Source organism: Moraxella bovis (assembly GCF_025985205.1).
Lineage (GTDB): Bacteria > Pseudomonadota > Gammaproteobacteria > Pseudomonadales > Moraxellaceae > Moraxella > Moraxella bovis.
The window spans coordinates 465,088-522,758 of sequence record NZ_CP087840.1 but is presented as its reverse complement, the minus strand read 5'-3'; the positions used below and the strand labels follow the sequence as shown (position 1 = coordinate 522,758).

General features: G+C 43.6%; 49 protein-coding genes, 4 tRNA genes and 1 pseudogene. 20 read left to right on the top strand and 34 right to left on the bottom strand.

Annotation, left to right across the window (positions count from 1 at the left end; all coding sequences use genetic code 11):
* Positions 1-28: 28 nt before the first annotated feature.
* The 4 genes from LP107_RS02665 to LP107_RS02650 all read right to left on the bottom strand — a co-directional run bounded on the left by LP107_RS02665 (position 29) and on the right by LP107_RS02650 (position 3,353).
* Positions 29-1,273, bottom strand: a complete 1,245-nt coding sequence (locus LP107_RS02665; protein ID WP_112741826.1) for a DNA-processing protein DprA — start codon at positions 1,271-1,273, stop codon at positions 29-31.
* Between the two features lie 178 nt (positions 1,274-1,451).
* Complete coding sequence (locus tag LP107_RS02660; protein WP_228157764.1) at positions 1,452-2,405, bottom strand: hypothetical protein; 954 nt, start codon at positions 2,403-2,405, stop codon at positions 1,452-1,454.
* On the bottom strand, positions 2,324-3,145 hold the full coding sequence (locus LP107_RS02655; RefSeq protein ID WP_264676345.1) for a DEAD/DEAH box helicase: 822 nt from the start codon (positions 3,143-3,145) through the stop codon (positions 2,324-2,326). Before LP107_RS02655 ends, LP107_RS02660 begins: the two co-directional genes overlap by 82 nt.
* Positions 3,105-3,353 (bottom strand): hypothetical protein, encoded by a 249-nt coding sequence (locus LP107_RS02650; protein WP_228157763.1) that lies wholly within the window; start codon positions 3,351-3,353, stop codon positions 3,105-3,107. Before LP107_RS02650 ends, LP107_RS02655 begins: the two co-directional genes overlap by 41 nt.
* Positions 3,354-3,517: 164 nt before the next feature.
* On the opposite strand from LP107_RS02650, the gene LP107_RS02645 reads away from it, so the two are divergent.
* The 5 genes from LP107_RS02645 to LP107_RS02630 are packed head-to-tail and all read left to right on the top strand — an operon-like array spanning position 3,518 to position 4,544.
* The gene (locus tag LP107_RS02645; protein ID WP_078273430.1) at positions 3,518-3,799 is read left to right on the top strand and encodes a hypothetical protein; all 282 of its coding nucleotides are present in this window, start codon (positions 3,518-3,520) and stop codon (positions 3,797-3,799) included.
* The gene (locus tag LP107_RS14420) at positions 3,723-3,911 is read left to right on the top strand and encodes an alpha/beta hydrolase (RefSeq protein ID WP_112741824.1); all 189 of its coding nucleotides are present in this window, start codon (positions 3,723-3,725) and stop codon (positions 3,909-3,911) included. The genes LP107_RS02645 and LP107_RS14420 overlap by 77 nt, the downstream gene beginning before the upstream one ends.
* Positions 3,892-4,209 carry an alpha/beta hydrolase fold domain-containing protein gene (locus LP107_RS02640; RefSeq protein ID WP_410173925.1) on the top strand — a complete coding sequence of 106 codons (318 nt, stop codon included), beginning with the start codon at positions 3,892-3,894 and terminating at the stop codon, positions 4,207-4,209. The genes LP107_RS14420 and LP107_RS02640 overlap by 20 nt, the downstream gene beginning before the upstream one ends.
* A 39-nt stretch (positions 4,210-4,248) precedes the next feature.
* Positions 4,249-4,458 carry a hypothetical protein gene (locus LP107_RS02635; RefSeq protein WP_112741823.1) on the top strand — a complete coding sequence of 70 codons (210 nt, stop codon included), beginning with the start codon at positions 4,249-4,251 and terminating at the stop codon, positions 4,456-4,458.
* The gene (locus tag LP107_RS02630) at positions 4,419-4,544 is read left to right on the top strand and encodes a hypothetical protein (protein WP_264675969.1); all 126 of its coding nucleotides are present in this window, start codon (positions 4,419-4,421) and stop codon (positions 4,542-4,544) included. Before LP107_RS02635 ends, LP107_RS02630 begins: the two co-directional genes overlap by 40 nt.
* Positions 4,545-4,652: 108 nt before the next feature.
* Here LP107_RS02630 and LP107_RS02625 read toward each other — a convergent pair whose 3' ends face one another.
* The 3 genes from LP107_RS02625 to LP107_RS02615 all read right to left on the bottom strand — a co-directional run bounded on the left by LP107_RS02625 (position 4,653) and on the right by LP107_RS02615 (position 8,452).
* Positions 4,653-6,644 carry a BCCT family transporter gene (locus LP107_RS02625; RefSeq protein WP_112741822.1) on the bottom strand — a complete coding sequence of 664 codons (1,992 nt, stop codon included), beginning with the start codon at positions 6,642-6,644 and terminating at the stop codon, positions 4,653-4,655.
* A 368-nt stretch (positions 6,645-7,012) separates the two neighbouring features.
* The gene (locus tag LP107_RS02620) at positions 7,013-7,615 is read right to left on the bottom strand and encodes a YqiA/YcfP family alpha/beta fold hydrolase (RefSeq protein WP_112741821.1); all 603 of its coding nucleotides are present in this window, start codon (positions 7,613-7,615) and stop codon (positions 7,013-7,015) included.
* 75 nt (positions 7,616-7,690) lie between these two features.
* Positions 7,691-8,452 carry an integrase core domain-containing protein gene (locus LP107_RS02615; RefSeq protein ID WP_208624034.1) on the bottom strand — a complete coding sequence of 254 codons (762 nt, stop codon included), beginning with the start codon at positions 8,450-8,452 and terminating at the stop codon, positions 7,691-7,693.
* A 257-nt stretch (positions 8,453-8,709) separates the two neighbouring features.
* On the opposite strand from LP107_RS02615, the gene LP107_RS02610 reads away from it, so the two are divergent.
* Positions 8,710-8,961, top strand: a complete 252-nt coding sequence (locus LP107_RS02610; protein ID WP_208624070.1) for a DUF1289 domain-containing protein — start codon at positions 8,710-8,712, stop codon at positions 8,959-8,961.
* Between the two features lie 116 nt (positions 8,962-9,077).
* Here LP107_RS02610 and LP107_RS02605 read toward each other — a convergent pair whose 3' ends face one another.
* Both LP107_RS02605 and LP107_RS02600 read right to left on the bottom strand, forming a co-directional pair.
* Complete coding sequence (locus tag LP107_RS02605; RefSeq protein ID WP_078275180.1) at positions 9,078-10,244, bottom strand: DUF1615 family protein; 1,167 nt, start codon at positions 10,242-10,244, stop codon at positions 9,078-9,080.
* Positions 10,245-10,347: 103 nt separating this feature from the next.
* The gene (locus LP107_RS02600; protein WP_112741819.1) at positions 10,348-11,283 is read right to left on the bottom strand and encodes an acyl-CoA thioesterase; all 936 of its coding nucleotides are present in this window, start codon (positions 11,281-11,283) and stop codon (positions 10,348-10,350) included.
* Positions 11,284-11,451: 168 nt separating this feature from the next.
* Between LP107_RS02600 and plsB the strand changes: the two genes are divergently transcribed.
* A complete protein-coding gene (plsB, locus tag LP107_RS02595; RefSeq protein WP_112741818.1) occupies positions 11,452-14,082 on the top strand; it encodes a glycerol-3-phosphate 1-O-acyltransferase PlsB in 2,631 nt (876 codons plus the stop codon).
* A 417-nt stretch (positions 14,083-14,499) separates the two neighbouring features.
* Positions 14,500-15,138, top strand: coding sequence for a lysophospholipid acyltransferase family protein (locus LP107_RS02590; protein WP_078275150.1), 639 nt, complete (start codon positions 14,500-14,502; stop codon positions 15,136-15,138).
* Between the two features lie 236 nt (positions 15,139-15,374).
* Here the strand turns inward: LP107_RS02590 and LP107_RS02585 are convergent, their stop codons facing one another.
* From LP107_RS02585 to LP107_RS02560, 6 genes are all read right to left on the bottom strand, one after another.
* Entirely contained in the window at positions 15,375-24,947 is a 9,573-nt protein-coding gene (locus LP107_RS02585; protein WP_264682807.1) for a SwmB domain-containing protein, read from the bottom strand.
* A gap of 33 nt (positions 24,948-24,980) precedes the next feature.
* On the bottom strand, positions 24,981-25,922 hold the full coding sequence (locus LP107_RS02580; RefSeq protein WP_115369151.1) for an OmpA family protein: 942 nt from the start codon (positions 25,920-25,922) through the stop codon (positions 24,981-24,983).
* A 1,041-nt stretch (positions 25,923-26,963) separates the two neighbouring features.
* Positions 26,964-27,038: transfer RNA gene (locus LP107_RS02575), tRNA-Thr, on the bottom strand.
* A gap of 19 nt (positions 27,039-27,057) precedes the next feature.
* Positions 27,058-27,131: transfer RNA gene (locus tag LP107_RS02570), tRNA-Gly, on the bottom strand.
* Positions 27,132-27,154: 23 nt separating this feature from the next.
* A tRNA-Tyr gene (locus LP107_RS02565) sits at positions 27,155-27,238 on the bottom strand.
* Between the two features lie 82 nt (positions 27,239-27,320).
* Positions 27,321-27,396: transfer RNA gene (locus LP107_RS02560), tRNA-Thr, on the bottom strand.
* Positions 27,397-27,613: 217 nt separating this feature from the next.
* On the opposite strand from LP107_RS02560, the gene LP107_RS02555 reads away from it, so the two are divergent.
* The 3 genes from LP107_RS02555 to LP107_RS02545 all read left to right on the top strand — a co-directional run bounded on the left by LP107_RS02555 (position 27,614) and on the right by LP107_RS02545 (position 29,392).
* Positions 27,614-27,976 carry a DUF4126 domain-containing protein gene (locus LP107_RS02555; protein WP_245952190.1) on the top strand — a complete coding sequence of 121 codons (363 nt, stop codon included), beginning with the start codon at positions 27,614-27,616 and terminating at the stop codon, positions 27,974-27,976.
* Positions 27,972-28,196 carry a DUF4126 domain-containing protein gene (locus tag LP107_RS02550; RefSeq protein WP_245952236.1) on the top strand — a complete coding sequence of 75 codons (225 nt, stop codon included), beginning with the start codon at positions 27,972-27,974 and terminating at the stop codon, positions 28,194-28,196. Before LP107_RS02555 ends, LP107_RS02550 begins: the two co-directional genes overlap by 5 nt.
* 74 nt (positions 28,197-28,270) lie before the next feature.
* Positions 28,271-29,392: an aminotransferase class V-fold PLP-dependent enzyme gene (locus LP107_RS02545; RefSeq protein ID WP_078275154.1), complete on the top strand. Its 1,122-nt coding sequence runs from the start codon at positions 28,271-28,273 to the stop codon at positions 29,390-29,392.
* Between the two features lie 59 nt (positions 29,393-29,451).
* On the opposite strand, the gene LP107_RS02540 is transcribed toward LP107_RS02545, so the two are convergent.
* From LP107_RS02540 to LP107_RS02475, 14 genes and pseudogenes are all read right to left on the bottom strand, one after another.
* On the bottom strand, positions 29,452-30,297 hold the full coding sequence (locus LP107_RS02540; RefSeq protein WP_208624068.1) for a subtype B tannase: 846 nt from the start codon (positions 30,295-30,297) through the stop codon (positions 29,452-29,454).
* Between the two features lie 15 nt (positions 30,298-30,312).
* The gene (locus LP107_RS02535) at positions 30,313-30,561 is read right to left on the bottom strand and encodes a hypothetical protein (protein ID WP_208624067.1); all 249 of its coding nucleotides are present in this window, start codon (positions 30,559-30,561) and stop codon (positions 30,313-30,315) included.
* A 49-nt stretch (positions 30,562-30,610) separates the two neighbouring features.
* Complete coding sequence (locus tag LP107_RS02530; RefSeq protein WP_208624066.1) at positions 30,611-30,994, bottom strand: hypothetical protein; 384 nt, start codon at positions 30,992-30,994, stop codon at positions 30,611-30,613.
* 85 nt (positions 30,995-31,079) lie between these two features.
* A complete protein-coding gene (locus LP107_RS02525) occupies positions 31,080-31,892 on the bottom strand; it encodes a putative RNA methyltransferase (protein ID WP_078275155.1) in 813 nt (270 codons plus the stop codon).
* 32 nt (positions 31,893-31,924) lie between these two features.
* Positions 31,925-32,473, bottom strand: a complete 549-nt coding sequence (locus LP107_RS02520; RefSeq protein WP_078275156.1) for a hypothetical protein — start codon at positions 32,471-32,473, stop codon at positions 31,925-31,927.
* On the bottom strand, positions 32,470-32,976 hold the full coding sequence (locus LP107_RS02515; protein ID WP_078275157.1) for a hypothetical protein: 507 nt from the start codon (positions 32,974-32,976) through the stop codon (positions 32,470-32,472). Before LP107_RS02515 ends, LP107_RS02520 begins: the two co-directional genes overlap by 4 nt.
* A gap of 108 nt (positions 32,977-33,084) precedes the next feature.
* The gene (locus LP107_RS02510; protein WP_078275158.1) at positions 33,085-33,291 is read right to left on the bottom strand and encodes a hypothetical protein; all 207 of its coding nucleotides are present in this window, start codon (positions 33,289-33,291) and stop codon (positions 33,085-33,087) included.
* Positions 33,260-33,709, bottom strand: coding sequence for a putative toxin-antitoxin system toxin component, PIN family (locus tag LP107_RS02505; RefSeq protein WP_264675971.1), 450 nt, complete (start codon positions 33,707-33,709; stop codon positions 33,260-33,262). Before LP107_RS02505 ends, LP107_RS02510 begins: the two co-directional genes overlap by 32 nt.
* Positions 33,710-33,732: 23 nt before the next feature.
* Entirely contained in the window at positions 33,733-35,319 is a 1,587-nt protein-coding gene (locus tag LP107_RS02500; RefSeq protein WP_264675972.1) for a peptide chain release factor 3, read from the bottom strand.
* Positions 35,320-35,756: 437 nt separating this feature from the next.
* Entirely contained in the window at positions 35,757-35,948 is a 192-nt protein-coding gene (locus tag LP107_RS02495) for a nitroreductase family protein (RefSeq protein WP_264675973.1), read from the bottom strand.
* On the bottom strand, positions 35,897-36,415 hold the full coding sequence (locus LP107_RS02490) for a nitroreductase family protein (protein WP_264675974.1): 519 nt from the start codon (positions 36,413-36,415) through the stop codon (positions 35,897-35,899). The genes LP107_RS02495 and LP107_RS02490 overlap by 52 nt, the downstream gene beginning before the upstream one ends.
* Before the next feature lie 138 nt (positions 36,416-36,553).
* Entirely contained in the window at positions 36,554-37,618 is a 1,065-nt protein-coding gene (locus LP107_RS02485) for a hypothetical protein (protein ID WP_264675975.1), read from the bottom strand.
* Positions 37,619-37,657: 39 nt separating this feature from the next.
* A pseudogene (locus LP107_RS02480) lies at positions 37,658-38,383 on the bottom strand (oxidoreductase).
* Entirely contained in the window at positions 38,289-38,648 is a 360-nt protein-coding gene (locus LP107_RS02475; RefSeq protein ID WP_264675976.1) for an oxidoreductase, read from the bottom strand. Before LP107_RS02475 ends, LP107_RS02480 begins: the two are co-directional and overlap by 95 nt.
* A 232-nt stretch (positions 38,649-38,880) precedes the next feature.
* On the opposite strand from LP107_RS02475, the gene LP107_RS02470 reads away from it, so the two are divergent.
* From LP107_RS02470 to LP107_RS02450, 5 genes are all read left to right on the top strand, one after another.
* Positions 38,881-40,425 carry a type I restriction-modification system subunit M gene (locus LP107_RS02470; RefSeq protein WP_264675977.1) on the top strand — a complete coding sequence of 515 codons (1,545 nt, stop codon included), beginning with the start codon at positions 38,881-38,883 and terminating at the stop codon, positions 40,423-40,425.
* On the top strand, positions 40,422-41,618 hold the full coding sequence (locus LP107_RS02465; protein WP_264676746.1) for a restriction endonuclease subunit S: 1,197 nt from the start codon (positions 40,422-40,424) through the stop codon (positions 41,616-41,618). The genes LP107_RS02470 and LP107_RS02465 overlap by 4 nt, the downstream gene beginning before the upstream one ends.
* Before the next feature lie 148 nt (positions 41,619-41,766).
* Positions 41,767-42,828 (top strand): Fic family protein, encoded by a 1,062-nt coding sequence (locus LP107_RS02460; RefSeq protein WP_264675979.1) that lies wholly within the window; start codon positions 41,767-41,769, stop codon positions 42,826-42,828.
* 31 nt (positions 42,829-42,859) lie between these two features.
* Positions 42,860-45,961, top strand: coding sequence for a type I restriction endonuclease subunit R (locus LP107_RS02455; protein ID WP_264682806.1), 3,102 nt, complete (start codon positions 42,860-42,862; stop codon positions 45,959-45,961).
* A 2-nt stretch (positions 45,962-45,963) separates the two neighbouring features.
* Positions 45,964-46,869 (top strand): LysR family transcriptional regulator, encoded by a 906-nt coding sequence (locus LP107_RS02450; protein ID WP_112741812.1) that lies wholly within the window; start codon positions 45,964-45,966, stop codon positions 46,867-46,869.
* Positions 46,870-47,028: 159 nt separating this feature from the next.
* Here the strand turns inward: LP107_RS02450 and LP107_RS02445 are convergent, their stop codons facing one another.
* From LP107_RS02445 to LP107_RS02435, 3 genes are read right to left on the bottom strand one after another with little or no spacing between them, the layout of a single operon-like run.
* Positions 47,029-47,232 carry a hypothetical protein gene (locus LP107_RS02445; RefSeq protein ID WP_143821742.1) on the bottom strand — a complete coding sequence of 68 codons (204 nt, stop codon included), beginning with the start codon at positions 47,230-47,232 and terminating at the stop codon, positions 47,029-47,031.
* On the bottom strand, positions 47,223-48,005 hold the full coding sequence (locus LP107_RS02440; RefSeq protein WP_078275168.1) for a crotonase/enoyl-CoA hydratase family protein: 783 nt from the start codon (positions 48,003-48,005) through the stop codon (positions 47,223-47,225). Before LP107_RS02440 ends, LP107_RS02445 begins: the two co-directional genes overlap by 10 nt.
* A 20-nt stretch (positions 48,006-48,025) precedes the next feature.
* Positions 48,026-51,103, bottom strand: coding sequence for an ATP-binding protein (locus LP107_RS02435; protein ID WP_264675981.1), 3,078 nt, complete (start codon positions 51,101-51,103; stop codon positions 48,026-48,028).
* A gap of 176 nt (positions 51,104-51,279) precedes the next feature.
* Between LP107_RS02435 and cysM the strand changes: the two genes are divergently transcribed.
* Both cysM and LP107_RS02425 read left to right on the top strand, forming a co-directional pair.
* On the top strand, positions 51,280-52,197 hold the full coding sequence (gene cysM, locus LP107_RS02430) for a cysteine synthase CysM (protein ID WP_078275170.1): 918 nt from the start codon (positions 51,280-51,282) through the stop codon (positions 52,195-52,197).
* Positions 52,198-52,229: 32 nt separating this feature from the next.
* Positions 52,230-53,000: a 3'-5' exonuclease gene (locus LP107_RS02425; RefSeq protein ID WP_078275171.1), complete on the top strand. Its 771-nt coding sequence runs from the start codon at positions 52,230-52,232 to the stop codon at positions 52,998-53,000.
* A 51-nt stretch (positions 53,001-53,051) separates the two neighbouring features.
* Here the strand turns inward: LP107_RS02425 and LP107_RS02420 are convergent, their stop codons facing one another.
* Both LP107_RS02420 and LP107_RS02415 read right to left on the bottom strand, forming a co-directional pair.
* Positions 53,052-53,531: a putative molybdenum carrier protein gene (locus LP107_RS02420; protein ID WP_078275172.1), complete on the bottom strand. Its 480-nt coding sequence runs from the start codon at positions 53,529-53,531 to the stop codon at positions 53,052-53,054.
* 21 nt (positions 53,532-53,552) lie between these two features.
* A complete protein-coding gene (locus tag LP107_RS02415; protein WP_322873928.1) occupies positions 53,553-54,125 on the bottom strand; it encodes a DUF1152 domain-containing protein in 573 nt (190 codons plus the stop codon).
* Between the two features lie 579 nt (positions 54,126-54,704).
* On the opposite strand from LP107_RS02415, the gene thrS reads away from it, so the two are divergent.
* Both thrS and LP107_RS02405 read left to right on the top strand, forming a co-directional pair.
* Positions 54,705-56,633 carry a threonine--tRNA ligase gene (gene thrS / locus LP107_RS02410; protein WP_112741808.1) on the top strand — a complete coding sequence of 643 codons (1,929 nt, stop codon included), beginning with the start codon at positions 54,705-54,707 and terminating at the stop codon, positions 56,631-56,633.
* A gap of 72 nt (positions 56,634-56,705) precedes the next feature.
* Positions 56,706-57,572: a hypothetical protein gene (locus LP107_RS02405; RefSeq protein ID WP_112741807.1), complete on the top strand. Its 867-nt coding sequence runs from the start codon at positions 56,706-56,708 to the stop codon at positions 57,570-57,572.
* Positions 57,573-57,671: the final 99 nt, after the last annotated feature.

Sequence of the window (57,671 nt, the reverse complement as noted above, 5' to 3'; positions counted from 1 at the left end):
GAGACAAATAGGGATAAGGCGTTTAGGTTTATTGGTTTCGTAGAAATAGGTCTAAATTATGAGTCTGACTTTGCAAAACATATTGTACTGGCTTACCTTGTTTAACAATAATATTTTCATCAATCAAACGATTAAGCCAAGATTTAATTTGGGAGCTAGAAACATTTAATAATTCAGCCAGCTCTTTTTCTTTTTTGGGTTCTTGTAAATTTTGTTCAATCAGTTTTTTAACTAATAAAAATAACTCTTGTTCTGGAGATAAATCAAAATTCGTCTGTGTTATTGATTTTTCGTTAGCAGTTAAATGTATTTGTGGTTTTGGCGTATTTGTATTTGTTGCAAAATTACCATTAAAAATATCTAAAAATAATTGTGTATTGCTTGGATTACTCCACCACAACGCCCCTTTATTCACCAAGGCATTTAACCCTGCATTTTCAGTACCAGTTGAACGGACATAAATCGGAATTTGCTTGTATTTGTCTAATTGTTCAACGGCACCTGCCCAAGTTCCCCCTTTATTTAAATCAGAATTAATAACCAAACCAATGTCCGAAAGTGCATAAATATATTTATTGCGTTGCATTGCATTGCCGACCATAAAACGAGATTTAGGGTCGCACGCAGAAATCAGTACCAAACGATTTTCTTGTAATGCGGAGCGATTTGCAGCATTCAAAGCCACCTTCTCCAAACTGTCTGCCAATACACCACAAACAACACCGCCAACCTGTAAAGCTCCTTGCATTGCCGTCAAATCCGCCCCTTTTGCTCCGCCAGAGATAACCATTTTGCCAGATTGTGCGGCTAAGTGAGCAATATTTTGCGTATAAGCAATCAATTCATTGTCAATATTGCGAGAGCCTACAATCGCTATCCCACCTAAATTGAGCAAATTAACATCGCCACAACCATATAATATCGGCGGAGCTTGCTCTCCTAAACGAGTTTTCAAACGACTTGGATAAGTTTTATCTGCACGACTGATGACCCAAATATTACGAGAATACCAATAATCAAGAGTTTGGCTTAATAAAAAACCTCTTTGTAATAATTGCTGGATTCGCTCATATTCTAATTTTCCATAATCAGCTAAAATATTACTTAACTCTTCACCCAGTAAATCCGCAGGCTGTTTATGATTATTTTTTAAATAAACAGCCAACTGATGATATTCTTTATTGCTTAATAATTTCACATCATTTTGACTTTTTCCCAATAATAGTGGTGCGGTTAAAAGCAACATGGCCTTGGTATTATCTGAAACAAACATTTCTTATTCACCTTGATTGCTGGTTTGAGAAAGTACAAGTGGGAATATTGCACCACTACCATTAGATTTTAAAAGGTAGCTACATATGGTTAAAGTCCAGCGAGAATCCACCATATCATCAATCAACAAAACGGGTTCTGACAATGGATTATTGCTCAATTGAAATACGCCATCTAAATTATGGGCTTGAATATTGGCTATTTTGCATCATTTTTTGAGGTTCAGTTTCTTTGATTTTTTGGATAATTGGCATAAATGGTACCCCTAATTTTATTGCCAACCGCTCAGCAAAATCAGGCACCAATGCAGGGTGCCTCAAAGACGGTACGCAAGTTACCCAAGTTGGTTTTGGATTGGGTTGCCAACGTTCAATCATTTCACAACAGGCATTCACCAATTCATCTGCAAAATGATTATCTTGATATTTTCCTTGTCTGACCAATTTACCGCAGCCAGCATCGCCCCAAATGGATAAGGCACGCCCTTCTTCCGCTTGAAAATCTGGATTGATATTGCCTTTTTGCGAAAATTGTGTTGAACCGCCTGTTGCCCATTTCTTTCTAGGTTCAATAATCACATTGCTTCTGTGCAAAAAATAACTGGCTTTCTGAATAAGAGTTGGGTGAATAAAAGTTGGTAATGGCGGTAATTGAGGGGGTATAATTTGCTGTGTATCACCATCAAGTGCATTTACCAAAAATGCCATATGCTGACCAAATGGTAAATCAACATAATTTTTCATTTGTTGATGTTCATTTTTTCTTAATTCTGTAAGGCGATTAACCCTTTGCCAAAAATCACTAGATAATGTGGCGGAAGTTAATTGCCATTTCGTACCTTGCTTAACCAAAGGTGCTGGTGATTCTAATGATAAGATTTTTAATGCTTTGCTAATTCTACCTTGACTTAAATTGATTTTATTTTGCAATTCATTTAATGATAATCCATTTGGTGATTGTTGCAAGACATTTAAAATTTGATCGACTTCATTTTGCTTTGGGAAAGCACTGTCAATAAAAAACGCACTGATTTCATCATCTTCTATACCGCTCAATAATACACCATAAGCGTGTGATAATGCTCTTCCTGCTCGTCCAACTTGTTGATAATAAGCAACAACAGAATTTGGCATTTGATAATGAATGACAAATCAGGTTTATCATACCCCATTCCCAAAGCAGTTGTGGCAACCAATGCTTTGACTTGATTGTTGAGTAACTTATCTTCCAGTTCAATCCTTTTATCGCCACTTTCGCCTGTATAGGCTTCTACATCAAAACCTTGTAATTTTAGCCAGTCAGTAACTTGATTGGCGTCTCTTACTGTTAAAGTATAAATAATGCCACTACCTTGTAAATGAGGGAGTTGTTCAGCCAGCCACGCCAAACGCTCAATTTGACTAGGCAATTTAATGGTCTGTAAGGTTAATGACGGACGATTTAAGTCTCCTCTTGAAACTTCAATATTGGGTCCTAAAATGGCAATAAGGTCGTCCATTACACGCTGATTGGCGGTTGCTGTGGTTGCTAAAACACGCAAATTGGGCGGTAAGTATTTAATAATTCGTTCAATTAGGCGATAATCAGGGCGAAAATCGTGCCCCCAATCTGAAATACAGTGTGCTTCATCAATAACCAATAAACCAATATTCCCAGCAATTTGACTCAAAACATTATTGATAAAGTTCTGATTTGCCAATCGTTCAGGTGAGATTAAGACGATATCCACCCGACCTGAAATAATCTCTTGTTCTATTTGCTTCCAATCATCGGTATTTTCCGAATTGATACTTACCGCCCTTAAGCCCATTCTTTTTGCTGCCGCAATTTGGTTACGCATTAACGCCAATAATGGCGAAATAAGTAGCGTAATGCCAGCACCTGATTCTCTTAATAATTGTGTTGCAATAAAATAGACAAAACTTTTTCCCCCAACCTGTTTTTTGTACCACTAACAGTCTTTGTGTATTGGTAACAAGATGAGCAATTGCCTCCTCTTGTCCATCACGAAATTGAGCATTTGGATTGTTTGAACCTTGTCTTAATAATTCAAGAGCACGACCTGGATTAAAATGTATCATATTTTATTCCTTGGTTGGGATTTTGAATATTATAGATTTTTTTGACAATTTTTTCAAATGCCAACTTTCCATTTTTAAAAACCCACTTTCCAAAAATCGCCATGCTTTTATCAAGTCTAAAATTTTATAATATGCCCATTCCATTAAAACCAAAGAGAAATATTATGAAAAAATTCAAAACCACCACCATTGCCCTGACCTTTTCCGCTTTGGCATTGGCACTGTCTGCTTGCCAAATCACCCCATCAAGCCAAACCACCACCCAAAGTGCCAACACCGCCATAGACCAAGCCATCAGAGCCAACAGCAAGGCAAGCACCCAGCACACAAAGCAAATGGCAACTGCCAATAAACTCAATCACATCAGCTATGCCAATGTCGCTTATGACAACATCAACGAACGCCAAAAAAATGGACATTTATTTACCCAAAAATCATCGGGGTAATGTCCCTGTCGTGTTGTACCTTCACGGTGGCGGATTTATCACAGGCGACAAACTGGAAGTCATGGGCGGTTCGCACAAAAAATGTAGAAGAAATGATAAAACGCCTGCTTGACAATGGTTATGCGGTGGTGTCGGTGGGTTATCGCTTTTTGCCCGATGCCTTGCTTGACGAAATCAGCAATAATGTAACAAAAGCCTTTGAATTTGTGCGTAAAAATAGCAAACAATACGGCTTGGAAAGCAATCGCATTACGGTAATGGGCGAAAGTGCGGGCGGACATTTGGCACAATGGCTTGCCGTAACGCAGGGCAAACACATTAAGGCGAGCTTGCCCTATGATGGTTCTGCCGATTTTGTCAATATGACCGCCACCACCAAAGCCCAGCCCCAATGCGAAGCGACAAATTAGGCAAATGTGATACAAGCCGACATTCCCTAAGATTTTGATTTGAGTGCCTATGCCGTTGGCGAAAAATACGGCTCGCCTGCCTTTATCAAAAAAGCCACCGCATTAAGCCCCATTTATCGGGTTTCCAAAGACACGCCACCGACTTTAATGTTTCACGGCAACAATGATTGTGTGGTGGCTCACGAACAATCGGTTCGCTATTTGAAAAAATGCAAGCATATCAAATTCCTAGCGAACTGGTTATCCTAGAAGGCGAAGGACACGCCACGCCCAAATTTTGGACAACACCCGCCTATCAAGAAAAAGTGTTGGCGTTTTTAAAAACCTATTTGTGATGAATTGAAAGAGAAAGCACCCCAAAGGTTAGTGTGTGAGTGGCGAGCTTTGGGGTGGGGTTCAATTCTCACTTGGACGGCATTTTAAAAACACTTTTAAATACCACCTTAACGCAAACTATGCAAAAAGTGCATATGGCGATGATATTGGCTTACGATATCATTGATGACCCCTTCACTGCTCCACCCCATGATATCATAGTCTTGTCCGCCTTCGCCCAAATGCACTTCGGCACGGTAGTAGGTCTGGGTGTCGTCATCGTTTGTGGTACCTGTGTCGTCATCGCTATGGACAAAGTCAGGCTGTGCATGGCTTGACAGGCGTACCTTATAGACAAAGTCAATCTCACTGCCGTGATTGGCAAGTAGCACCACACTGCCTGATTTTTCATTTAAGACCTTAGCGTCCACGCCCAAGCCCCGTAGCTCTTTTGCCACATCTTCACACGCCTCTTTGACGGTGGTGTCAATAAAACGGCTCACCGCAGAGCGACTTGGGAAGTTCATGATGACGTGCAGTCTTTCACGCCATACGCCACCGCCTTGAGCAGGTAGTGGCACGCTTAGGTTTTGTTGTAGGATTTCTTGCTTTTGGGCGTCCACGTTCAGAGCCTTTAACAGCCCATACATCGCAATCATCAGCACTGTTACAAAGGGTAAGGCACTGGCGATTGCCATGGTTTGCAACGCCCCAAGACCGCCTGCCAGTAGCAAAGCAATCGCCACCACGCCTGACCCGACTGACCAAAACAGACGATAACGCACCCCACGACTGCCTTTGCCGTGCGAGCAAAGCATATCCATGACGAGTGCCCCAGAGTCGGCAGACGTGATAAAAAACACGATAATCATGGCAAGGGCAACATAGCTAAACAGCCCCGACATGGGAAACTCTTCTAAAAAGGCAAATAAGGACAGCGATACGTCTTTGTTAATAACTTCGCCGAGCATGGTGTTGCCTTGATTTAAAATCATGTCAATGGCGGAGTTGCCAAACACCGTCATCCACAAAAACGTAAAGCCAGCAGGGACAAATAGCACCCCAAGCACAAACTCACGAATGGTACGTCCACGAGACACACGAGCGATAAATAGACCGACAAACGGAGCCCAACTAAGCCACCAACCCCAATACAAAATCGTCCAACCGCCAAACCAATCGGTCTTGTCATAGGCATATAGGTTAAAGGTCAAGCCAACAATGTTTGAGATGTACGAGCCGACATTTTGCACGTACGCTTGGAGCAAAAATACGGTAGAGCCGCCCAATAGCACAAAGAGCAGTAGAACCACTGCCAAGCCTAGATTAAGCTCGGATAGCATTTTTACGCCCTTATCCAGTCCCGACATCACCGAGACAGTCGCCAACGCACAGATGATGGCAATCAGCACCACTTGGCTTGCTGTCCCCACAGGGATGAACGAGAATATATGATTAAGCCCCGTATTGACCTGCAACGCCCCATAACCTAGGGAAGTCGCCAAACCAAACAGCGTCCCCACCACCGCAAACACGTCCACCGCATGACCGATAGGGCCAAAAATCTTATCACCGATAAGCGGATATAATGCCGAACGCAACGTCAAGGGCAGGTTATGCCGATAGGCAAAAAACGCCAAAATCAGAGCCACCACCGCATACACCGCCCAAGCGTGCAAGCCCCAATGGAAAAAGGTCAGTCGCATGGCTTGGCGAGCAGCGTCCACCGTGCTACCGTCTCCGTGTGGCGGATTTAAAAAGTGCATGACAGGTTCTGCCACACCAAAGAACATCAGTCCAATGCCCATACCTGCCGAAAACAGCATGGCAAACCACGAAAAATTACTATAATCAGGGCGAGAATGGTCAGGGCCAAGCTTGATGTTACCGAGTTTGGATAAGCCCAAATACACGCTAAACAGCAAAATAATCGCCACCGTCAGCACATAGTACCAACTGGCATTATTCACAATCGCTGATTGCACCGCCTTAAAGGTCTTGTCTGCAAGTTCAGGCAATAAAATGGCAAACAAACTGATAAAGGCAATCAGCCCTGCCGATGTCAAGAACACAGGCGGATTTAGTCCGTGCTTGTGTTTTTTGGGTACAGGCGTACTCATATTACACTCCTATTGTCAATGGTAGTGCAATAAAATATGGATAAACGCCTAAATGATTAAAAACGATTGATAAACACACCAATCCTATTCATATTTGATTGCACCAATGGGGTTAATTTTGAGCAACATTTGCACAAATTTGTTAATATTCAAAGGATTGTAACATAATTTAGCCAAAAAATAAAATTTGGTTGGGGTTTTGCAGGCTTTTTATGGTGTCAATAAACATCTTTAAAAAGTGTGCTGGTATAGGTAGGTATTGTCAAGGGAAGGATGGCAAATGTGCGTCAAAAGCATACATGACAAGCCTGCCAAGCAGTTTGTAATTTAGGCAGGCTGTAAATACAAGAACTCCTGTTGCGAGCGGTTTATTTGGATTGGTGTGCTTGTACCCACCCCACAACACGTCCCACCTGCTCTTTATAATCACTCATTCTATGATCGCCCCCGTCTTGGGCGACAACGTCCGCCCCACAACTTTTAAAAAATGCTTGGGTGGCGTGAGCGTCTAATAGCTCATCACCCATTTTGAGTAGGACTTTGATTTTTTGGGGATTTTTGGCGGTCAAATGGTGCTTTTCAAACCACGCCAAATCACCATAGCAAATCTGCCAGCCCCCTGTTGTGGTGTAGATGACGGTGTCGTCCGTGAGCGTTTGTCCGTCAAAATTATCTGTTAAAAATCTCTGAAAGCTGACATCAGGGCGTATGCTCGGGTTTAGCAGTACCGCAGGCGTGCCTGTCATGTCGGATAAGAGTGTGGCAAAATATCCACCCAACGATGAGCCAACAAGCACGGCATTGGGGTTTTCTTTGATTAAACTCAATAGCTTAGCTACCACGTCATCAGGCGGACAGTTCAAATCAGGGCGTAGGGTGTCTATGCCAAGCCCTTTGGCGTGGTTGGCGGTGATGACGGCTTTATTAGCATTGGGGTCGGAGTCGAGTCCGTGCAGGTAGATGATGGTCATGGTTGTTGTGGGTTGTCAAATGGGTGTTATAAGAGTATCGCAAAATGGTGCGATGGGCGATTATCTGTAAAAACCTCACCCGTTATTTACACTTTGTTTAAAATAAAACTCTAACCATTCATAAGGCGTAAAAGTCAAAGTTTTTCCTGTAATCTCATCTTTTTTGGTTAAAGATGAATGTGGTCTAACAGTGTTATAGAAATTAAGAAATCTGGTTAATTCTTGCTTTCTATGTTCACTGCTGACAAACTCATGTTGATGATGCCAAAGCTCTATTAATGTTCGTATCTCCTGTTCAGCTTTGCCATTGGTTTGTGGTCTGCCTACTTTGGTAAATTTTTGGTTGATGTGGTTATCATAACATACTTTGACAAATTCATGCTGTGTTGTGCCTTTAAATTCAGTGCCATTGTCAGAGTAAATAACATCAATTTGGTAAGGACAAGGTTCTATCACTTGCTCTACCAGAAACTGTGCTGCACCAAAGGCTGTTTTGTCAGGCAGTATGGCAGCATACAGTTCACAAGAATAGTCATCTACGGCAACAAACAGATATTCTCTAGGACTGTTTGTACTTTGTCCTTTAAGTAAAGGTAAGCGTTTGGCATCTACATGAACCATCTCACCAAAATAGGACTTGTTGTATCGCTTGGCTTGCCTTTTGAGTTTGTCTTGAATGGATTTTTCAACCTTAGCCAAGCGTTTAATGCCATACTTGGCTTGTTTAAAGCGATTATTGGTACTGGTTTGAGGCTTAAGGAGTTTAATGCGAGCAAGTTTTAAGACCTTGTAAATGGTAGGTCTTGATACTTTGTACTCGAGTGCCAGTGAAGTCACTGATTGCTTGTTCTTATGGTAAGCAGTTCAAATGGCTTTCCTATGGTGGGGAAGCAGTCTTGTGTTTTTGTGTATGTTCATTTGCAGTATTTTACCTTAATACTGTAAATAACGGGGGTTTATTTTACAGTTTATCTGATAAATAAATCAAACGCCATTGTATCAATTTTTATCAAGTTTCGCTATAATTAATACTCCTGCCTGACATTTGCCCTTTTTATTAGCCACACTCGCCTGCCATGCAAAACGAACTTTTTATGATAGACAACCCCTGCATTGGCGTGTGTACCATGAACAAAAAGGGCTACTGCATGGGTTGTTTTAGAAATCGCACCGAACGCCAAACATGGCACATCATCAGCGATGGCGAGCGAGCCAAGATTTTAAAAAACCTTGGCAGACGACGTCGCAACATCAACGCCCTACTTCGCCACAAACAACGCCAAACCTCAGTCAATTATGAGTTTGATTTTTATGGGCAGTTTGAGCAGTTAAGTTTTGATTTTTAAATCAGTATCGCCCTGTGGTTTTTATTTACCTTTTTTTATTTATCTTTCTTAATTTGCCTTTTTGCCTTTATCATTTATCATGGCAAATAAAGAGTAGGCACGCCCTATTTACCCATTTATTTGCCAAGCTTATTTGCCAACGTCATACACGCTTCATAACGTCTATTGACATTGGTGGCGTACCAGTTGGTGTTTTTGTCCTGTTTCATCTTTGTACTGCTAATCACGACCTGTGGCATGATGGCATAGGTGGGGTCTTTTTTATATTTGGCTTTAAACAGCTCGCTAACCCCTTGATACGTGGCGGTTTGCTCAAAACTTGCTTTTTTCTCTTTTTTCAAATCACTTCTGATTTGGGCGGGGGTGAGCGGTGTTTTGGCGGTGGCGAGCAGGTTGATGAGTGCCGTCTCGGTTTGCGATTTGGCACTGCTCACCGTGCCATTGGCATATAACAGCAAATCGCCATCAATGTCAAGGCTGATTCCTGTTAGGCTTGCCACACGTTTTTGAAAAGCGGAATTTCGACTTGAATACACGCCAGAGTTGTAGTCAGCAAAGCGATACAACGGCTTATCATAGTCCGCCTGATACATCATTAAGCGATGAATGCCGTAGTACAGACCGCCATACTGCCCATACATGTCAGCACGCAGGGTGCGGTCGTTCATGTTGGCTCGGCGGTGGCGTTTGGCGTAGTTGACATGCACCTGCATGGAGCCTAAGGTGGTGATGGGGTTTAGGCGTTCATCAAGGCTCTCACCTGTGAGCTTGGTGAGATTGTTCACGCCACTGACTTTATAGGTGCTGGCAAAGTAGTCAAACATCTGTTGGTACAGCTCGTCCAGCTCTTTTTCGGTTTTTACCTTTTTGATTTGGCTCTCAAAGCTGTTATCCTTGGTCGGGCGAGTGGCGAGCATGGTGCGAAACACGCCAGCGAGCTGTTTACCCAGTTTGTCTTCTAGCTTATCATCGATGGCACGTAAGGACGCTTGCCCGAGATTGGCAACGGCAGGATTGGCGTGAAAGTTGGACTCTTGGTCGATGACCGCAACCACGGTGCAGATGTTCTCTTTGTCCTTATGCAGTTTTAGCTCGTCAAATATCGCCCCGATGTCGCTTGCCCAACTTGCCTTGTCCTGTGAGCGGTTGGGTAGCACTTTGGCAATCTCATCATCTGACAAGATGGGCGTGTCGGGCGTCTCTTGGGTGCAGGCGGTCAGCAGGATGGCACCGCCAAACAGAGCGATGTATAAGGACAGATTTTTTAACAGTGGATTTTTCATAAAGTGATAAAAAAACAATGACAAGCCAAAAAAACGGCTTATTGTAGCAAAATAATGCCCCAATAAGCCTTGCCCGACATTAATGCCATGTGTGATTTTTGTATCACGAACTGCTGGTCACATGCTCACCGCCAACCAGTCGCATAAGCCCTTCTTGTTGGGTGGTGGCGACAAGCCTGCCATCTTGCCAAAACTGCCCGTGGTTTAGCCCCTTGGCGTGACTGGTCGTGTCGCTCCACATGTCATACAGTAGCCAGTCGCTGACATCAAAGGGGCGATGAAAATGCATGCTGTGGTCAATGCTCGCCACTTGTAAACCCTTGGTCATAAAGCTAAGTCCGTGCGACATCAGCCCCGTACCCACCAAATAAAAGTCGGACGCAAAGGCAAGCAGAGCCTGATGAATGGCGACAGGCTGGTCTTGTAGCCCATTGATACGAAGCCAGTTGGCTTGACGGGGTCGCATGGGCTGTGGATGAATAGGGTCTCGGGGCGTGACAGGGCGTATCTCGACATGGCGTTTACGCAGGTAGCGGGCTTTTAGGGCGTCGGGGATTTTGCCGACATGAGCGTCTTTTAGCTCCTGCTCACTTTGTAAGGTGTCAGGGTGCGGATATTTGGGCATGCTCTCTTGGTAGTCCAGTCCGCCTTCCATGGGTGAGAATGACGCGATCATGCTAAAAATGACCTGCTCGGTCGTGCCAAGCGTGGGGTCGTCAGGGTTGTTTGGCACGTTTTGTACCGCCACGACTTGCCGAGCCGATAGGCTTTTGCCATCACGCAAACGGCGAACTTGGTAGATGACTGGCAGGCGAATGTCGCCCCCACGCAAAAAATAACCGTGAAAACTGTGACAAGGCTTGTCTATCTGGAGCGTCTTTGCCCCCGCCATCATCGCTTGGGCAAGCACCTGCCCACCGAACACCCTTGCCCCCACGTAGTCAAAGCTCGGTGCCGAAAACACATCAAGGGTTATCTCGGTTAGGGTCAAAGTCGTCATCAAGTCACGAATCAAACTATCATCAGGCGTATTTGGCATAATCATTCCACAAATCTAAATGGCTAAGGGCAAACAGTGCTATCTGTATTGACAAATGTCATCAAACCACACCGTTTCTGGCAGGCGTACAAGTATAACAAAATTTTTGTCCATTTCTAGTTAAAAATGTTAAAATACTAAGATTATTGTCAAATCATGGCACGTACTATGTTAAAACTTCCGAATATCTCTCAGATTTTTTCTAAAAAACCAAATAACACCCCAAAACCCACCCACCAAAACCAACAAGAAGCCCCCAAAAGAGCAGAAAACAAACCATCGGTCTATCGCAACTTATCAGGCAAAGGCTTATCTTTGGCGGTTAAGGCACAAATCTTGGGCGAAGTGCCAGAGCTTGATGATGATATTCCCACCTTTTATGTGCTAAGAGAATATTCACGTTCCAACAGTCTGCTCGTGGATGTTAAAACCCAAGAGCTAAATTTACCGTCTGCCCTTGCCAGTACCAGCGTTGGCAGTCTTAATGAGAGTGCCTCGGTCATCTTTTTAAAGCACCGTCACGGCTCAGAGAACATTCCATCGCCACGCTTAGAGCGACTCATCAAAGCATGTATCGATGACCCCACATTGCGTGTGCGACTCATCCCCGTGACCATCCTATGGGGACGAGCCCCAAGCAAAGAAGACAGCCTGTTTCGCCTGCTCATGGCGGACGAATGGAATAGTCCCAGCATTCCCAAACAGCTCTTTAATATCGGGGTCATGGGGCGTGATACGGCAGTGCAGTTTGCTCAGCCCAAGGATTTACAAAAGCTTATCCAAGACAGCAAGGACAATCATGCTGACAATGCAGACCTTAGTACATCGCACTTGGCAAACCATATCAGCCAACGCCTAAAAGGCTATTTGGACAAACAACGCACCAGTATCATCGGACCTGACCTATCTGACAAACGCAACGTGACGGGGCAAATCTTATCATCGCCCATCGTCCAAGAAGCCATAGAAAAAGAAGCCATCCGCACAGGCAAAACCATCGCCCAAATCAAAAAAGAAGCCAGCGGTTATGTGGGTGAGATAACAAGCGATTATTCACACTCTGTCGTCCGTTTTTTTGACCACTTTTTGACGTGGCTATGGGAGCGACTCTATGACGGCGTGGAAGTGCGTCATTTTGAGCGGGTGCGTAAGCTTGCCCCCGACCACCAAATCATCTATGTACCATGCCATCGCAGTCATATGGACTACCTGCTCTTATCTTATGTCATCTACAAACGGGGCTTACGCATCCCTTACATCGCCGCAGGGGATAACCTAAACATCCCTGTACTGGGCGAGATATTGCGTAGTGGCGGAGCATTCTTTATGAGACGTAGCTTTAAGGGCAACGCCTTGTACAGCACGGTGTTTAAGGAATATCTACACACACTCATGCAACGGGCTGTCCCCATTGAGTACTTCATCGAAGGCGGTCGCTCTCGTTCAGGTCGTCTGCTACCGCCCAAGCTCGGTATGCTTGCCATGACCGTGGGTAGTTATCTGCGTGAGCCTGCCAAACCCGTGGTTTTTGTCCCGACTTATATCAGTTATGAGCGGATTATGGAAGGGGCGACTTATGTGGGCGAGCTCAAAGGCAAACCCAAAGAAAGCGAAAACCTGCTTAGTCTCATCAAGACCGCCCAAAAGATTGAACGGGTATTTGGCACGGTGCATCTGTCCTTTGGCGAACCGCTACACCTGACCCAATTTTTGGATAAATTTAACATCAAAACTGGCAAAGACACCCTAGCGTTAAGCCCTGATGAACAAGCGGACAACGACAAGCAAACCCACGCCATGATTACCAACATCGGCGTCAAAATCATGCAAAACATCAACAAATCAGCAGTCGTCAATCCTGTCTCCCTGCTGGCACTCGTACTACTGTCCACCCCCAAATCCGCCCTTGATGAAGCTCAAGCGATAGAACAAATCGCTCTATATCAGCGTATCGCCCAAGCCCTGCCTTATGACAAGGACACCTTTGTCACTGACATGAACCCCAAAGACATCTTGGCGTATGGCTTGCAGTTAGAACTCATCGAACGCACTCCCCACGTGCTAGGCGACATGATAAAAGTGGCGGACAAACAAGCTCCCTTGCTTAGCTACTTCAAAAACAACATCCTGCACGTCTTTATCCTAGCCAGTTTTATCGCTTCACTGGTGCAACGTAATGGACGCATGTACCGTGATAAGCTAGAAAACATCAGCGAGCTTTTGTATCCCTTTTTACAAACCGAGCTGTTTTTAAAACACCCGCAACGTAGCATCAAAGACACCATTGGCGAGATTTTGGACGTACTTATCAAAGAAAATCTGGTTGTCGAATGGGACGGTGTACTCATCAGTGCCCCCGAGACCAACTCGCCTGCCTACCAACAGCTCATCGTGCTTGCCGACCCTGCCGAGCAGAGTTTGGAACGCTACTTTATGGCTTTGACCTTATTGTCCGAACAAGGTGCACACCGCCTAAATACCGAACAAGTCGTCAATCTGTGCTACTTCCTAGGGCAAAGGGTGTCCGTGCTGTATGCCGATGATTTGCCTGACATGTTTGATAAGGCGTTATTTACAAGCTTCTTAGATACGCTCGTACGCATGGGTTATGTGCAGATTGAGCCTGAGACGAGCATGATTGATTTTGATGAACGCATTGACAAAATCGCCGAACACGCCAAATACGTCCTAAATCCCGACATGATTGAGCTGCTGCGTCACACCGCTCGCCTAAACGACGATGAGATTGACAGCGTCATGAACGAGATGAATAAAAAGCGTAAATTTGGACGTAAATAGCTGATTTATTAGTTTAAAACACAGATAAAGAACTTTAAAATTACCACAAATTTATAATATGTGGGCGTAGGGACGTGCTGAGTACGTCCGATAAAATCGTTACATCATCAAGGGCGTGCTGAGCACGTCCCTACAAAGCCTGTGGCAAATATCAAATTCGTTAGATATACATCAAAATGCGTTGAATATTTGATAGTAGTCCAAAAAGTATGCCAAACTAGGTTTTCCGTTCGCCCTGAGCCTGCCTACGGGTCGGTTTCCGTCATGGTTCGACTTAGCTCACCACGAACGGAAACCGTGGTACTTTTTCATTTTGTAGAGTGTACATGGGGCAAATGATAATTTGTCCCATGAAAGACACACCCATTTAAAACGTGTCTCCCAGACACACCCAAACCCATTTTAAGGAAAATCCCCATGGACATGAACGCCCTACCCACCATCGACCCCACCGCCCTAGGCGATAACGTTCCACGCAGGCATGGCAAAATCGCCCCACGCCTTGCCCGTGCCTTTTTGGACAAGACAGGCTGGCGTATCACAGGCGAGATTCCCAACGTCTCGCAGGCGGTACTGCTTGCTGTTCCCCACACCTCCAACATGGACGGTGTGTACGCCATTCCCACCCTACTCGCCCTTGATGTGAACATCAAATTACTGGGTAAAAAACAGCTGTTCAAGCTCCCCATCATGTCGCATTTTTTGACGTGGGCAGGGGTCATTCCCATTGATAGGGACAAAAAAGGCTCGGTACTACAAGCCAACATTGACCGCTTTAAAACTGGCAAACCGCTCTTTTTGGGGCTAGCCCCCGAAGGTACTCGGGGTTATACCGATGAGTGGAAAACGGGCTTTTATTATCTGGCAGTGGGGGCAGGCGTGCCTATCTTGCCTGTGGCGATGGATTATAAAACCAAAGAAGTCCGCTTTATGCCCCTATTCTACCCCACAGGCGACATTGAGAAGGATTTGCCCAAGATTTATGCCTATTATAACGGCGTAGAAGGCAGGCATGTAGGTAAAATGTCTAAGCCACTACAAGATTTGTCAAAATGATGGCTGAGATAGTTGATAATGATTGGGTAAAAAAATACAAAGACAGACAATATTAACAAGGATTTTGACACAGAAAAACCATCTGACCACTTAACTGGGTAAATTTTAAGGTTTTTACTTGACTTTTAAATTAAGTGGTCGGATAGCCATTTTTCATACAAAACCACACAAAACAAACCGCCCCAAACTTTGGAGCGGTTTTTTTATTAACAGGCTTTCATTATAAGGCTTTTTGATTACAAAATGGTAATGTCTTGGTCAATATAGAGCTTAACATCGTTATTACTCCAAATGTTGTAGGTTGTACCTTCTTGTTGTTCAGTACCACCCTTAGTCCAAGTACCAGAGATGTCAGTTTGTGAGGTTTCACCTGACTGTAGCACACTACCCAAGGTTACGGTATCGCCCACATCGCCTTTGATGTACAAAGATTGCCCATCGCCAACATAGTTGGTTGTCGCCAGCAAATCGCCAAAATTGTCCATCGTCACATGTTGCAAATCAATCGCCCCATTGCTTAGGTCAATCACGGGCAAATCAGCATTGACATCCGCATCCGCTTGCACATCGGCATCGGCGTGCAAGTCTGGGTTTTCAAAGCCACCTGCTGGCTTGTTGTTGAGCAAATTAAACTTGACATTTACCGCCGCACTATCGCCATCTTTGTCGCCATAGTTAAACTTAAAGTTCAACGCATCGCCCCCTGCCACTTTGTCGTTGGCACCTTTCACAGGCTTAAACTGGTATTGACCATCTGCCTGACCTGTAAAGGTACCCATAACCTCTTGACCTTTTTTGATGCTAAAGGTATTGTCGGCGGTTTTTTCGGCTGTATAGCCATTTGTACCATCTACAAACGACCATATACCCTTTGTTGCCCCATCGGCAGAGACATCGGCTTTGCCTGTCAAGGCTTTGCCCTCAAACAACGCTATCGCCCCAGCAGAGACTGGCACCAGTTTGGCCTTGAGTGCAAGCCTATTGATCTCACCCTCTTGAGTATTGATGGCTGTTACACTTCCGTCTGCTCCAGTAACATCAACATTAGGTCTGATCCCCCTACTCACTCGCTGCATATTTTGTTGGACTTGCTCTAACGTCAACGAATCTGCCTCAGACCCCCCAATAACCAGTCGGTACTGTTCACCGCCAATTTCGATGGTGTCGGTTCGGTTTTTGATGATCAACATATCATCGGCAAAACCAGCCACCTCTGCCACATACAAAGTAATGAAGCTGTTTACCTCTGTTTCATTTTTACCATCAATATTGACAGTAAACGACACATCCACCTTAAGACCATCATTTGGGAAAGTCGTTGATTTGACTGATGTTGGGTTATTAGCGTGCGTAATACTACCGAAATTAAAACCTAAATTTGCATCAGTAACGCTGACCTTTTCAGGGTTGGATAATTCCAAAGAAGCAGGTCCCCTTATACCATTACCCCAAGACACTTTGTTGCCGTCGCGGATAAGAGAACGGCTTGCGTCAAGGCTATCTTGGTTATAACCAAAACTTGCAGCATTCACACCAGCACTTGGTGGTACAGACTCCGCCAAATTGATGTCTTTGGTTTGCGGATTGCCCTCATTAGCCACAGGCTTATCATCAACCACCCTAATGGTTAAGTCGCTTTCGGCAACCACTTGAGTATCTCTGACAACTTGTACTTTGGGCTTGGCAAGCAACGCCTCGCCATTGCCATCTTGGTCTTTGTGATCAATCGCTCCTTTTAGCTCAACTTGGTATTTGTAGGTACCGCCTTCATTGACCACTTTGACCACAGCAATCTCTTTGTCACCTGCTTTGGCGGTCAAAGTCATTTTATCAGGGCTTTGCTCCCAAGTGATTGGCACGCCACCGCTTGTGATGTTGTTTGCTTGTGGAGCGATCAATTGCACCGTTTCGCCAGCTTTGAGATTGTCAATGTTTAGCAAACCTGTAACTTCTTTGACGCCGCCTTGAGTTTTGCTACCCTCTGGCAAAGCCGATTCAAACAAGACCGCTTTGGCATTTTGCGGATCTGTGACTTGTGGTTGACCAGTGCCTGTGGCTGGTTGCACGGTAATGGTTGCCACAGGTGCTGGTACATTACTGTTATTGGTTGCCGCAGTCTGTGGAATATTTGCCGCATCGTTACCAGTAACATCTTGAATAGCATTGTCATCATTGCCTGCTGTTGGGTCTGTATAAGCAACTTTAACATCTTGACCTTGAGTAACAGGTTTTGGCAATGTCAAGGTAACTTTATTACCTTCAACACTCACAACTGGTTTTACAGGCTGACCATCAACGGTTACTGTAAAGTTATCAGCAACTGGTGGTTTGGTTGTATCAAGTGGCTCGCTAAAGTTTAGCTCAATCTTATCACCTGTTTCAGGGATATTAGGCGTGCCTACCAAGGTTGGTGCTGTGGTGTCAGGTGCTGGTACATTACTGTTATTGGTTGCCGCAGTCTGTGGAATATTTGCCGCATCGTTACCAGTAACATCTTGAATAGCATTGTCATCATTGCCTGCTGTTGGGTCTGTATAAGCAACTTTAACATCTTGACCTTGAGTAACAGGTTTTGGCAATGTCAAGGTAACTTTATTACCTTCAACACTCACAACTGGTTTTACAGGCTGACCATCAACGGTTACTGTAAAGTTATCAGCAACTGGTGGTTTGGTTGTATCAAGTGGCTCGCTAAAGTTTAGCTCAATCTTATCACCTGTTTCAGGGATATTAGGCGTGCCTACCAAGGTTGGTGCTGTGGTGTCAGGTGCTGGTACATTACTGTTATTGGTTGCCGCAGTCTGTGGAATATTTGCCGCATCGTTACCAGTAACATCTTGAATAGCATTGTCATCATTGCCTGCTGTTGGGTCTGTATAAGCAACTTTAACATCTTGACCTTGAGTAACAGGTTTTGGCAATGTCAAGGTAACTTTATTACCTTCAACACTCACAACTGGTTTTACAGGCTGACCATCAACGGTTACTGTAAAGTTATCAGCAACTGGTGGTTTGGTTGTATCAAGTGGCTCGCTAAAGTTTAGCTCAATCTTATCACCTGTTTCAGGGATATTAGGCGTGCCTACCAAGGTTGGTGCTGTGGTGTCAGGTGCTGGTACATTACTGTTATTGGTTGCCGCAGTCTGTGGAATATTTGCCGCATCGTTACCAGTAACATCTTGAATAGCATTGTCATCATTGCCTGCTGTTGGGTCTGTATAAGCAACTTTAACATCTTGACCTTGAGTAACAGGTTTTGGCAATGTCAAGGTAACTTTATTACCTTCAACACTCACAACTGGTTTTACAGGCTGACCATCAACGGTTACTGTAAAGTTATCAGCAACTGGTGGTTTGGTTGTATCAAGTGGCTCGCTAAAGTTTAGCTCAATCTTATCACCTGTTTCAGGGATATTAGGCGTGCCTACCAAGGTTGGTGCTGTGGTGTCAGGTGCTGGTACATTACTGTTATTGGTTGCCGCAGTCTGTGGAATATTTGCCGCATCGTTACCAGTAACATCTTGAATAGCATTGTCATCATTGCCTGCTGTTGGGTCTGTATAAGCAACTTTAACATCTTGACCTTGAGTAACAGGTTTTGGCAATGTCAAGGTAACTTTATTACCTTCAACACTCACAACTGGTTTTACAGGCTGACCATCAACGGTTACTGTAAAGTTATCAGCAACTGGTGGTTTGGTTGTATCAAGTGGCTCGCTAAAGTTTAGCTCAATCTTATCACCTGTTTCAGGGATATTAGGCGTGCCTACCAAGGTTGGTGCTGTGGTGTCAGGTGCTGGTACATTACTGTTATTGGTTGCCGCAGTCTGTGGAATATTTGCCGCATCGTTACCAGTAACATCTTGAATAGCATTGTCATCATTGCCTGCTGTTGGGTCTGTATAAGCAACTTTAACATCTTGACCTTGAGTAACAGGTTTTGGCAATGTCAAGGTAACTTTATTACCTTCAACACTCACAACTGGTTTTACAGGCTGACCATCAACGGTTACTGTAAAGTTATCAGCAACTGGTGGTTTGGTTGTATCAAGTGGCTCGCTAAAGTTTAGCTCAATCTTATCACCTGTTTCAGGGATATTAGGCGTGCCTACCAAGGTTGGTGCTGTGGTGTCAGGTGCTGGTACATTACTGTTATTGGTTGCCGCAGTCTGTGGAATATTTGCCGCATCGTTACCAGTAACATCTTGAATAGCATTGTCATCATTGCCTGCTGTTGGGTCTGTATAAGCAACTTTAACATCTTGACCTTGAGTAACAGGTTTTGGCAATGTCAAGGTAACTTTATTACCTTCAACACTCACAACTGGTTTTACAGGCTGACCATCAACGGTTACTGTAAAGTTATCAGCAACTGGTGGTTTGGTTGTATCAAGTGGCTCGCTAAAGTTTAGCTCAATCTTATCACCTGTTTCAGGGATATTAGGCGTGCCTACCAAGGTTGGTGCTGTGGTGTCAGGTGCTGGTACATTACTGTTATTGGTTGCCGCAGTCTGTGGAATATTTGCCGCATCGTTACCAGTAACATCTTGAATAGCATTGTCATCATTGCCTGCTGTTGGGTCTGTATAAGCAACTTTAACATCTTGACCTTGAGTAACAGGTTTTGGCAATGTCAAGGTAACTTTATTACCTTCAACACTCACAACTGGTTTTACAGGCTGACCATCAACGGTTACTGTAAAGTTATCAGCAACTGGTGGTTTGGTTGTATCAAGTGGCTCGCTAAAGTTTAGCTCAATCTTATCACCTGTTTCAGGGATATTAGGCGTGCCTACCAAGGTTGGTGCTGTGGTGTCAGGTGCTGGTACATTACTGTTATTGGTTGCCGCAGTCTGTGGAATATTTGCCGCATCGTTACCAGTAACATCTTGAATAGCATTGTCATCATTGCCTGCTGTTGGGTCTGTATAAGCAACTTTAACATCTTGACCTTGAGTAACAGGTTTTGGCAATGTCAAGGTAACTTTATTACCTTCAACACTCACAACTGGTTTTACAGGCTGACCATCAACGGTTACTGTAAAGTTATCAGCAACTGGTGGTTTGGTTGTATCAAGTGGCTCGCTAAAGTTTAGCTCAATCTTATCACCTGTTTCAGGGATATTAGGCGTGCCTACCAAGGTTGGTGCTGTGGTGTCAGGTGCTGGTACATTACTGTTATTGGTTGCCGCAGTCTGTGGAATATTTGCCGCATCGTTACCAGTAACATCTTGAATAGCATTGTCATCATTGCCTGCTGTTGGGTCTGTATAAGCAACTTTAACATCTTGACCTTGAGTAACAGGTTTTGGCAATGTCAAGGTAACTTTATTACCTTCAACACTCACAACTGGTTTTACAGGCTGACCATCAACGGTTACTGTAAAGTTATCAGCAACTGGTGGTTTGGTTGTATCAAGTGGCTCGCTAAAGTTTAGCTCAATCTTATCACCTGTTTCAGGGATATTAGGCGTGCCTACCAAGGTTGGTGCTGTGGTGTCAGGTGCTGGTACATTACTGTTATTGGTTGCCGCAGTCTGTGGAATATTTGCCGCATCGTTACCAGTAACATCTTGAATAGCATTGTCATCATTGCCTGCTGTTGGGTCTGTATAAGCAACTTTAACATCTTGACCTTGAGTAACAGGTTTTGGCAATGTCAAGGTAACTTTATTACCTTCAACACTCACAACTGGTTTTACAGGCTGACCATCAACGGTTACTGTAAAGTTATCAGCAACTGGTGGTTTGGTTGTATCAAGTGGCTCGCTAAAGTTTAGCTCAATCTTATCACCTGTTTCAGGGATATTAGGCGTGCCTACCAAGGTTGGTGCTGTGGTGTCAGAAGCGTTGGCAGTGGTTGGGGTAGATTCATTATCAGACTCATCTTTTGCCGTGACGGTGACTGATTCGCCATTGGTTAAAGGTTTGTCCAAATCAACCGTGTAGTTGCCTTCATCATCTGCGACACCTGTGCCAATGGTTTTACCATCTTTGTCTTTGATGGTGACAGTGGCATTAGGCTCGGTGGTGCCGGTGACTTTATCGCCTTTATCGCTCACTTCTGCGGTAGGTTTAGCAGGAGCGGTGGTGTCGATGACAACATTCTGCTCAGCTGATGGTCCTGCTGTCTTGGTGTTATCTTTGCTAACAATCTGTGCTTTGATAGGATGAGTACCCTCTGGCAGAGCATTGTTCATAAATTCGGCTGTCCATTTGCCTGAAGCATCCACAACCGCATCCACGGTTTGTCCGTTTAGAGTAACCACAACCTTCTCGTCATCAGGCAGGGCTTTATCCAACGTGCCAGATACCGCCAAAGTAGTATCATTTGTGATAAAGTCGCCAGCAACGCCTGTATCGTCACTGATGGCAGTAATGGCAACTTGATTACCTTGACCCGCCGCTTTTGAATCATCAACAATGGTAATGTCTGCGGTCTTAGCATCATCTCCTGAGCCAACAACAATGGTTGCCTTTTGGTCGGCTTCCACACCATCATTGCCTTTAATGGGCAGGTCTACATTGAACTTATCCACACCTGTTGGCACGGTAATTTTACCCGACTCACGGTCATAGCTTATGCCAGTGATTTCTTTACCATTGTCATCGGTGAATTTAATGCCATCATAATCAAAATCATCATGATTGGCGATATCGCCAGCTGGGCTTGAATCACCATCTTCAAAGGTCACTTTAAAATCAACCTCACCGCCATTGTTATTGACCAGTCCTATGGTAGCACGCACTGAGTCGCCCTCAGCGATGTTACCATCTTCGGGATTGGTAAAGGCAGTGTTATCAGAATCAATGGCTGTATTAGCAGTGTCTTTATTGGCATTTGCTTGGTCTTGTGCCTTGCCACCTGTGGTGTTTTGAGCTGCAGCTGTGACAGTGTTTCCATCTTTCACCGCATCTTGTGGGATGGTAACTTTACCATCTTTATCAACAGTGACACCCTCTGGCAATGTACCTTCAGCTGTCCAGTTGCCATCAGCATCTTTATTAATGTTAACGGTTTGCTCTTTGCCATCTTCATCGGTGTATGTTACGACCATTTTGGCATTGTCAGTTCCTGGTGTGACAGTTACAGAGCCGTCTGTTTGTGATGGGGTAACAGTTGGAGCGTCAGCTCTGGCGTCTCCTGCTGTATCGGAAGCATCACCACTCTTACCATTGTCAGTAGTTTGGTTGGCAGTCACGTCAGAGCCGTCTTTGACTTTATCGGCAGGTAGCGTGATGGTGCCGTCATCGTTGATCACAACGTTGTCATCGTCTGCTGTCCAGTTGCCGTCTTTGTCTTTGGTAACTGTCACGGTCTGCTCTTTACCATCTTCATCTACATAGCTGATTTCAACCTCTGTGGCATCATCTGCTGGCTTAACAGTTACCGAGCCATCATTGTTAGCGGTCACGTCAGGTTCGGCAATGCCATCTTTGGTGATCACCTCTGCTGGATCGCTGGTTCCCACAGGGGTAGTTTGTTGTGCGGTAACTGTTGAGCCGTCTTTGACTTTATCGGCTGGGATGGTGGTCTTACCCGTAGTTGGGTTTACGATGATATTATTATCGTCTGATGTCCACTTGCCATTGTCATCTTTGGTTATGGTAGCGGTATTTGGTTTGCCATCTTCGTCGATGTAGTTGATGACAACTTTATCTACTTTGTCTGATGGCGTGACAGTCACAGAGCCGTCATTGTTAGCGGTAATCTCTGGTAATGCAGGCTTGGCAGGTGTGGTATTATTGTCATTATTGGCAACCACTGGCACTTTATCGCTGTCTTTGCCATCGACTGTTTGCTCAGCAGTAGCAGTTGAGCCGTCTTTGACTTTATCGGCAGGTAACGTGATGGTGCCAGCGTTGTTGATGACAACGTTGTCATCGTCTGATGTCCAGTTGCCATTATCATCTTTGGTTATGGTAGCGGTATTTGGCTTACCATCTTCGTCGATGTAGTTGATGACAACCTTGTCTGCATCATCAGATGGTGTAACAATCACAGAGCCGTCATTATTAGCGGCAATCTCTGGCTGTGGCACGTTATCTTGGGTGGTTACTGTGCCTTTGTCGCTGTCTTTATTGCCCACGGCCTGATTGGCAGAGACTTCTGAGCCGTCTTTGACTTTGTCATCTGGCAGAGTAATGGTGCCAGCGTTGTTGATGACAACGTTGTCATCGTCTGATGTCCAATTACCATTATCATCTTTGGTTATGGTGGCAGTCTTATTATTACCATCTTCGTCGATGTAGTTGATGACAACTTTATCTGCTTTGTCTGATGGCGTGACAGTCACAGAGCCGTCATCATTGACGGTAATCTCTGGCTTTGGCACGTTTATTTTTGCTTTATCAGACACCGGATCGCTCTCTTTGCGACCTGGGTCAGTTTGAAAGGCGGTAACGTAAGAGCCGTCGGTTACGTTGTCAGATGGGATGGTTACGGTGCCATTGTCTTTGTCTAGGATAACGCCATCTGGCAGATCGCCGTCAGCCGTCCAGCCGTCTTGGTCTTTGGTGATGGTTACTTGTTTGTTATTACCATCTTTGTCAGTATATTTTACAACAACTGCCGAACCATCAGTGGCATCGTCACTTGGTGTCACAACAACATCGCCTGCATCATCACCTGTCTTGATGGCGTCTACGGCAGGTTTGGCTGATGGAATGTCACCCACGTCATCGCTGTTATTGGTTGTGCCGACATCAGTGGTTTGCTTGGCAGTAACAACTGTATTAGAGCCAATCTCAGCCACAGGAACGACTACTTTGCCAGTGGCGGGGTCAATGGTAATGCTGTCATCTTTTTTAGCATCTACCCATGCATCAGGCACGCCATCGCCATTAGTGTCTTCATGGGTGAATATAACGGTGGTAGGCTCTGTCTCACCTGGCTTGGTGTAGGAGACTTCAAGTTTGGTCGCGGTATCATGGGGCGTGACAACCACACCGCCATCCATGGTTACAACTTGTGGGTTGTATAGTGTGGCTGTGGCGTCTTTATAAGTGTCTTTGTTTGCACCGATGGTAAAATCGCTAAGACCACCGAGCGTGATGCCATTTAATGCCAATAACTCGGCAGTGATGGTCACCTTACCTTCACTATCGCTTTGAACTGTCTTGCCATCTGCATCTTTTAGTATGGTGCCATTGATGGAGATGTCAGCTTCAGGCACTTTAGTACCATCACTGGTAATGGTAAAGCTTAGTGCCTGTGCTGCACCTTGTGCGGTCGTGTTACTTTCTAGGTTAGAGATGCTCAGAGGTTTATCTTCTACTTCTACAGCGGTATTAGTGTTACCGCCCTTGTCATCATCACTATCAGACACAGCGGCAATGATACCAGCCAGACCTGCGATCCCCACAAGCCATGGCATGATGCCAAAGCGACTGCCTTCTTCTGCACCAATCCACCATGGCGCAGGATAGCCTTGACCGCCTAGAGCCTGACCTTCGATGTCACCGATGACAAGCTCGGTCACATAGTCTTGGGTAAGACCGGTATCTGGCACGTAGTAGTGGTATTGACCGCTTTCGGCTTGTCCGATGAGTGCTGATTTGTCATAGTCATAGAAGTTTTCGATGATTAGGTCGGACTCTTCGGCATTCTCTTCAAAAGAGACATGCAAATCTTTACCAACACGCTTGGTGACGATGTGGTCAGGACCACGACCTGTGGCATCGTTGATAAGCTCGTAGTTGGCATTACGATTGGCTTTGATGATGGTGGGTTGACCGTCTTTGGTGATGACCCTTGCTTCGGCAATGGTCTGAACGCTGTCATTGACTTTTACACTGATGGATTGCATGCGTTATCCTTATTTTAATTGACTACATGATGATTATTGTGAAACAACAACGACACGGCGGTTTTCATAACGCCCTGCCTTGGTGTTGTTAGTGGCAACAGGGCGAGATTCGCCATAACCGATGGTAGATAAACGAGAATTCTCAATACCGTGGTTATTTACCAATAGGTGCTTGACCGCCTTAGCACGACGCTCAGAAAGCTTTTGGTTATAGCTAGCGGCACCTGTTGAGTCGGTGTGACCTTCGATGGTAGCACTGGTGTTAGGGTGTTGTTTTAGAAAATTAGCGACTTTGGCGACATCCTGTTGAAATGCCGGTTTGACATGGCTTTTATCATGGTCAAATTGGATGGTCAGATTTAATTTGGCGGGCTGAGCTGCATAAGACGGCTGGCTGGGCTGTACGTTTGTCGTTGCTCTAACAGGGGCGACTGATACAGGGGGGGGTACGTTGACTGGCGAGCAGTCAGCAGGCTGTACACGACTGACTTGATGAGCTTGACGACGCGTGCCTTGGATGAGCTCTTGGGCTTGGTTGGCGTCTACTTGAGTTAAACTGGCTTGATAGTTATTGCCAGTTTGTACGACAAAGTACTGAACTTCTCGTGGATTTAGATGAGTATGAATGGATTGGGCTGATAAATCGTTGGTTTTTTTGCCCGTGGGAACAGCACTGATTTGGACATTGCCTGCACATGCCACACCAGATGTATAATGTCCATCTTGCAGGCTAGTTAGATAGCGGTCATTGATGGCAATGTTGGTGCTAGACTGCTCAGAAGATTCTGCATTGGCAAGCGGTCTGATGAAAACCACACCACCAGCATTATCATGTGTGGCTAGATTGGTAAACTCATCTACCGCACCTTGACTTGACATCTTCCATGTAACTTGATTGCCTAAACGCACATCGGCATGTGCATGAATTGCCATCATCAGTGCCGAACCGATGAAGGCTAATTTTTTTAGTTGCATGGCAACTCCTCATAAACATAAACTATGGTAACTACTTGCACAATACATTTAAAACTCATTTTTGTGTGGCATGCCTGTCATGATGCTTTTTAAATTAAACGGCAATACATCAACATCACGGCAGACTTTGGGTTCACAAAATGCCTTTTAAATCATGCTCGTCATCTCATTTTTGTGGCAATCAAACCCATCTTAGTTGTAAAATTATGCAAAAATACTGTCAAAAATTGTCACACCGCTGACAAAAAATGTCACAGATGTACATTTTAATACAGTTAAGCGTATCATGACACTTTAATCTCATGTCAGTTATGATAAGCTTTTCCAAAATTCACACAAAAGATAAGATTGACATTTATCATGTTGCAAAAATCATACCAAGTAAATAAACCGCCTAGGCGTTAAAATGGATTTGACTTACCCCAGCATCTGTTTTTGTCCATTTATCCCATCATAAAAATCAATAAGATGCCATTTTTTAGACAAAAATAAGGGGTGATACCAGAGAAGTATTTACTTGGCATTGATAATTTAGTAGCATTACTTTACATAATTTTAATTAAAAACATATATTTTATTACATTTTATATTTTAAATAATATAGTCAAACAAATTTGAAATAAGACAAGGAAAACGAGCGAAGTTGTACAAGTAGTACTACGAGCGAGTTTGACACAGTATTATTTCAAAGTTGACAGACTATAATCATCAAGAACTCAGATTTTATAGCTTAAGCACATCAAATTTGGCACTCAAAATACAAGGCATCTAGAGCGTGCCCATCCTTTATACACCCAAGAAACTTTAAAATTACTACAAATACAATGATGTGTGGACGTAGGGGCGTGGTAAATATCAAGTTGGTTGGGTGTAACACCAATTCTCTTTCCAAACTTAAAAATAAACCCTTGAAAATACTGAGGGTTTAATTTTAAAAAAAATCTGAAAAAATCTGGGTTTGGAAAGAAGTCTAATAAATGATGCAAGAGGGGAGAATGGGGAATAAAACCCTTTGAAATAAACATCTCAAAGGGTTGGATATGGAGCTCTTGGCGAGAATTGAACTCGCGACCTCTTCCTTACCAAGGAAGTGCTCTACCCCTGAGCTACAAGAGCAAATAGTTTTGCTGACAAATGGAGCGGGTGGCGGGAATCGAACCCGCACCATCAGCTTGGAAGGCTGAGGTTCTACCACTAAACTACACCCGCATGGGTATTTGGTAGGGAGAATATGGTGGTGGGGGAAGGATTCGAACCTTCGAAGCTTTCGCGACAGAGTTACAGTCTGTTGGGTTTGACCGCTCCCCAACCCCACCAGTTGTTACAGGTATGTCTTTTAATGGTCTGTTAAAAGATTAAGCCCAATAAACGGGCTTGACCTGAAAAGTTTCTTAGGAGTGGTGCCGGCTGCCGGAATCGAACTGGCGACCTACTGATTACAAGTCAGTTGCTCTACCAACTGAGCTAAGCCGGCGGTGTTTCCTAAGTGGTGCGTATGATACCATAGTTTTTGATTTGCGCAAGTATTTTTTTAAAAATTTTTAAAATTATTTTATAAGTCCTTGTTTTTTATATTAATTGTTTTCTGGCAGTGGGCTTGGTATTTTTTATTATTTGACATACAAATCATTCGCTCGCCTGCCGATATTTTTGTATAATGGCATCATCCTATTTTTTAAAAGAGTACAAAAATGACAACAGAGATGATTTTGAGCATTTGTCTTGGCATTGGCTTGGCAGCAAGCTCAGGCTTTCGGGTGTTTGTGCCGTTGTTTGGCATGTCGCTGGCAAGCTATTTTGGCATATTGCCCTTAGGTGAGAGCTGGCTGTGGCTGGGCAGTACGAACGCGTTGGTGATTTTGGCGGTGGCGAGCATCGCTGAGTCCATGTCTTATTTGGTGCCGTTTGTGGATAATTTGCTTGACACCATTGCCGTGCCACTGGCAGGCATGGCAGGGACGATAGCCATGGCAGGCAGTCTGACCGACATGAGTCCTGCGATGACATGGGCGCTCGCCATCGTGGCAGGGGGGCGGAGCGGCAGCGACCATTAAGACCACGACCGCCGGTGCCAGAGCCGTTTCAACCGCCACGACCGCCGGTGTCGCCAACCCTGTCATCGGACTGGCAGAGACTAGCACCGCCATTGGGCTGTCGGCACTTGCCATATTCGCCCCTGTATTGGCAGGGGTGGTTGCTATCGTGGGGATTGTGGTGTTTATTTGGCTTGTGGTTAAGCTCAAAAACCGCCATAAGGCAAGCGAATCGGCGTGATTTGGCAAAAACCATTTGCAATTTATCCTAAATTTTTGTAAATTATCCCAAACCCATTTTTTAAGGACAAAACCATGCCTGCCTTACGAGACGACATTGACCCACAAGGACTTTTGGAATATTCGGTGGTCTATACCGACCGAGCGTTGAACCATATGTCTACCGAATTTCAAAGCGTGATGAGAGCCTTATCCGCCACTTTAAAAGAGCTTTATCATGCCGATGGCGTGGCGATTATCCCTGGTTCTGGCACGTCAGGCATGGAAGCGGTCGCCCGTCAGCTTGCCACAGATAAGGACGTAGCGATTGTGCGAAATGGCTGGTTTAGCTATCGCTGGACGCAGATTTTGGAAAAAGGACGTATCGCCAAATCCACGCACGTTTTTACCGCCCAAATCCACGGCAATCCTGCCACATTCGCCCCTGCCGACATTAACGAAGTTACCGCCCATATCCGCCAAAACCGCCCAAGCGTGGTGTTCGCTCCCCACGTTGAGACCGCTTCTGGTATGATGTTATCAGACGACTATATCAAGGCACTGGGGCAAGCGGTGCATGACGTGGGCGGGATTTTGGTGATTGACTGTATCGCTTCGGGCTGTGTGTGGCTTGACATGAAAGCATTGGGCATTGATGTACTACTCTGTGCCCCACAAAAAGGCTTGTCTAGCACGCCTTGCTGTGGACTTGTCATGATGTCCGAGCGTGCCAAAGAGCTTGTTCAAAGCACAGAATCCACAAGTTTTACCTTAGATTTAAAAACATGGGCGAATATCATGACCGCCTATGAAAATGGCGGACACGCCTATCATGCGACCATGCCCACAGACGGACTAAGACAGCTAAGAGATACCCTAAAAGAATGCCAAGCCATAGGATTTGATAAGCTAAAATCCGCCCAAATAGAGCTGGGGCAAGCCATTTTGCAAGTATTAAATGACAAAGGGGTCGTAAGCGTGGCGGATAAAGACAGTCAAGCGGTTGGGGTTATCGTCTGCCATGCCCCAAATGATGATGTACACAAAGGCGTGGCGTTTGCCAAAGTCGGTGTACAAATCGCAGGAGGCGTACCGCTACAAGTGGGCGAGCCGTCTGATTATAAGAGTTTTAGAATTGGGCTGTTTGGGCTTGATAAATTGACCGACGTATCAGGCACGGTGGCACGATTTAAGCAGGCGTGTGATGAAGTATTTTGATTATCTTTATCAACATAAAAGCCCAATGTGATGTTGGGCTTTTTGTTTGTCTTATACAGTTATTTGGATTTCACTACGCCATTTTCCTTAACGAGCTTATCCGCCCAATCAAATAATTCATTCAAATCATAATCCCCACCATGACCCACACCCCACGCCAAGGCAAAATCCACGTTCTTGCCCTGATTTTGTAAGGCGGTGGCTAGTATCACAGGCACGGCAAGGGATGTATCATTATCCTTTGCCGCATGACGGATACGCCAATGCTCGGTGGGGCTTTGGGCGATATAATTCATCGCATTCATCATCTTGATAGTGTGAGCATCCGCCATGCTCCCTTGTCCGTATTTTTTGCCAAAGGCGGTAAAATGCTGATTGTTCAAAGTCTTATTACCAAACAGATTATTCTCGCCACTGGTCAAATCTGTGGCATCAAACGCAGCTACGCCCTTGCCACGCCCCAAGTATTTTAAATAACCGTCAAAATCCGCCACATAAAAAGGGTTTGCCGACTTTCGTTGTGCCAAAAAGTCAAAATCACTCAAATCCGTGCCATTTTTAAAGGCGGTATTGGCGAAGTTATTCAAATGATAAATCACTTCATCTTTAAACGTGCCGTTGCCGTTATAATCCAATGTTAATGACTGTCCGTTGTGCCCTGTTAATTTTAAACCATTGATATAACTGGGGAAATTGGATCTTAATTCATTTGACCAACTTTTTTGCTCGTCCGTTAGGCTTGCCTTTATGCGTTCACGTTTGATGTTGTAGTCTAGCATGGAGACGTGCATTTTGTGATAATCATCAATGCCGTTAAATTGCCACTCGTACGCCATATCGGCATTTTCAAGGTTGGTAATCGGAGCATAGGCGGACACGGCAAACACGCTGTCATCAGCTGTCATAATCGCCCCTGTTTTTTACAATTCGGCGTGATAATCCATGCTATTGCCACTTGCCCCTAAAAGTAGCGACATCACCCCGCCTGCGGACGTGCCATTGGCGATAATACGGTCGGCTCGCCCTGCCATGAGCGTGTCATTGGCTTTGAGATAGGCAATGGCGGATTTTAAATCCACGATGACAGACGGAGCTTTGCCCGTGTGGTTGCCGTCTGTGCCGAGTGTCCGCCCCCTAGCCCCTGCACTTGCCACGACATAGCCACGCATGAGAGTGGCAAGTGCACTGTTTGGTCTTGGCGTACCGTCTCGCCCTGCCCTACTCTCTCTCGGCGGTCATCGGCTTGGCGGGCATATATCCGCCCACGCCATTGGGGAAAAATATCGGGGCGGTGTCTGCCGTGTAGCCGTTAATGCTGTCGCCTGTAAAATACGACTCGGGGATATAGACGTTCATCACTTGATAATCAGGCTCGGTAGGGTTTGCCACATAGGGGGTATTTTCAAACGCACGCACGACAAGGCTTTGGTCGTCTTGGGTGATGGTTTTGTAATTGTTGGGACTAAACGTTAAAGAGCTGGGCGTGGTGGTTGTGGCAAGCTTATTTGTATTTGCATTTGGGTTTGTATTTTGGGAAATGGATGTGGTGCAGGCGAATAAAGACAACAAGGCGATAATGGAAATGGACAATAAGGATTTCATACATATGTCTCAATAAAATAATAATCATTATAATCCAAGCAGTCAAAAAAGCAACTCCTTGTACAAAAATCGTCATTTGAGAAACTTATGCCCTTTTAAATAAATACACACAAAAACTTGCCCTAACATCAAACTTATCCTGTGCTTTTAACGCCGTTTTACGCTCAAGTTTGGCTTTATAAGTATAAGGGGTCATGTCTATCAAATCATTTAGGCTTTGGTTATCAAGGCATAAATCAGCGTCTATTTGCCATTCATTGACAAGGGTAAACTCGGGCGACAATTCTGCGATAAATTTGGCAGGGTTGTGCGGATTGACGGTGTCAAAGAGCTTCTCACGCATGGCATATAGGTGCATGGGGGCAGGCGTGGCAACCAGCAAAGACCCATCTGATTTTAACACCCTTAACATCTCGGACTTTGGCAAGGGGCTAAATAGGCTCGTACAAATATCCACACACTCGTCCGCCACAGGCAACACCGCCCCTGTACCCACCACCCAAGTGATGTGTTTGCCGATGTCGGTGTTTTTATACGTTCTAGACGCTGTCATAATGGCGGTTTTGGCAATGTCAAGCCCGATAACTTGGGCAGAGCGTGTCATGCCAGCGGTGTAATAGCCTTCGCCACAGCCGATGTCTAGTATCGCTTTGGGCGATAGGTCAGCAATCACTTGGCTGATTTTGGTGCGAAGTGGCTCATAAAATCCGCTCGCCAAAAAGCGTCTGCGAGCCTGTACCGATGTTGGCGTATCGCCTGCACTGTGGCTGTTTTTGTGTTGAACCACGTGCAAATTGACATAGCCGTTCTTGCTGATGTCATAGCTGTGGCGGTTTTGGCAGGTGTAGGTTTTGCCTTGTAAGTTTAAGTCGGTGTGGCAAATGGGGCAGATGAGCATAGGTTTTATTAATATTGGTTGTGTTATTTGTTTTATGGGCGGTTGGTGGTTTTAAACTCTTGATAAAATTCTTTATCGTCATCATAACTTGGTGGGTTTAATAAGACGATTTGACCATTGATTAACTCATTATAAATTTGGGTGGCTTGTTGTTTAATTTTATTTAACTCAATCTCTGAAAATTCACCATAATGCTCTTCTCCCCAAAAATACAATTCCGCATACAACCCATATTTTGTTGCCAATTCTCTCAAAAATGTATAGCCTTGACAATACCAATTATAAATTGTTGCTAATTTTTCTAAGTCATTGGGTTGATTGATTAAGGATAATAAGACATCTATTAAAGTTTTGCTATAATATTTTGAATAATCCAGATAGGGAATGCTTAACTTTTCAATCTCAATAATACTTCTTTTGTCTTTAAAATCAAGACTGATTAACGCCAAATAATCATCAGGAATTAAATACTTTTCCAAACTTGGTTCGTTATACACCCAAGTTTCAAAGTCGGACAATGAGCCTTGTTCTAACAGAAGTGTAAAGAAAGGTTTTTGCAAGTTAAAGGGTAAAATTTTCATTCTTGTTTCTTATTATTTTCATAAACCCAACGCCGACAATCATCATATTTATAAAAACTGACATACAACCTTATATGATATAAATTATCAAAATTATAATCACCTACCGATATTTCGTTTTCTCCCACACAAAACCGTCTGTAAAAAGAATGCTTGGCGGTACTATATTCCGATAATTCAACATCATCGGAAATTTTTTGAATATTTTCTAGCAATGTTTCAATATCGCTTGTTTTGGGATTATGGTAATGATAGGCGATAGAAATGGATTGTGCACTGGTCTTTTTATGGTCATCTCGTTTATCAAATGGGGGCAAGCCGATTGTGACCGCATCTAAGATGTGTTGCAATTCGGCTTGCTTTTTATCATAATCCAATTTGATAGGGGCGTGAAACTCAGAATTTTTAACCCCATCTATCAAGTTATAAATCATAATGGGTAGCACAAAAGCCAAAACAGCAATGAAAAAAACATAATGAATTATTTGTTTATCGTTTTTCATGCTATCCACCTAAAATCAATGCTCCCTCGTACTTCTAAACGCCACCTCGGGATACCGCTCTTGCATTAACTGCAAATTGACACAACTTAGGGCAAATTAGAAAATCAATCATAACGCCTTATCCAAAAGCTCCAATGCTCTTTTAATATCGCCTTGTTTGGCTCTGTTTTCAAAGCGTTTTTTTGCTTCATATTCGGCAAGCACATTAGACATTGTTTCGTCTATTAAGCGAGCAACACTCAGTCCTTGCTCATTGGCAATCACGCTTAGGCGTTCGTGTTTGTCATTGCTGACTTGAAGTGTTAATGTCGTCATTATAACTCCTTAATTGCAATAATTGTTCTGGTGTTAAAATTTGAATGCCAAAATTCAACTCATTTTGGCGAAAATCTTTTTGATTATGACTGACAATAATATTGGCATTACCTGCAACCGCCAATTCTATCAAATGATTATCGCCTTCATCTTTTAAATTGGGTCGCCACAAATAAAAAATACGCACCCATTCACAAACGGATAATAACGCATTTAAAATTTCATTGCGTTCATCTAATGATAATTTACTTTTGGCAAATATATCATCACGAGCCAAAACATCTTCATATTCTGCCAATAACACCACACCAATAATCGGTATAAATTCGCCTTTTAAGCAGGCTTTAATTAGGCGGTTGGCGTGATAAGACCCCAAACACGCCCCCACCAAAATATTGGTATCCAAGACAACTTTCATTATAATTCCACATTAATCTAAAATCAATGCTCCCTGGTCGCCCGAAACTCCACCTCAGGATACCGCTCTTGCATTAACTGCAAATTGACACGACTGGGAGCAAGATAAGTCAAATAACCACCGCCGTCAATAGACAACTGGTCGTGGGCTTTTTTCTTAAACTTTTCAAACGCCACTTTGTCATCACAATGCACCCAACGCACGGTGGCGATAGAAATCGGCTCAAAGGTGCATTGCACCTTATATTCTTCTAGCAAACGATGTGCCACTACTTCAAATTGCAACACGCCCACCGCCCCCAAAATCAAATCATTATTGATTTGGGGCATAAAGACTTGCGTTGCTCCTTCTTCGGAGAGCTGTTGCAAGCCTTTTTGTAGGGCTTTGGATTTTAAAGGGTCTTTTAGCACCACACGGCGAAACAGCTCGGGGGCAAAGTGCGGAATGCCTGTAAAGTTTAAGGTCTCACCACTGGTAAAGCTATCGCCAATCTGGATTGTGCCGTGATTGTGCAAGCCGATGATGTCGCCAGCGTACGCTTCGTCCAATGCTTCACGGTCGCCCGCTAGGAACATGAGTGCGTCCGACACTCGCACTTCTTTGCCAATACGCACGTGGTTCATTTTCATTCCCCGTTCGTATTTGCCCGAACAAATCCGCATAAAGGCGACACGGTCTCGGTGTTTGGGGTCCATATTGGCTTGAATTTTAAAGACAAAGCCTGTGAAATTTGGCTCGTCCGCTTTTACCAATCGCTCCACCGCATCGTGGTCTTTTGGCGGTGGGGCGTATTTTGTTAAAACGTCCAAAATCATGTTTACGCCAAAGTTACCCAACGCCGTACCGAACAAAACAGGTGTTTGTCGTCCTGCCAAAAACTCATCCACGTCCCAGTCTTCGTACGCCATCTCAGCAAGCTCGATATTGTCCATAAACTCATCCCACAAAATCTGCCCAAGTCGCTCCTTGATGTCGGCATGGTCGTAACCGTCTCGGCTCTCGATATCCGTGATTTGTGAGCCAAAGCCTTTTTTATAAAAATAAGTCTTGTTATCCACAAAACTATACACCCCCACAAAATCCTGCCCCATGCCAATAGGATAAGCAAACGGCACGCATTTGATTTTTAGGACGCTTTCAATCTCATCAAGCAGGGCAAGCGGATTTTGGATTTCACGGTCAAGTTTATTAACAAATGAAATAATGGGCGTATCACGCATACGGCACACTTCCATGAGCTTAATCGTCCGCTCTTCCACGCCTTTGGCTCCGTCAATGACCATTAACGCACTATCAACGGCGGTGAGCGTGCGGTAAGTGTCTTCTGAAAAGTCGGCATGTCCAGGGGTATCTAGTAGATTAACCACATGATTTTTATAGGGAAATTGCATGACTGATGTCGTGATAGAGATACCACGCTCCTGCTCCATGCTCATCCAGTCGGATGTCGCGTGGCGGTCGGCTTTACGCCCACGCACCTCGCCAGCGACTTGGATTGCCTTGCCCCACAGTAGGAGCTTTTCGGTCATGGTGGTTTTACCTGCGTCAGGGTGTGAGATGATGGCGAATGTTCTACGAGCCTTGATTTGGTTGGTTAAATTGGTTGTCATTTCTTGCCTTTTATGAATTATGTACACGTTTATGTACAAATATATTTTGAGTTAAACGGGATAAAATTTGGCATATTATATATCAAAATACACTTTCTTAATACACAAAAAACAACCGCACCCCAAAAGTTAGATACTCAAATACCAACCTTTGGGGTGCGGTTCAAAATGAAGTGGGTTTTGTGGTAGCATAAGAATTAAAAGCAAAGATAAATATAAAAATAAGGTTCTGGTTCAAAAAGGATGCTACAAGAAAAACCGTTCGTGGTAAGCTATGCCTGCCCATGACGGAAACCGACTCGCAGGCAAGCTTGTGGCGAACGGAAAACCTAGTTTGGCATACTTTTTAGACTACTGCCAAAAATAAAACCTGCTCAAGGCTAGAGTGGCGAGCTTTGGGGTTGGTTCATTTTTTTGGGCGGTGTTTTTATCAAAATTTATTCCACAAACTTCACAACTTGTTCAAAAGTCTTGCGTGCTTTTGGTTTGATTTCTTTATCACGATAGCCAAAAGTTACCATTACCGACACGCCCCATTCGGCAGGGTCAAATAAACCTTCTTCTGCCAAAATACGGTTCACTTCTTTATAATCAAAGCCTTCAATCGGACAACTGTCAATGCCAAGCATTGCTGCCCCGTCATCATATTGGCAAGGGCGATGTAGGTTTGTTTGTTTGCCCAGTCAAATAAACTGCGATCAGAATCCAAAATGGCGATGTCCTCACTTTGGAATTTTTTATAAACTTCCATAATTTTCACACGGTCATCGCCTTGCAAGCCCCGTCTGTCCATAATTTCGCCAAAATAGGGCGTGTCATAACGGGCGTTTTTCTTGGCAAGAATGGCGACAATGTGGCTGGCGGTTTCCATCGTGGGAATGCCCCACGCATAGGATTTTAGTTTTTGGCGTAGGTCGTGGTTTTGTAACACCAAAAATTGCCAAGGCTCAGAGCCTACCGAGCTTGGCGACAAACGCCCAAGTTCCAAAATGGTATTAAACTCATCGGCAGGGATTTTCTTATTGCCGTCATACGAACGGGTAGACGCACGACGATGAAAGGCACTAATTAGGTCATCTTTGCTAAAAATGGTCATAAATCGCTCCAAAATTAAGGATTTTGAAAATTGGAGCGTATTATAAAAGATTTGAGTTATTATGAATAATTGATAGTTTTATAGGTAGGTATTAAGTATAGATGATAAGCGGAATTTAGACCATTTAAAAATAATTCATCATACTTCCAAATGCAAAAATTCCAATTCTATTTCTTGTGGCGGATTTTTCAGCTGTTCAATTTTGAATCTGCCGCATTGTGAAACAGGCGTTTTGCTGTAAACTTTCAGCGTTTCAGGCTGGCTGGCATGCCATTCCACATAAGATTGTGGCTCAATCGGGCAAGTTGGCGTATTTTTCACAATCGTCCCCGATACGGCATACAAATCGCGACTTTGCAAATTCAAATACCAATTGCTCATTGTTTCTAAATCAAATAAATTAAAAGACAAAGTATCGCCATAATCATTGCCTGTCCACATATCTGGCAAACTGTTACCCATAAAACGCGTGCGGAAAATGCGGCTTTTTTCAGGCAGCCTGAAACTCAATTCGCCATTTTTACTTTGAAATTCATTACCTTCTGCCAACACGCACATATCAAACACAAATTCAGGCGCGGGCTGCTCGGCAGAGATGTTCGGCACTTTGTCCATTGGGTACGGTTTTAGGATTTCGGGGCGTTTCCAATGTACTTCGTCTTTGCAGATGAAACCGTTGATTTTACTTGGTTCTGCCAATACGGTATCTAAATACCAACCCCAATGAATTTGGGTTTCACGCTCTTTTTCAGGCAGCGTTTTGCACACTTCAAAATCAAAATTGTGCCGTTCAAAACAATGCGAACTTTGCAAACGGCGATTAATCGATTTCAATAGTAAACCCTGCCACATAACTGCTTGTGGGAATTCGGCTGTTTCAAAATATTCGGGTTTAACCGCTTCTTCGCCAACGCTGTGTTTGCTCAACAATCCCAATTTCGTACCTGCGGGCATGGTTATGCCTGCCAAAGTGGCTTCTTGCTGCAAGGTTGGGAATTGTTTCGCCATTTCGCGTTCATATTCGGCTTGCCATTGGCGTTCGCGTTCTGCACGGGCTTGTTCGGCAGACATTTCGGCAAATGCCAATATAGGTAGCAATGACAGTATTAAAATGGGTGTGTAAGTCATCGTTTTCCCTTTTATTTTAGTTAAAACCAAATTTAATAATAAAATATTGTAGTGCATTTCATAAAAAAATACCATTCAAATCTCTCATTTGAATGGTATTTTCATCAAGAACAATTACATAAACCCACGCACATACTGTCTTGGCACAAACTGCATTTCGCTACTGTCCGCCCCATTTTGCTGATATTGAGCATTTAGCACCCAATACGGGTCTCGCAAAAGCCCACGACCAACCGCCACCAAATCGGCATCACCCACGCCCAAAATATGGTCAGCTACCGCCACATTGTCCAGCATACCGACCGCAATCACGGGCTTGTTAGTTGCGTGTTTGACTTTCCTGGCCAAATCCACTTGATAGCCTGCATAAAATTCAGGGTGATTGCCCTTGTGGAGTACGCCATCGCCACCACCGCTGACATCAAACATATCCGCCCCTGCGTCAGAAAATCATTTGGCAATTTCCACGCCATAATCGCTGTCAAAGCCGTCTTTGCCGTATTCTTGGGCGGAAATTCGCACGATTAAGGGCATATCGGCAAGCATTACTTTTTTAGCGGCAGCAATCACTTCCACGCCAAACAAGGCTTTGTCTTGACCGTATTCATCGGTGCGAGTATTGGATTTTGGCGAATAAAATTGATGAATCAAATAACCGTGAGCTCCGTGCAGTTCAATCGCATCAAAACCTGCGTCCACCGCTCTTTTGACCGAATTGGCAAACGCCCCAACCAACTCTTTGACTTCATCGGTGGTCAGCTCTTTTGGCGTAATCAAATTTTGCCCTGCATAATCTAACTCGCCATAATGAATGGGGCTTGGGGCTTGGGGCAACGGCATTGGGTTCATCTTGGGCTTTGCGACCTGCGTGGGCGATTTGCACGGCAATTTTTGCTCCGTGAGAATGTACGCTGTCCACGATTTTTTTGAATGCGTCTTTTTGTTCATCATTCCAAAGACCCAAGCAGTTCGGTGTGATGCGACCATTTGGGGCGACATTGGTCATCTCCACGATAATGAGACCCACGCCACCAATGGCACGGCTGGTGTAATGCACCAAATGCCAGTCGTTTGGCACGCCATCTGTGACGGAATATTGGCACATTGGCGGCATTACCACGCGGTTTTTGAGGTCAAGGTTTTTAAGGGAAAAGGAGGTAAAAAGGTTGCGGATTTTTGCCATTGTTCGTCTCTTACTCGGTTTAAAATGCTGATATTTTAGAGAAAATATGGTATCATTTCAAATTGATTATTTTGATAGTTAGATATAATGCTCATTGATAGTGGCAAAAGCATTTAACTGCCTATATTACCTTTTACGCAAGCAAGGAAAAACAATGACCGCACAACAGCAACGCGTCGAACTGCACCGCCGTATTTGGCAAATCGCCAACGAAGTACGAGGCTCTATTGACGGTTGGGACTTTAAACAATATGTTTTAGGTGCTTTATTTTATCGCTTTATCAGCGAAAATTTTTCTGCCTATATTGAAGCAGGCGACGATGGCGTTCATTATGCCAGCTTTCCAGATGATAGCTCGATTTTGGCACAAATCAAAGAAGACACCATAAAAACCAAAGGCTATTTTATTTATCCTAGCCAATTATTTGAAAATGTCGCCAAAAATGCCAACGACAATCCCAATCTTAACACCGATTTAAAAGCCATTTTTGATGCCATTGAATCGTCCGCCAATGGCTTTGATTCTGAACGCGACATCAAAGGCTTGTTTGCTGATTTTGATACCACATCAAACCGTCTGGGCAATACCGTTGCCGATAAAAACAAACGCCTAGCATCTGTCTTAAAGGGTGTGGCGGAATTGGATTTTGGCGATTTTAAAAACAATCAAATTGATTTGTTTGGCGATGCTTATGAATTTTTGATTTCCAATTATGCTGCCAATGCAGGCAAATCGGGCGGTGAATTTTTTACCCCACAAAATGTTTCTAAATTAATTGCCCAATTGGCTTTACACGGTCAAACCAGTATTAATAAAATCTATGACCCTGCTTGTGGTTCTGGCTCATTATTATTACAAGCCAAAAAACAATTTGACGAACACATTATTGAAGACGGATTTTTTGGGCAAGAGATTAACCACACCACTTATAACCTTGCCCGTATGAATATGTTTTTGCACAATATCAATTACGACAAGTTTGAAATTGCATTGGGCGATACCCTACTTTCGCCCCAATTTATTGATGGCAAACCTTTTGATGCGATTGTGTCCAATCCGCCTTATTCGATTAATTGGATTGGCTCGGGCGACCCCACCTTAATCAATGATGACCGTTTTGCCCCTGCTGGCGTACTCGCTCCCAAATCAAAAGCCGATTTTGCCTTTATTATGCACGCCCTAAATTATTTATCTGCCAAAGGGCGGGCGGCAATTGTTACTTTTCCAGGGATTTTTTATCGTGGCGGGGCGGAAGCAAAAATCCGCAAATACTTAGTTGATAATAATTTTGTAGAAACCGTGATTGCCCTTGCGCCCAATTTATTTTTTGGTACAAGCATTGCGGTGAATATTTTGGTATTATCCAAACACAAAACAAGTAACCAAATTCAATTTATTGATGCCAGCAAATTATTCAAAAAAGAAACCAATAATAATATTTTGACCGATGAGCATATCGCTCAAATTTTACAAATCTTTGCCGACAAAAGCGAAATCGCCCATTTTAGTGCCAATATTGACAGCAACCAAATTGCCGAAAATGATTATAATCTTTCTGTGTCCAGCTATGTAGAAGCAGAAGATACCAGAGAAGTGATTGATATTACGCTATTAAATGAAGAAATTCGCCAAACGGTAAGTAAAATTACCACTTTACGCCAAAGTATTGATGATATTATTGCGGAGATTGAAGCATGAAAACCAATCCGATTATGGAAAAACTCATCAACGCAGGCATACTTGCCCGCCATGCCGAAGCCGTGGAATGGAAGACGTTGGGAGAGGTAACAGAAGTTGCGGATAATTTGAGAAAGCCCGTAAAAGCAGCTCTGCGAGTTTCTGGGGATATTCCTTACTATGGAGCAAATAATATTCAAGATTATGTTGATGGATATACTCATAATGGAGAGTATGTATTGATTGCTGAAGATGGTTCAGCGAGTCTCGAAAATTATTCAGTTCAATGGGCAACTGGAAAATTTTGGGCAAACAATCATGTTCATGTTGTTTGTGGAAAGGAAGAATTGAATAATAGATTTTTATTTCATTATTTACGTCAAATGAATTTTATACCGTACTTAACAGGGAGTGGGAGGGCGAAGCTCACAAAAGCAAAAATGCTGGAAATTCCAATCCCCATTCCCCCACTGGAAGCGCAACGTAAAATCGTCCAAATTTTGGACGCATTTACCGCCGTAACCGCCGAGCTAACCGCCGAGCATACACTAAGACAAAAGCAATATCAATACTACCGTGATTTATTATTGGATTTTGATAATTTAAACAATCCGTTTGCAAAGGGTATTAATGTAGAATGGAAAAGCTTGGGGGATATTACTTCAAAAACCCAAAATATCAAATGGAAAGATAATTTAAATTCATATCAATATATTGATTTAACATCTGTTGATAGAGAGAATAATCAAATTATTGAAACCATAGAAATCAATGCAAACAGTGCACCAAGTAGAGCACAAAAAGTTGTTCAAAAAAATGATGTTATTTTTGCAACAACTCGCCCAACACAAATGCGTTTAACAATTATTCCAGATGAATTTGATAAACAAATTGCAAGCACGGGATATTGTGTTTTGAGAGCAAACGAAGGTGAAGTTTTGCCTGAATGGATATATTTTAATTTAAAAACTTTGGGTTTTCAAACATACCTTGAAAATAATCAGAGTGGTTCGGCTTACCCCGCCATATCTGATAAGTTGTTAAAAGAATTTCAAATCCCACTCCCACCACTAGAAACCCAAACCCAAATTGTCGCCATTTTGGATAAATTTGACACACTTATCCACTCGATTTCTGAGGGTTTGCCCCGTGAAATTGAACTGCGTCAAAAGCAATATGAATATTATCGGGAGTTGTTGCTTGATTTTGCTTGACTGATTTTTTTGATACGGGTCAAAAATCCAAAAATTTACCCACATTTTACCAATATGGGTAGAAAATGCGATTTTTTACCCATATAATAGGGCTTTTGAGTAAAAAATCCAAAAATTTACCCACATTGACAGTCATATAGGTAAAAATATGCAATTTCTTCCCTTTTTGGAGCTGGAAAATCTTGAAACCAAAGCTGTGCTAAAGAAGGTGGCATCAGCAAACCGTTACTTGGCAGAGCTCAAAGGGGTGGTGCTGTCCATTCCCAATGAAGCAATTTTAATCAATACGCTCGCCTTGCAAGAAGCCAAACATAGTTCCGAAATTGAAAATATTGTTACTACGCACGATGATTTGTTTAAATCAGACATTACACAAGATAACATCAATCTTGCGACCAAAGAAGTGCAAAATTATCGCGAGGCTTTGCTTTTTGGTTTTTTTGAGGTGCGCACAAATAAAATCATTCGCTTAAATGATATTTTATACATACAGCAATTGCTAGAAAGAAATAAGGCGGGCTTTCGCAAGGTCTCTGGCACAACATTAAAAGACAGTTTTGGCAATATCATTTATACACCGCCACAACACCCTGATGAAATTGTCAGTTTAATGGCAAATTTGGTTGAATTTATCAATGATAATTCATTAAGCGAGCTAGACCCTTTGATTAAAATGGCTATTATTCATCATCAATTTGAAAGTATTCATCCATTTTATGACGGAAACGGTCGTACAGGGCGTATTTTAAATATGCTTTATTTGGTTATGCAGGGGTTATTGGATTTGCCTGTTTTATATTTGAGTCATTATTTAATCCATCACAAATCCGAATATTATCAATATATCCAAGAGGTTAGAGATACAGGGAATTGGGAAAATTGGCTGTTGTATATGCTAGATGGTGTAGAAAAAACAGCCATCTCCACCATTGAATTGGTCAAAGAAATCAAAGCATTAATTCAGATTTATAAACACAAAATGCGTACAGAAAAACCAAAAATATACCAACAGGAGTTACTTAATAACCTATTCAATCACCCTTATACAAAAATTGAATTTGTGATGAATGATTTAAAGGTAACTCGCAAAACTGCCAGTAAATATTTGGATGAACTGGTGGAAATTGGTTTATTGGAAAAAGAGAAGATTGGACGCAGTGCGTATTATATTAATAGACCTTTGTTTAATTTGTTTTTAAATCGCAATTAAATTTTATATGTTGCCAAAAATAGGAATAAAGATGACCACCCAAACCACCCCCATTACCGAAACCAATCATTTTATTGTTTTGGACAAATACGAAAAAATTGACCAATCGGGTGCCAGTTATCAAAGCGAAAGTGCTTTGGAAAAAGAATTGATTGAAGATTTAATCAATCAGGGTTATGAATATCGCCGTGATTTAAATAGTCAAGCCAAACTATTGGCAAATGTGCGTGAACAATTACAAAAGCTCAATCAAATGGCTTTTTCGGACAAAGAATGGGGGCGTTTTGCCTTGGAATATTTGGATGTGCCGTCCGAAAATATTATCCAAAAAACCCGTAAAATTCACGATGATTATATTTGTGATTTTGTCTTTGATGATGAGCATATCCAAAACATTTATTTGCTGGACAAAAAGAACATTGCCCGTAATTTTGTACAAGTCATCAATCAATTTGAACAAACAGGCAATCACGAAAACCGCTATGATGTTACCATTTTGGTCAATGGCTTGCCTTTGATTCAAATTGAACTTAAAAAACGAGGCGTTGCCATTCGTGAAGCCTTTAATCAGGTGCATCGTTATAGCAAAGAGAGTTTTAATTCGGATAATTCGTTATTTAAATTCTTACAAATTTTTGTCATTAGTAATGGCACAGATACCCGTTATTTTGCCAATACCACCAAACGCGATAAAAACAGCTTTGATTTTACAATGAATTGGGCTCGCTCGGATAATACACTAATTAAAGACTTAAAGGATTTTACCGCCACTTTTTTTCAAAAAAATACATTATTAAATGTGCTATTAAATTATTCGGTGTTTGATGTTAGTGATACGCTACTAATTATGCGACCTTATCAAATTGCCGCCGTAGAACGCATTTTGTGGAAAATTCAAAGTTCGGCACAAAGCAAGAATTGGAGCAATACCGAGAGTGGTGGTTTTATTTGGCATACCACAGGTTCGGGCAAAACTTTAACCAGTTTTAAGGCGGCTCGTTTGGCGACAGAGCTTGACTTTATTGATAAAGTCTTTTTTGTGGTGGATAGAAAAGATTTAGATGATCAAACGATAAAAGAATACCAACGCTTTTCGCCTGATAGTGTGAATGGCTCAGAAAGTACCGCAAGACTCAAACGCAATATAGAAAAAGACGATAATAAAATTATTGTAACCACCATTCAAAAACTCAATAATTTGATGAAATCGGAAGAGAATTTACCAATTTATCAAAAACAAGTGGTGTTTATTTTTGATGAATGTCATCGCTCACAATTTGGTGAAGCACAAAAGAATTTAAATAAAAAATTCAAAAAGTTTTGCCAATTTGGTTTTACGGGCACGCCTATTTTTCCACAAAATGCTTTGGGTGCAGAAACCACCGCCAGTGTTTTTGGGCGAGAGCTTCATTCTTATGTGATTACCGATGCCATTCGTGATGAAAAAGTTTTAAAATTTAAAGTGGATTATAATGATGTTCGCCCACAATTCAAATCCATCGAGAGCGAACAAGATTTAAAGAAATTATCGGCATTTGAAACCAAACAAGCACTTTTGCACCCCGAGCGAATTACCAAAATCAGCCAATATATTTTGGATAATTTTAAACACAAAACCCACCGTTTGAATGCAGGTGGCAAAGGCTTTAATGCAATGTTTGCGGTAAGTTCAGTTGATGCTGCCAAAGCCTATTATGAGGCTTTTAAAGAATTGCAAAAAGAGCAAGAAAAACCTTTAAAAATAGCGACCATTTTTTCATTTTCTGCCAATGAAGCCCAAGATGCGATTGGCGATATTGAAGATGAAGGCTTTGAATTAACGGCAATGAATAGCAGTGCCAAAGAATTTTTGCAGTCCGCCATTAATGATTATAACGCTCTATTTCAAAGCAATTACAGCGTAGAAAGTCGTGAATTTCAAAATTATTATCGTGATTTAGCCAAACGGGTTAGAAATCAAGACATTGATTTATTGATTGTGGTTGGTATGTTTTTAACAGGATTTGATGCACCGACTTTAAACACTTTATTTGTGGATAAAAACTTGCGTTATCACGGTTTGATACAAGCCTATTCACGTACCAATCGTATTTATGATACCACCAAATCTTTTGGCAATATCGTAACTTTCCGTGATTTAGAACAAGCCACCATTGACGCCATTACTTTATTTGGCGATAAAAATACCAAAAATGTGGTATTGGAAAAAAGCTATCAAGAATATATGGACGGCTATACCGATAACCAAACAGGCGAGGCTCGGCGGGGTTATTTGGAAGTTGTCAAGGAATTAAATGAACGATTCCCCAATCCTGAAAAAATAGAAACCGAAAAAGACAAAAAAGAATTTGCCAAATTATTTGGTGAGTATTTGCGTGCCGAAAATATTTTGCAAAATTATGATGAATTTACCGCATTAAAAGAAATACAAACAGTTGATTTGAATGATGAAACTGCGGTAATGGAATTTAAAACCAAATTTCAATTAAGCGATGATGATTTTGCCACCATGCAAAATATACCAATGCCATCTGAGCGAGCGGTGCAAGATTATCGTTCTACTTATAATGACATTCGTGATTGGCTTCGTCAGCAAAAAGGGGCGGAAAACCAAAATCAAATCCAAATTGATTGGGACGATGTGGTTTTTGAAGTGGATTTATTAAAATCACAAGAGATTAATTTGGATTATATTTTGGAACTTACTTTTGACCATCACAAAAAAATCAAAGATAAGACGGCATTGGTAGAAGAAATTCGCCGTACCATTCGGGCAAGTATCAGTAATCGTGCCAAAGAGGGTTTGGTGGTGGATTTTATTAATCAAGCGGATTTGGACAGCATTCCTGATAAGCCAAGTATTATTGGTGAGTTTTATGAATTTGCCCAAAGCGAACAAAAACACGAAGCCGATGAACTTATTAGCGAAAATAATTTAAATACGGAGGCTGCCAGACGCTATTTGATGACTTCGTTAAAACGAGAATATGCCAGTGAAAATGGTATGGATTTGAATGCGGTATTGCCCAAAATGAGCCCACTCAATCCCAATTATCTGACCGCCAAACAAACTATTTTTCAGAAAATTGCGGCGTTTGTGGAGAAGTTCAAAGGAATTGGGGGCGAAGTGTAATAATGACCGACCTTCGTAAACTCGACTTAAACTTACTTAAAGCCTTTGTCGTATTATTAGACGAATGCAATGTCAGCCGTTCGGCACAAAGACTCTCCGTTACCCAGCCTGCGATGAGCGGGATTTTAAATCGCTTGCGGGAAAGTTTTAATGACCCCTTATTTGTACGGGTTCAGCACGGTATGCAGCCGACCGACAGGGCGTTGGAGCTTGGGCATATCGCTCGGCGTGTCTTGCAGGACGTGAATTCCATGCTCGCCCCACCCAAACTAGAACCTGCCAATTTGTCCATGACCCTACGCATTGGGGCGATGGATTATGTTCAGCAGATTATCGCTTTGCCCCTTATTTTAAGGTTAAGACGACTCGCCCCGAACGTAAAAGTCGCCTTATTGCCCGTGCAAGGACAAAATATCAAAACTTTGCTTGACAAAAATACCATTGATTTGGCATTGGTTGGGCAACACCACATCACAGGCGATATACCCCAAACCCTGCTGTATAAAGAAAGCTACGTCTGTACGATGAGCAAAACGCACCCCATGGCAAACACCGCTTTGACGCTTGATGAGTTTTGTGAATTGCCCTTTGCCATGCTGTCGTACAATGGTGGTGAGTTTAGTGGAGCAACCGACATTGCCCTACAAAAATTGGGGCGAAAACGCAAAGTGATGGTGTCGGTTGACCACATCTCGCTGTTGCCACAGCTTTTGAACGACTCGGATTTGGTGGCGGTATTGCCCAAACATCTTGCCCAAACCCTGCCAAACGTCCGCCTGCAAAATCCGCCCATAAATATTGACGGCTTTACCATCATGATGACGTGGCACGAACGCACGCATCACGACATTGCTCATCAGTGGATTAGGGGGGTTGTGCTTGATGTGATTGGGGGTGTTGAACATTGATAGCATATTAGTGGAATTTGATTGGGGCGTGCCAAACCTTTATAATACAATTTAATGTTTAGAAATTTTATAGAAGTAAAATGATGTTTTGCATGAAAAATGACTATCCGACCACTTAATTTAAAAAAAATTAAGTTAAAACTCTTAAAATTTACCCAGTCAAGTGGTCAGATTGCTTTTCATCGCCAGAAACTTGCTTGATAAAAACTCACAACCTGCGTTTTTTTCCTTGAAAAACGGGCGATTCCCCTGCTTTTTTAAACAGACATTTTTCATTGCAAATACAAAAGGCAGGCACGCCCTTTCCACTGTTTGTAGATAATTTCTATCTGCTGTTATATTGGCGTTGATGATTAACCCCACTGCCTATCCCGAAACGCCACCGCCATGTCTTTGGCTTTTTTAATGGCAAGTTTGCGGTTATGACTGGCAAAGAGCTTTAATTGCCACAGTTTTTCTTGGTATAAAGTCAGATGGTCGTTTGGGTGCATGCGATTGATAAGGCGTTTGCTTGCCAGTACCGCATCAGGCGAGCGAGTGGCAATCTCATCGGCTAGGGCTTTGGCACGTGCCATCGGCTCATCATCTATATGAGTGATGAGTCCGTAGTCATAAGCGGTCTGGGCATCAAGCAGGCGAGCAGACATGGCAAGCTCTTTTAGCTTATCCTTACCGATATCTCTGGCAAGACGGGTCAGTCCCATGTCAGCGACCAGCCCCCATTTGGCTTCAAGTACCGACCATGTCGCCGATGGGTGGCTGATACGCACATCCGCCCCCATGGCAAGCTGTAACCCTGCCCCAAGGCACGCACCATCGACCACGGCAATCACTGGCACAGGTAGGCTCTGCCAAATTAGGCACACCTTTTGAAACAAGCTAGGGGCTGGCTTTATCAGCTCTTTGGTGGCAAAAATCATGTTCTTGGGTGAGCCAAACACCGCCAAGTCCAGTCCACTACAAAAATCCGTCCCGCCCGTGATGATGACGGCACGCACCGATTTGTCCGCCTTGATGTGGCGTGCGGTCTTGATTAACTCTTGCATCATCACAAAGTCCATGGCGTTCTTTTTGTGGGGGCGAGATAAGGTAATGATGGCGGTGTGGTTATCATGGCTTAGCGTGAGTGTTTGCATGGGATCTCCTTTGTTATGCTTTAAACCATTTTCCAAGGTAGGGTGTCTTCATCATCATGACCGCCCGACTTAGGCGTCGGGTCGGGGGCGGATGAGTTTATTACCCCATTTGCCAAAAAGTCTTCGATGTCAATATTTTCAAGGCTCTCTAGGGCATCGATGAGTGAGCGGTAACTGGGGCGAATGCTGATGAATTGCCCTGCTGATGTGTCGTCCAAATTGGCACGGCACTTTTGTTCAAAGTCTTCTGCCGTGTCTCTAAGGCGTGGCACGCCCGTGTAGCGACTGCCCCCGACCAACCGATGTGTGATGTCAGCAAGGGCGACCCTATCTCTATCCGCCCACGCTCGTTCTAGAGCGAGCTTTTCGCTCTCGCTGCTCTCAATAAGTAGTGAGAGTAAGGTTTTGGCAAGGTCGTCTTTGTTGGCAGAGCGTGCCAATGCGTCCGCCCAGTCGATGTCAAGCAGGGTGGGTTTGGCTTTATCAGCTTTATGGGCGTGCTTGCTCTGTTGGGGAGGCAACCCATTGTCATCCACGCCTTTATCCATGCCTTTATTTGTGTCTTTGCCTGTACCATCATCCATGTCATCGCCCGTCAGTTTGCTCATCTCGCCATAGGGCGTACCTGCAAAGTTGGGCGTGCCGTCTGTGGGGACAAGCACAGGTCTGCCCGACTCGCCAAGCCAGCGTGAGAGCGTCTGCACCAACTGTTCATGCCCGATGGGCTTGCCGACATAGTCACTAAGCCCTGCCGACACCAATCGCTCTTTTTCGTCAGACAGACCGTGGGCGGTTAGGGCGATGATGGGGATGGGGGGGCGGTTGTGACTCTCTTCGATTTTGCGGATTTGGATACTCGCTTCTAACCCTGACATTCTGGGCATTTGAATGTCCATAAAAATCAAATCAATCCGCTCGCCCATACTGATGGCACGGGTCATGGTCTCGATGGCATCAAAGCCATTATGGGCGGTGATGACTGCCACGTCAAGCTCGCCAAGCAAGGCTTCTAGCACGAGCAGGTTAGGCGGATGGTCGTCCACTGCCAACACCCGATGACCTGAGAATTTACTGATGGGGGTATCCTGCATGGGCTTGTCATCGGCGAACATGGCGATGAGTTGGCGTTTGTTCATGGGTTCGTAGAGTGCGTGCGTTTGGTATTTGTCCAGTAGGGTGTTGTCCATGCCCACTTGATAGCCATAGGCGGACAGTTTGCCCTGATAGCGAGAGCGGATTTGGCGAAGGATGGCACCGACATCATCCAAGGACGCGTCCTGCCCAAAATAGTCCACAATCACCCAGTCAAAGCCATGCCCTGTCTTGTCCAGTTGTTCTAATAAATCGGCAAAGCCGATGGCAAAATGCACGTCCACGTCCGACCCTGCCAAGGTTGCTTTTAGCACTTGGATGGCAGGGGCGTGGTTTATCCACACCAACAGTTTGGTTGGGGCAAGTTTTGTTAGACTGTATAAATCATCATCGGTATCTGCGTCATCAGGAGCTTGCACGCTTGCACCGCCTGAATGAACGGGCATTTCAAACCAAAACGTCGCCCCTGTCTTGGCGATGTTTTCGCTGTTATTGTCATAAAAACCTATCGTTCCGCCCATCAGCTCGGTCAGCTGTTTACTAATCACAAGTCCCAGTCCCGTTCCGCCATAACGACGGGTCACTGACAAATCGCCTTGGCTAAAACTTTTAAACAGCGACGCTTTGTCATCATCGGACACGCCTTTGCCTGTGTCTTCAACGCTGATGTTTAGATAGCCATCATTGTCATCGGACAGACCCACACGCACCACCACGCCCCCTGTATCAGTGAACTTGATGGCATTACCAACGAGATTGGTTAGGATTTGTTTGACTCGCAGACTGTCACCTGTCACACGGTTTGGCACGTCATTATAAAACAGCACAGACAGCCTAAGGTGCTTTTCTAGCGCCATGGGCGAGAGCATGTCCACCACGTCATAGATGGCAGAGTACAGGTCAAATACATGACTGTCTAGCACGAGCTTGTCCGCTTCTAATTTTGAAAAATCAAGCACGTCATTGACCAAAGCGAGCAGATGGGCGGATGATTTTTTGATGGTCTGGACGTACAGGCTTTGCTCGGCACTTAGACCGTTACGACCATCATGGCGACCATCGTGCCGAGCCAGTAGGTTGATAAAGCCGTCAATGCTGTTTAAAGGTGTGCGTAACTCATGACTGATGTTTGCCAAAAATGCCGACTTGGCATGGCTAGATGACACCGCCAAATCCCGAGCCTTGCGAATGGAGATGGTCTGCATTTCCATCTCATCTAGGGCGTGCTGTAAATCCTGTTCGGTCTCATTGGCGTGGGTTTTTAGCTCATTAAAACTTGCTGACAGTCGTCTCATGGCTTGGACAAAGTCCCGTTGTAGTAGGGAGAACTCGCCAGAGGTGTTTACTTTGATGGGTTTATCCAAATTCTCGGTGGTCAATTTTTGTAAAAATAACCGCATCTCATAAATTGGTGCTATCCAGCGTTTTGAATAAATATTTAAAATCAGCAGTAGCAAAAGTAGTGTAATCAGTCCTGTGATGGCAAGGGCAAGCACCACCCGATAACTGGTAATGGTTAAAGGCTCGCTGTCCATCTCCACGACAACATAATAAGGCACGCCATTAAAACTCATCGCTCTGGCATAGCTTGTGCCGTAAGTGGTTTTTTGGCGTTCAAAATCATTATCTTTGGCAAGCAGTCGCCCCACCTCAAAGGGCGTGTCGCCATCATAACCGCCATGACTGGCCAGCAAACGATAATCCCCATCAAAAATCGCCATGCGGTACACTTGCTTGGGCAAGATTTTATGAAAAAACTCATCAAGAGCAGGCACGCTCAACGCACCATCACTCATCGCCTCTGTACGGGCAAAATGACGGGTCAGCACCATTTCATAATTTAACAACGCACTGTATGCCAAAGCGTCTTGCTTGTCAAGGCTCGCCGTTCGCACCTCTTTAAAAACAAGCACCCCACCAACCATCGCCAAGATGACTATCGGCAAAAACACAAGGGCGACCAATTGCCCGTAAGCACTGCGTAAGTTAAAAGGGGTTTTTTTCATGAGTGGGCTATGTTGTCAGGCAGATGGCATAGTTTAGCATAATTTCAAGGTGAATTTTAGGGCTGATTTAGGGGGTTTTAAGATGATTTTTAAGGCAAATTTACTGGTAAATTTAACGGCAAAAATCCGTTTGTGCTATAATGTCGCCATTTTAATAGATAGATGACCACCTAACCATGACTGATTTGACCGCCCCAAACGCCCTAAATCGCACCCTATCCCACACCGTTGGCAACACGCCCCTTGTCCGTCTGACACGTCTTGCTACGGACGTAAATGCTGATATCTTTGCCAAGTTAGAAGGCAATAATCCTGCAGGCTCAGTCAAAGACCGCCCTGCTTTTAATATGATAAGCCAGGCCCAAAAACGTGGGCAAATCAAACAAGGTGACACGCTCATTGAAGCCACAAGCGGTAATACAGGTATTGCCCTTGCCATGGTGTCCGCCATGCTCGGCTACAAGATGACCCTTATCATGCCGTCCAATTCCACCCAAGAACGTAAAAACGCCATGCGTGCCTATGGGGCGACCTTGATAGAAGCGGATAATATGGAAATGGCTCGGGACATGGCGCTGCAAATGCAAGCGGACGGCAAAGGGATTGTGCTTGACCAATTTAACAATGACGACAACTGGCAAGCCCACTACAAAACCACCGCCCCTGAGATTTGGGAGCAGACAGGCGGACGGATTACCCATTTTGTGAGCAGTATGGGGACGACAGGGACGATTATGGGTGTGTCTCGCTTTTTAAAAGAAAAAAACCCTGATATTCAAATCATCGGTCTGCAACCATCAGACGGCTCAAACATTGCAGGGATACGCCGTTGGGAGCCAGAATATTTACCCAAGATTTTTGACAAATCGTGGGTGGATACGATTATGGACATCAACCAAACAGATGCCGAACATTATATGCGAGCATTGGCACGCACCGAAGGGATATTTTGTGGGGTGTCAAGCGGTGGGGCAGGCTTTGCAAGCCACCAAATCGCCAAACAAATCAAGGCAGATGACCCCAAAGCCGTCATTGTCTTTATCGTCTGTGATAGGGGGGATAGATACTTATCGACAGGGCTGTTTGGGGTTTAATTTTATTGGTTCATTTTTAAGGAAAAAAAGTCATGCCTACCGCACCAATTCTCATTTTTGATATTGAGACCATACCTGACCTTGATACAGGGCGACTGCTCTACCCTGAGATTGCCACGCTGTCTGATGATGACGCCCAGACGGCTCTGACCGCCATCAGGGAAGCAGAAGCGGGTAATGCCTTTATGCGCCTGCCTTTGCATAAAATCGCCTGTTTGTCCTTTTTGTGGGTCAGTGAGGATAAATTTAGCCTAAAATCGCTAAGCCTACACCAGATGAGTGAGGCGGAGATTTTGACGACCTTTTTTAGGGCATTTAATCAAAAACCTGCCCCCACGCTCGTGTCATGGAATGGGGCAGGGTTTGACTTGCCTGTCATGCTCTATCGTGCCTTGCATCATAGGCTGACCGCTCCCACGCTCTTTAACAGCCAGTCGCCCAATTATCTGTATAAATATGGCGACGCCCACATTGATTTGATGGATAAATTATCACTGGGTAATTATGGCAACAAACAAAAGCTAGACACCATTGCCAGTCTGTGTGGTTTTGCTGGCAAGGGTGGTATTGATGGCTCGCAAGTCGTGCCGATGGTCAAAGCAGGACAGTGGGACAAGCTGACCACCTACTGCGAATCGGACGTGCTAAACACATGGCTCATTTACCTACGCTGGCAACTTCTAACGGGTAAATTTAGCCCTGATGTCATGGCAAATTATGAAAAACTCACCCACGACAAATTATCACAAATAAAAGACGGTGAGACGGTACGACACGCTGAATTTTTGGAGGCATGGCGGTAGGATTGGGGCGGTTGGAATGGTTTTGTTTGGTGGGTATAAATAAATCCCTGTTTAGTCCGCCCACTTCTCAATCGCCCGTTCTACCACCATTTGTGTAAAGGCTTGGATGCTTGGCACGCCAGAACCACGAGGTCCGCCAAAATTTAAGCATTCAATTTGATATTTTTTAATAAAATCAAGAATATAATCAGACGCAATTTCCACCGAAAACACATTCATATCAATGAGCAAATAAGGTTTGTTTTGGCTGATACTAGTTTTTAAGGTCAATTCTGTTCCGCCTTTTGGCACAATTTGTGTATGATAAATAATCACGGTCGCATCGCTGTCTATTGCATTTTGGCGGGTGCGTTTGCGATAGCCTGCTCCCGCTAGGGGCGTGAGTGGGTATTTGTCATCAATCACACCATCTTCGGCTCGTCTGTCTTCGGGGTAATGTTCACCGCACGCCACGCCTTTGTTTAAGGCTGCGTCCAACGCACCCCTATCCACGCCCGTTTGTCCGCCACTGATAATTTTGGGGAAGGTCATTTTTATTCTCTCCTTATTGAGTTAAATCGGCAATTCTCTTAATCCTTGCCTACACCCATTTATTCTACGATATAGTTGATAATTATCATAAAATTCTTTTAAAGTTTGGAAAATTTCCACATTATCGGCAAATACAATTTCTTTGGCAATGGCGGACAATTCAAAATGCCAATACAAAGGCATTAAAGGGTTAATAAATTGTTCTGAGCCTTTGGTATGTTCCAAAGAATGATAATCGCCAAATTTACCACGCATTGCATTTACAATAGAATTATTAACAATGCTTTGTTTGGGTGCATTATTATTAGCATAAGTTAAAAAGTCCAAATACTTTTGACCTTCATTCATCTCTGGCATTAAAGAAAACGCTCCCAAATATGCTCCTTTTTTGGTTAAATTGGCGATATTTTGCAAACACGGATAATGGTCTAAACCGTGAAATTTTTCTACGCCAAATCCCACCACCATTAAATACGCCTTGTCAAATCCTGCTTTGGCACTTGCCAAAATGGACAAACTATCCTCTACAATGGTTACCACACCAAATTCATCTCCAAACATTAGGCTGTCCGTCCCACCGTCCGCCAATACCAAAGTATCAATCTAGTGTTTGTCTTTTAAATGCTGATAAATTTGCCGTAAGGGTTGCACGCCCATTCTGTTTTTAAATGCGTAAATAATTGGAATATCCTTGTATTTTTAACCAATCATATAATAATTTTTCAGGAAAATACTCCAACTTTTTGACATTATCATCAATTAAATAACAATAGGGCACTATCATTTCACAAGTTGAATTTTCCAAATCAGTAAAAGACAAATTCGCCAAAATCACTTCTTTGCCCAAACTTTTCAAATAAAAATACAAAGGAATGGCGGTAACAATGTCATAACCACCGCCACACCCTGCCAATAAATAGCGTTGTCCTTGTGGGATTTTTTGAAAAAAAGGGGAGTTGCATAATCAATTCTAATTTATTAACTGTCAAAATATTATACCCCAAACCCCCACCGTTTACCACTTCCCCCACCCCCAAAAACCTGCTATAATAACCCCCTTTACCCAAAGCACTTCGTATGTGCTTTTACTTTATTTTTTTAAATCCACTGGTAGCGGTCAAATATTTGATTGTAGCAAATATCACTGCCAACGCCAAATTTAGGAGAACTACTATGGTCGCAATCACACTTCCCAATGGCGATGTTAAGCAATTTGACGGTGCCACCACCGTGATGGAAATCGCCCAAAGCATCGGTGCAGGACTTGCCAAAGCGTGTGTGGCAGGCATTGTCAATGGCAAACTTGTGGACGCCTGCGACCCCATTAACGCCGATGCAAGCGTGCAAATCATCACCCCAAAAGACGATGCAGGCGTGGAGATTATCCGCCATTCGTGCGCCCACCTTTTAGGACATGCCGTCAAACAGTTATTTCCAGAGGTCAAAATGGTCATCGGACCTGTGATTGATGACGGATTTTATTATGATATTTATAGCGAAAAACCCTTTACTCAAGACGACATGGCAATGATTGAAGAGCGAATGACCAAGCTCATCAATCAAGATTACGATGTCATCAAAAAAATGACGCCAAGAGATGAAGTCATCGAAATATTTAAAAATCGTGGCGAAGACTATAAATTACGCCTAATTGATGACATGCCAGACGAAACACAAATGGGTCTATATTATCATCAAGAATACATCGACATGTGTCGTGGACCTCATGTACCAAACACTCGCTTTTTAAAGGCGTTCAAACTCACCAAAATGAGCGGTGCATACTGGCGAGGAGACGCCAAAAACGAGCAATTACAACGCATTTATGGCACAGCGTGGGCGGACAAAAAAGAACTGCAAGCCTACATCAAACGCATAGAAGAAGCCGAAAAACGCGACCACCGCAAAATCGGCAAAGCCCTAAATCTGTTTCATTTGCAAGAAGAAGCCCCTGGAATGGTGTTTTGGCACCCCAATGGCTGGACGGTGTGGCAAGTGCTTGAACAATATATGCGTAAAGTCCAAAAAGACAACGGCTATCTTGAAATCAAAACACCACAAGTTGTGGACAGAAGCCTATGGGAAAAGTCAGGACATTGGGAAAATTATGGCGATATGATGTTTACCACATCGTCAGAAAAGCGGGACTATGCCGTCAAGCCAATGAACTGCCCTTGCCACGTGCAGGTCTTTAATCAAGGCTTAAAGTCCTATCGTGATTTACCCCTACGCCTTGCCGAATTTGGCTCGTGCCACCGTAACGAACCGTCAGGCAGTCTACACGGCATCATGCGGGTGCGTGGCTTTGTGCAGGACGACGCCCATATTTTCTGCTCGCACGAACAAATCCGAAACGAAGCCCAAGCCTTTATTAAGCTCACCCTTCAAGTTTATAAAGATTTTGGCTTTGACGAAGTGCAAATGAAACTCTCCACCCGCCCCGAAAAACGAGTCGGTGCAGACGAGCTGTGGGACGATGCCGAAAAAGCCCTAGCGGACGCTTTGGACACCGCAGGGCTTGCGTGGGAGCTACAAGCAGGCGAAGGGGCGTTTTATGGTCCCAAGATTGAATTTAGCTTAAAAGACTGCTTGGGGCGCGTGTGGCAATGTGGTACGCTACAACTGGATTTTAACTTACCTGAACGATTGGGGGCAGAATACATTGATGAACACGGCGAGAGAGTGCGTCCTGTGATGCTCCACCGTGCGATTTTGGGGTCGTTTGAGAGATTTATCGGTATCTTGATTGAGCATTATGCAGGTTGGTTCCCTGCGTGGCTTGCTCCCCAGCAAGTCGTGGTAATGAACATCACCGACAAACAAGCGGACGCAGTAGAAAGCACCGTAAAAGCCTTGCAAAATCAAGGGTTTAGAGCCATTAGCGATTTGCGTAACGAAAAAATCGGCTTTAAAATCCGTGAACGCACCCTAGAACGCATTCCCTTTATGCTCGTTTTGGGCGATAAAGAAGTGGAAAGTGGCACGATCAATGTCCGCACCCGTGAAGGTGAAAACTTGGGTAGTATGAGCCTAGATGAGTTTGTCAAAGTGCTGGATACAGCGATTGATAAAAAAGGTAGGGTTGAAGTGAAAGCGGAATAATACCAAAAAACAAGCTCCAAAATTTTAGGGCTTGTTTTGCTTTTGTCACTCTAATTTTTAAGGTGCTCACTGATGTCTGACAATTTCACTCAATTAAACGCAATGATTACCAATATTGATTTAAAAAACCATCTCAACCAATTATCACAACAAGAATTGGCTTATCTGCAAATCATTCCCCCAAGTTGGATGCAAGGTTTAGAATATTCTGCCTATTTAGAACAGCTCAATCATTTATCATATTTGTATAAAAATGGTAGAATTGTGATGGCACATATTGTCCAAGCCAATAGAATGTTGTTTTCTGATGATAATACACATTCTTGCCCTGCTGAAATCGTTTATGACATTAACGGTCAAACCAGCATTGATGAATTATCACAAATCGCTCACCAACTATTCAGCTTAAAACACACTACACCTGATGACCCCGAATTAAAAAAATATGCTGAACATATTACCAATGAGCGTACACAATTATTTTCTCGTGTGCCAAAAGTTTTGACCGAAAAAGAATTGGTAACAACCACAATGTTTATTTGGCGACCGCATTTGCCCAATGGAGTTTTATCAATAGGCTATTTCCCAATTTTAATTAGCGATACTCGTCAAGGAATAGCAACTGTATTACCTGCAAGATTTTGGAAAAATAGTGATTTGTATCAAGATTGGATTTCTTATAATGATATGGATATGATCAATGCTTTTTTAAAAATGAGCAAAGTTAATCATATTTGGCAAGAATTTCAAGATTACGCAAAACCAACTGCACAGGATTTTAATTTACTTAATCAAATGATTGGTAATGAAATTGATGTTTCGAAGAAATCTGTAAATTTTTTACAACAATGTATTGATACAATTAAAGAAGACTATGAAGAAAATCACATACCAATCAAGAAAAATAAACCAAATTTTTTGAATAAAATAAAATCTTGATTTGGATATTGACTAATAAGGTGTGCATAATGTATTTTTTAATCTACAACTTCATCGGCCCACTAAAATCATCTGCCATAAATTTAACCAACCCTTCCG

Excerpts from the sequence above, each read along its gene's own strand:
- cysM (WP_078275170.1), top strand. The coding sequence starts at position 51,280 with ATGACTGATTTGACCGCCCCAAACGCCCTAAATCGCACCCTATCCCAC.
- LP107_RS02450 (WP_112741812.1), top strand. The coding sequence starts at position 45,964 with ATGACCGACCTTCGTAAACTCGACTTAAACTTACTTAAAGCCTTTGTC.
- LP107_RS02525 (WP_078275155.1), bottom strand. The coding sequence starts at position 31,892 with ATGCTCATCTGCCCCATTTGCCACACCGACTTAAACTTACAAGGCAAA.
- LP107_RS02535 (WP_208624067.1), bottom strand. The coding sequence starts at position 30,561 with ATGCGTGGCTATGTCGTGGCAAGTGCAGGGGCTAGGGGGCGGACACTC.
- LP107_RS02605 (WP_078275180.1), bottom strand. The coding sequence starts at position 10,244 with ATGAAAAATCCACTGTTAAAAAATCTGTCCTTATACATCGCTCTGTTT.
- LP107_RS14420 (WP_112741824.1), top strand. The coding sequence starts at position 3,723 with ATGCCAATGTCGCTTATGACAACATCAACGAACGCCAAAAAAATGGAC.
- LP107_RS02440 (WP_078275168.1), bottom strand. The coding sequence starts at position 48,005 with ATGCAAACACTCACGCTAAGCCATGATAACCACACCGCCATCATTACC.
- LP107_RS02640 (WP_410173925.1), top strand. The coding sequence starts at position 3,892 with ATGATAAAACGCCTGCTTGACAATGGTTATGCGGTGGTGTCGGTGGGT.
- LP107_RS02455 (WP_264682806.1), top strand. The coding sequence starts at position 42,860 with ATGACCACCCAAACCACCCCCATTACCGAAACCAATCATTTTATTGTT.
- LP107_RS02665 (WP_112741826.1), bottom strand. The coding sequence starts at position 1,273 with ATGTTTGTTTCAGATAATACCAAGGCCATGTTGCTTTTAACCGCACCA.
- LP107_RS02520 (WP_078275156.1), bottom strand. The coding sequence starts at position 32,473 with ATGAAAATTTTACCCTTTAACTTGCAAAAACCTTTCTTTACACTTCTG.
- LP107_RS02540 (WP_208624068.1), bottom strand. The coding sequence starts at position 30,297 with ATGACAGCTGATGACAGCGTGTTTGCCGTGTCCGCCTATGCTCCGATT.
- LP107_RS02610 (WP_208624070.1), top strand. The coding sequence starts at position 8,710 with ATGATAGACAACCCCTGCATTGGCGTGTGTACCATGAACAAAAAGGGC.
- LP107_RS02650 (WP_228157763.1), bottom strand. The coding sequence starts at position 3,353 with ATGATACATTTTAATCCAGGTCGTGCTCTTGAATTATTAAGACAAGGT.
- LP107_RS02590 (WP_078275150.1), top strand. The coding sequence starts at position 14,500 with ATGGACATGAACGCCCTACCCACCATCGACCCCACCGCCCTAGGCGAT.
- LP107_RS02465 (WP_264676746.1), top strand. The coding sequence starts at position 40,422 with ATGAAAACCAATCCGATTATGGAAAAACTCATCAACGCAGGCATACTT.
- LP107_RS02420 (WP_078275172.1), bottom strand. The coding sequence starts at position 53,531 with ATGACCTTCCCCAAAATTATCAGTGGCGGACAAACGGGCGTGGATAGG.
- LP107_RS02405 (WP_112741807.1), top strand. The coding sequence starts at position 56,706 with ATGTCTGACAATTTCACTCAATTAAACGCAATGATTACCAATATTGAT.
- LP107_RS02545 (WP_078275154.1), top strand. The coding sequence starts at position 28,271 with ATGCCTGCCTTACGAGACGACATTGACCCACAAGGACTTTTGGAATAT.
- LP107_RS02585 (WP_264682807.1), bottom strand. The coding sequence starts at position 24,947 with ATGCAATCCATCAGTGTAAAAGTCAATGACAGCGTTCAGACCATTGCC.
- LP107_RS02630 (WP_264675969.1), top strand. The coding sequence starts at position 4,419 with ATGCAAGCATATCAAATTCCTAGCGAACTGGTTATCCTAGAAGGCGAA.
- LP107_RS02510 (WP_078275158.1), bottom strand. The coding sequence starts at position 33,291 with ATGACGACATTAACACTTCAAGTCAGCAATGACAAACACGAACGCCTA.
- LP107_RS02500 (WP_264675972.1), bottom strand. The coding sequence starts at position 35,319 with ATGACAACCAATTTAACCAACCAAATCAAGGCTCGTAGAACATTCGCC.
- LP107_RS02470 (WP_264675977.1), top strand. The coding sequence starts at position 38,881 with ATGACCGCACAACAGCAACGCGTCGAACTGCACCGCCGTATTTGGCAA.
- LP107_RS02435 (WP_264675981.1), bottom strand. The coding sequence starts at position 51,103 with ATGAAAAAAACCCCTTTTAACTTACGCAGTGCTTACGGGCAATTGGTC.
- LP107_RS02600 (WP_112741819.1), bottom strand. The coding sequence starts at position 11,283 with ATGCCAAATACGCCTGATGATAGTTTGATTCGTGACTTGATGACGACT.
- LP107_RS02515 (WP_078275157.1), bottom strand. The coding sequence starts at position 32,976 with ATGAAAAACGATAAACAAATAATTCATTATGTTTTTTTCATTGCTGTT.
- LP107_RS02645 (WP_078273430.1), top strand. The coding sequence starts at position 3,518 with ATGAAAAAATTCAAAACCACCACCATTGCCCTGACCTTTTCCGCTTTG.
- LP107_RS02625 (WP_112741822.1), bottom strand. The coding sequence starts at position 6,644 with ATGAGTACGCCTGTACCCAAAAAACACAAGCACGGACTAAATCCGCCT.
- LP107_RS02425 (WP_078275171.1), top strand. The coding sequence starts at position 52,230 with ATGCCTACCGCACCAATTCTCATTTTTGATATTGAGACCATACCTGAC.
- LP107_RS02475 (WP_264675976.1), bottom strand. The coding sequence starts at position 38,648 with ATGTGCCAATATTCCGTCACAGATGGCGTGCCAAACGACTGGCATTTG.
- LP107_RS02505 (WP_264675971.1), bottom strand. The coding sequence starts at position 33,709 with ATGAAAGTTGTCTTGGATACCAATATTTTGGTGGGGGCGTGTTTGGGG.
- plsB (WP_112741818.1), top strand. The coding sequence starts at position 11,452 with ATGTTAAAACTTCCGAATATCTCTCAGATTTTTTCTAAAAAACCAAAT.
- LP107_RS02485 (WP_264675975.1), bottom strand. The coding sequence starts at position 37,618 with ATGGTATTTTTTTATGAAATGCACTACAATATTTTATTATTAAATTTG.
- thrS (WP_112741808.1), top strand. The coding sequence starts at position 54,705 with ATGGTCGCAATCACACTTCCCAATGGCGATGTTAAGCAATTTGACGGT.
- LP107_RS02490 (WP_264675974.1), bottom strand. The coding sequence starts at position 36,415 with ATGACCATTTTTAGCAAAGATGACCTAATTAGTGCCTTTCATCGTCGT.
- LP107_RS02620 (WP_112741821.1), bottom strand. The coding sequence starts at position 7,615 with ATGACCATCATCTACCTGCACGGACTCGACTCCGACCCCAATGCTAAT.
- LP107_RS02495 (WP_264675973.1), bottom strand. The coding sequence starts at position 35,948 with ATGCTTGGCATTGACAGTTGTCCGATTGAAGGCTTTGATTATAAAGAA.
- LP107_RS02580 (WP_115369151.1), bottom strand. The coding sequence starts at position 25,922 with ATGCAACTAAAAAAATTAGCCTTCATCGGTTCGGCACTGATGATGGCA.
- LP107_RS02460 (WP_264675979.1), top strand. The coding sequence starts at position 41,767 with ATGCAATTTCTTCCCTTTTTGGAGCTGGAAAATCTTGAAACCAAAGCT.
- LP107_RS02555 (WP_245952190.1), top strand. The coding sequence starts at position 27,614 with ATGACAACAGAGATGATTTTGAGCATTTGTCTTGGCATTGGCTTGGCA.
- LP107_RS02660 (WP_228157764.1), bottom strand. The coding sequence starts at position 2,405 with ATGCCAAATTCTGTTGTTGCTTATTATCAACAAGTTGGACGAGCAGGA.
- LP107_RS02530 (WP_208624066.1), bottom strand. The coding sequence starts at position 30,994 with ATGAAATCCTTATTGTCCATTTCCATTATCGCCTTGTTGTCTTTATTC.